Here is a 57671-nt window from a genome sequence, read left to right on the forward strand (position 1 = left end):
TGTCCCAAAATGGTTCCTTTTGGTAAAGAGGTTGCTTCTCCGGTGTTATTAAATGCATAATCTTCGTATTCTGTAGCCACGCCTATTTGATAATTATTTTTGACATACTTGTCATCAGAAAACTGTAATGCGTTTGATGATCCCTCAGACTTTTTGTTATTAGTGTTCCCAGCGCTAACAATGTAATCCTCTATTTGGTAGGGAACGAAATATTTAATACGGACAACCGTTTTACCATTCTTTGTTTCTGCTGTATTTTCCACTATGGGTATCAATCCGGTCATTATTTCCTTTTTCGCTTTCTCTTCTTCTACAGCATCAGGTAATATGATTGTTGCTGCTTTCAGCATGCGTGTTTCAATGTTTCCAGGCAGGCTTTGGATATTCCCTGGGTCAGTTTCAACATCTATGCTTATTTCCATAGGCGTATCGCTATTTGTACCAGCTAATGCAGCAGCGTTATTCAATCCCGGAATGTCAAGAAATCCCCAGTTTCCATTCAAAACATCATCGGCAACCTGTTTTTCAGCATGCAGCAAACTGTCTTGGTTGGCTATGAAATATCCTTCCTTGACAAACAATGGTAAAATATTGCCTCCAGCGACACTTTTTGTATACCCCCAAGTGCCAACAGCCTTTGCTGTTACAATAGCCTCATTTTCACCGAAAATTTTGGCAAAAAATAAATTTTGATTTTCATTAACTGTGACCGTGATTACCTGCCGGGTATCTGTTTGATTTTGAATCATTACACTTTTTGTTGCGACGACAGCACTTGCAGTATCTGCACCATTCTTAATGGCATATTCAACGGCCGTACTGATCGCTGTCGAGACATCCAAACCTTTGCTCTCTTCTAAAGTTTGAGCACCCGCTAAGGCTCCGGCATCTGCTGCAGTCACCATTTGCCGTCGATCTGCATAAAGTACTCCTGCATCTACCACCAACGACGCAAATGCCATGATCAACAAGAGCATGCCAACAACCATCGGTAGTGCGGCTCCTTTCTCATCTGACCAAAACCGTTTTTTCCAATTCATGTTCGCTCACTCCAATCTCATACTGGCATAACCATCGACGGTTTGTGTACCAGTTATAAAGATACCAATCAAAGGATTTACTTGAGTTGATATCGTTACCGTAACTCTGTTGGAACCTTGAGAATCACTATCAATGTCATAACTCGGAGAAACAACTAAAGTTATGTTACTTGTATCCAGAGCCTCCAAGATTGCATTGGTTGCTGCAGAATTGTAAGTATTATTGTTAGCACTGGAATAACCCAAAGCCGCACGAACACGAGCCCCTTCCCTCACAGCAGCATTCACAGTCACTTTTGCATTCAGCATCCAACCAAATTCTAGAACTCCTAAAATTAGCATCAGTAGAATTGGCAATACCAAGGCAAATTCCACAAGTGATTGTCCATTTTCACTTTTACGCAGTTTAGATAATATGTTCAAGATACACACCCTCTTTTATTAAAAAATGTGGAAACCTTGGTTAGAAGCGATAAGTACCAAAATTGTCCCTCCAGCAATCGCTACACCGTAGGGAATATATATTTTTTTGTATTCCTGTCCATTCTTAACAAAACGCTTGGGCAAATGCTCGATCTTCTCACTATTTCCAAGTTGGTTCAAAAAATGGAATAGCAACTGTATAAAAGATAAAATAATTTTTTTAAAGTAATCCCTTAATTTCCCAGTATATAGTAAATATACAATCACCATAGTCCCTCCAACTAATGCGGAATATAGCGCTGTCAATAATGAAAACTGCCAGCCCATCAACGCCCCAATGGCACCCATCAACTTGACATCCCCAGCCCCCATCCCACCCATAACAAACGGAATAAAGAAAATTGCTAAGCCAGCCAACATCCCGCCTATACTTAACAGCAACCCTGTCCGCCCTCCTGTAACCAGATTGATAATCACCCCGACGATAATGCCCGTAAAGGTTATCTTATTCGGTATTTTTCTTTCTTTTGCATCAAAAAAGCCGGATGCCCCAACCAACATTAAAACCAGCATATTATTTGCCGTGACCATTTCGAGTCCCCCCTCTTCTATATTAAATTTCTATTTATTTTTTTTATTACAGTTTTGAATATTTTTCACGGATATAGGAAGATTTTTAAAAAAATCCCGCCAAATTCAGCGGGATTTATCTATTTAATAAATTACTACTATTATTGGCATACAAGATTATAACGCAGCTACAATTTCATTGAATTTAGCAATAATATCAACACCTACAGCTCTCATTGCTACAATTGCCACGACTGAAATCAAAGCAATAATCAATGCATACTCAACCAAACCTTGACCTTCTTCTTCTGAATACAATCTTCTCATGATTTCCATGATGACTTCCTCCTCTTTCCATCCGTTTTTTAATGTTGTTGTTGTTTATGAGGTGGCTTCTTCTTCGAAACCGCTTCATTTAGCAACAACTCCATTTTTCAATAGATATAGATTCACAAGCCATACCTATTCAAAAATAGAGTTTCTGCTCGCAACAAATAAAATTTTGATAGGACGTAATCATATACAAGTTATTAAAAAGAGATTATAATTAAGAAAATACGAGTTAATTTTTAAAGTATATATTCACTTTTTTTTGTATAGATTTACATTATTACAAGTAGTAAGTACGTTTCCTTCACTTACTATAAAAACTGTTCTTTTTGAAAGAGATCATAGATGGTAATTGAGATGACGAGCTTTAAATGTTGATAATATTGTTTCGTTGAATTGCATAGAAGAGAAACTAATTAGAAGATTTGCCTGAAAACTCGAGATGTCAAAGATAGTTGAGTGATTTAAGCATTTTAGATGAGTTGGGTTAATGTAGACCGTTGATGAACGGCTTTTGATGTTAATAAAGATGGTGTGGGTTACGTAGCTGATTAGGTATTACTAGCTTAGTTGTGGTGTGGTGTGTTTTATTTATGTCTTTATTTTAAATCATTTGTATTTTAATACAATCCACAGATTTAGCCTATTTGTGCAATTAATAGACACTACCGCTAAATGTGTCGTTTTTATTGACATTATATTGAAATCTATTGATTTTGAGGGGGTTTTTTTGCATGATAAATGAATCGAACAGTAGAAGTGCGCGGCGAACCAAACATTTATTCAAGGATGCATTGATGCGTTTGTTGGAAACGGAAAGTTTCGCTTGCATATCCGTTAAGGATATTGTGCAGACCGCCGAATATAATCGCACGACTTTTTATAACCATTACTACGATAAATATGATTTGCTTGATGATTTGACGCAAGACTTATTGGACGGATTGGCAGCTGCGGTAAAAACGAGCTTTAAGGATTTTCACAAAAGCCAGCGCAGATCATTGAACGTGTCTAATATAACCATTTTTGATTATGTCTATCAAAATCGCCGTGCTATTTCCCTATGCTTTCAAAATGATGATCAAAGAAAACTCACTCTCAAAAGTTTGGACACCCTCTACCAAAATCTAATGGAATCTTGGAGACCACTTGTCAATTTATCAGAAAAACAACTATCCTCTGATGCAAGAATTCTCACTTATACATTGGCTGGTGTCATTCATGGCTGGATCGAAGAAAATTTCAAAACTCCTCCCGACGAAATTAGGGCATCGTTTGTATCCTATCATAATTAATCTTTTTAATGTCTAGCGTGCCCTTATTTAACTAACTTTATATATTAAAAAGCCCGGAGAATCTATTTTCAGAGATTCTTCGGGCTTTTAATCTTGATTTAGTTTTTATTCAATCTTCAGTCGCAACTTCCCCTTGCACTTCCCACAGACATACTTTCTCAGATCAATCCTTCGCTTCCGCGGATAAAGCTGTCCGCAGGCACTGCAACTATACAGCCATTTCGGCAGCTCTATAGTTCCAACTTTGCGGAGGTCCTTGACGAACCGGCTCCCTCCGCTTTCCTTCAGCAAACTGCGGAAATCTGCATCCCGATGCTGATACCCTCGACCCTCAATATGCAGATGATAGTGGCAGAGTTCATGCTTCACTACCTTTTCCAGTTCCTCAGACCCGTGCAGTTCCAGCACCAAGGGGTTGAAATCCAAATTGTGGCTGCCCAGATGATAGCGCCCGCCTGTGGTGCGCAGGCGGCGGTTGAAGGTGGCGCGGTGGCGGAACGGTTTCTGGAAAACGGTAATCGAGATGTGCTCCACCAATCGCTGCAGTTCTTGCTCATTCATCGGCTATTCCTCATTATTTTTGCGGCAGCATCGTCAGGGCAACGCGGCCTTTGTTCGTGTCGACGTTATCGACCCAAACGGTCACGATATCGCCGACTGCGACCACATCGGATGGATGCTTGACGAAGCGGTTGCTTAGTTTGGAGATGTGGACCATGCCGTCCTGTTTGACGCCGATGTCGACGAAGGCGCCGAAGTCCACGACGTTGCGGACCGTACCCTGCAGTTCCATACCCGGCTTCAAGTCTTCCATCGAGAGCACATCTTGGCGCAGCAATGGTTGCGCGATGTCGTCTCGCGGATCGCGGCCCGGTTTGGTCAGGCCGGCGATGATATCCTGCATCGTTTCTTTCCCTAGTCCGGTTACTTCGCGGGCTTTAGTGCGATCTAAAGCTCCCAATGCTTCTCGAGCTTGTTCGGTGCCAATATCCTTCAGGCTGAGACCGGCAAGTGCCAACACTTCTTTGGCTGCGGGATAGGATTCTGGGTGGATATCCGTGTTGTCGAGGATATTCTTGCCATCGGCGATGCGCATGAAGCCGACTGATTGTTCGAAGGCTTTTGGTCCGAGGCGCGGCACTTTCTTCAATTGTTGGCGGCTGTCGAAGGCACCGTTCTCTTCGCGGAAGGCGACGATGTTGTTCGCGATTGTTTTGTTCAGGCCGGCGACGTGCTGCAATAATGGCGCACTGGCTGTGTTCAGGTTGACGCCGACTTGGTTGACGGCCGTTTCTACGACAAAGTCCAGGCGCTCGCCCAACTGTTTCTGGGAAACGTCATGCTGGTATTGGCCGACTCCGACCGATTTCGGATCGATCTTCACCAATTCGGCAAGCGGGTCCTGCAGACGGCGCGCGATGCTGACGGCACTGCGTTCTTCAACTTGGAAATCCGGGAATTCTTCTCGGGCGATGTCGCTGGCGGAATAGACCGAAGCGCCCGCTTCGTTGACGATGACATAATAAACGGTTTCGGCAACTTGTTTGATCTGGTCGGAGACAAACAGTTCCGATTCACGGCTGGCTGTTCCGTTCCCGATGGCTACCATTTCCACTTTATAGTCCGAAAGCATTTTTCGGAAAGCCGGACCGGCAGCGGCGCGTTTTTCTTGATTGGCCGGTTTGTGTGGGTAGATGACGCTCTTCGCCAACACTTTCCCGGTTGCATCGACAATCGCCAGTTTGCAGCCGGTGCGGTAAGCCGGGTCCAGACCGAGCACAACTTTGCCTTTCAACGGCGGCTGCAGCAAGAGGTTGCGCAGGTTGTCGCCGAAGACATCGATTGCTTGCGCATCGGCGGCTTCGCTCAATTCATTGCGCAGTTCGCGTTCGATGGCCGGTCCGATGAAACGGCGATAGCTATCCTCGTAAGCTGCCTTCAAATAAGGCACGGCGATGCTGTTTGGATTCTTCAGCACCTTTTTCGCCAGATAAGCGAAAATTTTCTCTTCGTCGATCAGAACGGCGACTTTGAGGATGCCGGTTTTTTCGCCGCGGTTCATGGCCAGCACGCGATGCGAAACCATAGAGGAAATGCCTTGGGAAAATTCGTAGTACATTTCGTAGACGCCTTTTTCATCCTTTTCAGTATCCTTAGCAGTGCTGACGATTTGGCCGTTTTTACGCGTGAACTCGCGGATATGTTCGCGGTATGCCGGTTCATCGCTGACGATTTCGGCAATGATTTCGTGGGCTCCAGCCAACACATCTTCTATAGTAGAAAGTTCCATTTTCTCATTAAGGAATTCCTTGGCCTTCGCTTCGACGGATCCGTTCATTGGACCGCTTAATAGCCACTCGGCAAACGGAGCCAAGCCTTTTTCGCGGGCGATAGACGCTTTCGTGCGGCGTTTCTGTTTATAAGGACGGTACAAATCCTCAACGCGCTGCATCTTTTCAGCGCGTTCAATATCCGCTTTGAGTTTCGGCGTCAGTTTGCCCTGTTCCTCAATGATGCGGATGACTTCTTCCTTGCGTTTGTGCAAGTTTGTCACGTATTGGTGGCGTTCTTCGATTTGACGGATCTCGACTTCATCAAGCGAGCCCGTAACTTCCTTCCGGTAGCGCGCGATGAACGGGACAGTATTGCCCTCTTCCAATAGTTGCAGTACTTTTTCGATCTGTGCGGGTCTGAATTGGTTCAGCTCCGCTTTCACCAAGTCCAAAACGATTTGTTGTGCTGTTTCTGTCATGTTATTAACTACTCCTGCCTTTCAAAATAAAACTGCCGTTTCGGCATCTTCATCATTTCTGTATAATATGGTCCTCTTTCAGACCGTTTTTGTCAAACACGACACCGTGCAGCGATCCGCCGTAGACGGCTCCGCCATCGATGCCGATCTTATCGTCCGAAATCCACAGATCCGAACGGTCGTTGTCGCCGTGCAGGTAAAAAGTCGGGGTATGACCGAATACGATTGTTTTACCGGTGCGATTCTTCTTTTTGTGGAAAGGTTCGCGTATCCATAGGAAATCCTCCTCGGTGCTGTCGTGCCAATCCTTTTTGCCCAGATCGACGCCGGCATGGACGAATACGTACTGATCCCATTCATAATACAGGGGGAGCTCCGCCAAAAAAGCCAGCAGATCTTTGTAGTAGTGTTTCATCATCAGCGCGATTTCGGTAGGCGAATACTCCTCGTTGATGTGCTCATGCAGAAAACTTTCCAGTGAGCCCAAACCGCCATTCAGGAAATAATTGCCTGCGAATTCCTCCGGGTTTGCGATAAAATTCAGCAGGATAGCTTCATGATTGCCCTTCAGATAGATGGCACCGTGCTTTTCCACCAACTCCTTCGCCAGCAGAAAACAAGCCTTCGAATTTTCGCCGCGGTCCCCCAGATCGCCGATAAAAATCAGCTGTTGCTTCTCTCGGTCCCACTTTTCCAATAATTTCTTCAGTAAGGTGATCTCCCCATGGACATCGCCCACCACAAACACTTCATCTTTCACGCTCATCACCTTCTTACTTTCAGACTGTTTCGCTCCTTCTCATTTTAGCATACCGACTGCTTTCTTGCTCAGACAGATTTCTTCAAAAAAAGAACATGTTTTCCTGAAATACTAACGTTAAGATGTAAGGATAGCTTTCTTGATGCGCTTTCATTATCGAATCGAGCAAATTCCGAACATTAAAGTGATAAATTGATTAAATCATTCACTTATTTATTGCAAGCTTTTGTGTGATTGGTTATAATAGTCGAGTGGTAAGCAAGGAAAGCATCTGAAATCATTTATTGTTACTGTTTCCTGTCGCTGCCGAAAAAAAATTCAGATGGGAGATCTTTTCAAAATGGAAAATTTCTTTAAACTCAAAGAACACGGAACAACAGTTTCCACAGAAGTTGTTGCGGGGATCACAACTTTCTTCGCAATGTCTTATATCATTTTCGTCAATCCGGCAATTCTTTCTTTATCTGGGATGCCTAGCCAAGCAGTCTTCTTGGCAACAATCATTTCCGCTGCAGTCAGCACTTTGGTGATGGGCCTTTTCGCAAACGTACCTTATGCTTTGGCACCGGGTATGGGCCTGAACGCCTTCTTCACTTTCACAGTAGTCTTCTCGCTTGGCTTCACTTGGCAACAAGCTTTGGCCATGGTATTCATCTGCGGGATGCTCAACGTTTTCATCACTGTCACTAAAGTCAGAAAAATGATCATCAAATCGATCCCTGAAAGTCTGCAGCATGCAATCAGCGGCGGGATCGGCATCTTCATCGCTTATATCGGAATCAAAAACGCCGGCTTTTTGCAATTCACTTCCGACGCCAGCTCCATCACAGCAATCAACGGCGCGCCTTATGACGCAACAGCCGAAACTTTCACTGGCGGTGTAGGCACAGTCATGACCGGCGGCGGCATCGTCCCTGCCTTGGTTGATTTCACGCAAATGCCGGCATTGTTGGCTTTGATTGGTTTGGTCATTACGGCTGTCCTGATGGTCAAAAATGTGCGTGGTGCCATCCTTATTGGTATCGTTGCGACTACTTTGTTGGGTATCCCGATGGGTGTTGTTGATATTTCAACAGCGAGCCTGCAAGCAAACTCACTTGCAACTGCTGTTTCAGAATTAGGTGTAACATTCGGTGCCGCTTTCGGTTCAGAAGGTCTTTTGTCCTTGTTCTCTGATGCTTCCCAGTTGCCTTTAGTATTGATGACTATCTTCGCATTCAGCCTTTCCGATACTTTCGATACGATTGGTACGTTCATCGGAACGGGCCGTCGCACGGGCATCTTCTCTGCAGAAGATGAAAAAGCACTTGAAGAAGGATCCGGATTCAGCTCGAAAATGGATAAAGCTTTGTTCGCCGATTCAGTCGGTACGGTTATCGGTTCGATTTTCGGTACTTCCAATACTACTACTTACGTAGAAAGTGCTGCCGGTATCGGTGCTGGCGGACGTACAGGTTTGACTGCGGTTGTGGTTGCCGGCATGTTCATCATCAGCGCATTCTTCGCACCTCTGATTGGTGTCGTTCCTGCTGCTGCAACAGCGCCTGCTTTGATCCTCGTCGGTATTTTGATGATGGGATCATTCACGGAAATCAACTGGCATGATCTGGAAGATGCGATCCCTGCTTTCTTCGCATCCATCTTCATGGGTCTTTCTTACAGCATTTCCTACGGTATCGCAGCCGGATTCTTCTTCTACTGCATCGTGAAAGTAGTAAGAGGAAAGTCGTACGAAATCCACCCGATCGTGTGGTTCTCTTCGGCATTATTCTTGGCTAACTTCATTATCCTGGCATTGCTATAATGAAAATGGACACATTTCCGATTGATCGGAAATGTGTCCATTTTTTTAAATGTTTTCGTTTTCGGTAATAAATTGTTGCGATTACATGATTTTGTCGATATAATAAATCCGAGTGTTAAACTGAATATCTCCATAGGGGAGTAACTAGCAGTACAAGGCTGTGGTAATGTCAACAATAAGTAGAGTAATCCTATCTGCTGGTGTTACCTTAAATAGTGAGACTTATGCATACAGTGTTGTCTGACGGACAATTTTATGCATAGGTCTCTTTTCATTTTAACACTACTACATTCAGGTCAAGAGAGGGGAAATACTGTGTCAAAAGAACAACTGAATAAAGCGTTCTTCGCGCAAACGGAAGAAGAAGTCTTAGCAGAACTTAATTCGACCAGAGGTGGACTTACGAAAGAGGAAGCCGCGAAGAGATTGGCTGAGTATGGCGAAAATATACTAGAAGCAGGTGAAAAACGCACCACTTTGCAAAAATTCTTGGACCAATTCAAGGATTTCATGATTCTCGTTCTATTGGCTGCAGCTATCATTTCTGGTACTATCGGTCATGAAATCGCTGACGCTATCATCATCTTAGCTGTTGTTATCATCAACGCATTCCTAGGTGTCTTCCAAGAACAAAAAGCTGAAGAGGCAATCGAAGCTTTGAAAAAAATGGCTTCACCTCTTGCTAACGTAAAACGTAGCGGAGAAATCATCCAAGTCAAGTCCGAATTACTTGTGCCTGGTGACATCATCGTTTTGGAAGCCGGAGATGTTGTTCCTGCAGATATCCGCCTTTACGATGTGAATTCACTCAAAGTTGAAGAAGCTGCCTTGACTGGTGAGTCTGTACCGGTCGAAAAAGACTTGCGCGACGTTGAAACTGATGCTGCTTTGGGTGACCGCAAGAACATGGCGTTCTCAAGCACCAACGTAACTTATGGCCGCGCGGAAGGTGTCGTCGTCCTTACAGGGATGAACACAGAAGTCGGACATATCGCGAATATGCTGCAAAACGCTGAAGAGAAGAAAACACCATTACAGATTAACCAAGATCAAATGGGTAAATCTTTGACTATTCTGATTTTGGTCGTCGCTGTACTGATGTTCATCATCGGATTCGTGTTCAATGACCGCCCTTGGTTGGATATGTTGATGGTTTCCATCTCCGTAGCCGTTGCCGCTATTCCTGAAGGTTTGCCTGCCATCACTACCATCATCCTGGCGTTGGGTACGCAAAAAATGGCAAGCAGAAACGCGCTTGTTCGTAAATTGCCTGCTGTTGAAACATTGGGTGGTACTGAAGTCATCTGTTCCGACAAAACCGGTACATTGACTCAAAATAAAATGACGATCGAAAAAGTCTACTACAATGGCCAAGTCCACGATGCCGATGAAAACATCGACTTGGAATTGCCTGTCATGAAGATCATGAACTTAGCGAATGACACAAAAATCGCTAACGACAAATCATTGATCGGTGACCCTACTGAAACAGCAATGGTTCAATATGGTTTAGAAAAAGGTTTCGACCTTTCCGCTAAATTGGTTGACATGCCGCGTGTTGCTGAAGTTCCTTTTGAATCAGACCGTAAATTGATGTCAACGATTCATCCTGAAGGCAACCAATTCATGATCGCTACAAAAGGTGCTCCAGATGAATTGTTGAAACGTTGTACACACATCATCAAAGCCGGCGTCATTTCACCAATCACGGATGCTGACAGAAATGCAATCCTGGACACAAACCACAGCTTGGCTATCCAAGCATTGCGCGTATTGGCTATGGCATTCAAAAACGTTGCTGCTGTACCTGCAAAAATGACGACTGAAGCAGTCGAAACTGACTTGGTCTTTGCCGGTCTGATCGGTATGATTGACCCTGAGCGTCCGGAAGCTAAACAAGCGATCGCTCAAGCCCAAAAAGCTGGTATCCGTACTGTCATGATCACGGGTGACCACAGAGACACTGCTTCTGCAATCGCAACGCGGTTAGGCATTTTAGATGAGAACTCTTCCGCTAAAGCAGTCATCACTGGTGCTGAATTGAATGATATCTCTGATGATGATTTCTTGCGCACGGTTCAAAACTACTCTGTATACGCTCGTGTTTCTCCTGAACATAAAGTACGTATCGTTAAAGCATGGCAAGATCAAGGTAAAGTTGTTGCCATGACTGGTGACGGCGTAAACGACGCACCATCATTGAAACAAGCTGACATCGGTATCGGTATGGGTATCACAGGTACGGAAGTATCCAAAGGCGCTTCCGATATGGTATTGGCTGATGACAACTTTGCAACAATCGTTCACGCGGTTGAAGAAGGACGTAAAGTTTTCGCAAACATCCAAAAAGCGGTTCAATACTTGCTTTCCGCTAACTTGGGTGAAGTATTGACATTGTTCATCGCTACTGTTTTGGGATGGCAGATCCTTGAACCAATCCACTTGCTGTGGATCAACTTGGTTACAGACGTATTCCCTGCTATCGCATTAGGTTTGGAAGAAGCTGAGAAAGATGTTATGGAACAAGCGCCGCGTGGCCGTTCTTCCAATTTCTTCTCAAACGGCGTATTCGCCAGCATGATCTACCAAGGTATCTATGAAGGTGCCATCACGTTGTTCGTATTCTGGTTGGCAACTGGCTACTATGGTTTTGAACTGCACATCGGTGAAGCAATGGCCTTCTTGACATTAGGATTCATCCAATTGTCACATGCCTTCAACTGTAAGTCAGTCTTCAAATCATTGTTCTCGGTCAACCCGTTCGGCAACAAAATGTTCAACTACGCAATCCTGCTTTCCTTAGCATTGATGCTGATGGTAGCATTCACACCTGGATTGAACACAATCTTCGGTATCTACGACATGACTGGCCAACAATGGATGATCGTTGTCGCAGCTGCTTTGTCCGTAATCCCATTCGTTGAGATTATGAAAGCAATCTTGCGCGGTATTGGATACGACAAAAAAGTGAACCAAATCAAAGAATAATATATGATATGAGGAAAACCCCGTCGCAACTTGGTTGCGGCGGGGTTTTCTTTGTGATTTTTATTACGTTTGGGGGCCGGTTTGGATTTTTAGGTCGGGTTTCGAGCGAGATTCCCCGCAAAAACGGTTTTAGCGGGGAATCTCATGTTGCCCGCGGGCGATTTAGCCCGCAAAGGTGGTTTTGGCGGGTTATCTCGTGATTGTCAGAGTTGATTTTCCCCGCCAAATTAAATTTTGCGGGTTATTTTTTTACTGATATCATTTTTTTCGAATCGATTCACCTTATAAATCAATCCCTATGAAGGGGAAATGTGGGGCTTCGCCCGTGAAAGAACTATACTTGATCAGATTCCCCGTAATATACTATACGTAATGACGTTTTTTACCGCTTCCTACCGCAGTAAATTCCGTTCTCAATATCCGAAAGATTCGGTCCCTTCGTCCAGCTCCACACCAATCCGCCAATCGGATCGATGTCACTGGTTCATTCGGGTACAATATGCGAAACTCCGAAATGCTGGTTTTGATTGCGTTTTTGACATTTACTTTCTTTCCGCAGTTCACACACGATTGTCGATGGCCACCGAATGATTCCAAAAGCGCACCGCATACGGTGCAAGGGATACCTTTTTTTAGCTGTTCATAACGGTATTCCGGCATTTTACTTGGATAATCTGGTTTGTGTAGTTTGACAAGTTCATTCGCCAGTTTCTTCTGTTTCTCAGTTGGTGGAGTCCCCACACGCAGACTCCCGAAATATCCGGAAATCTGGCTTGGCAGCAGCAACTGTTCATCGGCCGGAGCACCTAACAACGTAAATTCCGGATTGATGTATACGACAAATGCCTCCACCTTCATCTGACAGCCCAATTCAGACAGTAGCAATTCCAGCCGAACCCGTGTCTTTTGCAGTTGCAAAGCAGGATTCTCCATAGCCACTCCGTTGAGTTTGGTGAATTTATCTTTCCCCCAATAGTGCACCCCTTCATAATTTTTTATTTCGTACAATACTATTTTGTCGAAAAAAATCAGTAAGGTATCGATTTGAAAAGAAGATCGCCTGATTTCCAATTGCAGATCATTAAGAATCAAGCAAAACTCCTTCAGTTTTTCCGTGAATTCATCGAAACGCCTCTCCCCTTCGAATCCTTTTAATAAATTAAGATAATAATAGTAGTCATCGCTTGACAAATTCATTCGTGAAGACAATATTTGATAAATGTTCAAAAGCTTCGACTTCGTCCGTTCCTTGCACGCGATAGTAATCACCTCGATATTTATTGTCAAATGTAATATGCGCGTAAACACTGTGATTGCTCTTCACATTCATGAATTTTTGTCGGGACCCTGAGGTGTTTCGGATTATTTTGTTGGGCGGTACGTCATTTACCCCGCCAAAAGGGATTTGGCGGGGTAAATGACCTCGATATCGTCAGAGATAGCCCGCCAAAATGCGTTTGGCGGGCTATCTCTCTGTAAATCGTATTCGGTTTACCCGCCGAAATGGTTTTGGCGGGTTATCTCGCGCGTTCAGTCGCGAGATTCATCTCGCTCTCTATCTCATAGTCACAAATTCTTCTGCACCAGTCGGATGGATGGCTACGGTGTTATCGAAGTCGGCTTTCGTGGCGCCCATTTTGATGGCTACCGCGAAGCCTTGGATCATCTCATCGACGCCGTAACCGATGCCGTGGAGTCCGATGACTTGTTCATTTTCTCCTGCGCAGACCAGTTTCATTTTCACAAGTTGGCGATGGGCTGTAACGGCCGTGTACATCGATGCAAAGGTGGACTTGTATACTTTCACCTGATCAGCGCCAAACTTCTCTACAGCTTCTTTTTCGCTCAATCCGATACTGCCGATTGGCGGATGGCTGAAGATCACGGTCGGGATGTTGTCGTAGTCCAATTTTTCGTTCGGCTTGTTGTTGAACAACCGTTCCGAAAGTCTGCGTCCGGCTGCAATCGCTACAGGCGTCAGCATATTCTTGCCGGTTACGTCGCCGACTGCATAGATGCCGTCAACGGAGCTGTTCTCGTACTCGTCGACGATGATGAATTTTTTGTCGCTGACTTTAACATCCGTTGCTTCGATGTTCAGACCGTCGATGTTGGCGGTCCGGCCGATCGCCCAGATGATTTTATCGAAAACTTCTGCTGTGCCGTCCTCCAGATGTAGCGTCAGAGTGCCGTCCGCATTCTTTTCAACAGATTTTGAGACAGCGTGTGTGTGCAACGTCGGTCCATCATTTTCAATTTCCTGCATCAAGCCTTCGATGATGCTGTCATCGTATTTCCGCAGCGGTGTGTCATAGCGGACATAAAGATGCGTGTGTACGCCCAGATTGTGCAGCACACCGGCCAATTCGATGGCGATGTAGCCCGCACCGACGACAGCGACTTTTTCAGGCAATTCGGTCCACTCGAAGAACGTATCGGAAACATCCCCAAGTTTTGCACCAGGAATCCGCGGACGGATCGGTTTTGCGCCGGTCGCGATCAGGATATGTTTGGCACGGATCAGCTCCCCGTTCACTTCAACTGTGTGGTTGTCGACGAATTTGGCGAAGCCTTCGATCACATCGACATTACGGCGATCGAAGCCTGCTTGATAGGAGTTCCGGGAACGCTCGACGTAGGCATCCCGGTTCTTCAATAAGGTCGGGAAGTCGATTTTATGCGCGCCTGTATCGAACCCGTAATCCGGTCCGTATTTGTGGATCGCTTCGGATATTTGGGACGCATACCACATGATTTTTTTCGGTACACAACCAATGTTCACGCAGGTTCCTCCCAATAAATTCCCTTCAATAACAGCTGTTTTGGCACCATACTCTGCCGCACGGTTCATCGTCGCGATGCCCCCGCTGCCTCCTCCGATAGCGATAAAATCATATTCCCTCATCATGTTCCTCCCAATAATATCTATGTATTCTTATTTATTTTTTTGTCTTTCTTCCAACCAGACACAACCGATCGTCTGCGATGCCGGCACGATGGCCTGGTAACGGCCGTGGTTATCGTAAGCTTTATAATACAGCTTTCCTTCATCGTTGTAGCCATAAGCATAGACGACTACCCAATGGTTCTTGTACTTGCTGTTGAAAAACCGCGTCGTCCCCACTATGACAGGTACAGGATTCGGTCGATCCAACAAGGCCGGAACGATTTTTTCCGTGATGAGGCCCGATTTTACGGTCCAATCCGAAATATCCGCCAGCAAGGATTTCAGTCCGTGCTGTACATCCCAGAAGAAGGTCCCTGTATAGGGCAGAAATTCGTCAACGACCGTCAGCAAGCCTGCCAACAACGTATCTTTATCAAGGGCATGCTTGTATTTATGCAGAACGGCATCATGCACCAGCACAGCGCTGCAATAGGTTCCGCAGATTCCTGGGCTGCCGCTGTTGATCCAGCTACGGTACTTCGCGAAGCGTGATGGCTTCAGACCGTGCCACTTCTTCGGCACATTCTTTTTGGCCTGAAGCCCTTTATCTGTATGATTTGACGTCATGACAAATTCCTTTCTGAAGTGAAGCTAAATGAAGCGAATAGGCTATCTTTTCATTATACACCGTGTCAGCTGATAAAATGGAAGAGGATGCTCACGACTCCCGAGACCAGTATCAGCCAGATCGAATCAATTTTGGTGGTCCGGAGCGCATACAGGGCCGCAAGGAAGATGGCAACCGCTAAGAAATTGATTGTGATCCCGCCGATCGCTGTCCCGCCGGATTGGAATAAAGCAGCCACGAAGAGCGCCAAACCTGCTGCAGCAATCAAAGCCACTACAGCCGGACGGAGCCCGCCGAGTATCCCCTGCATTATTTTGATGTCACGGTATTTATAGTAAGCCCATGCCAAAATGAGCGAGAGGATGATCGAAGGCGTGACCGTACCAAGCGTCGCGATGATTGCTCCGCCAAAACCGCCCACTTTTGTCCCGACGAAAGTAGCCGAATTGATGGCGATCGGACCCGGGGTGATTTGTGAAATCGTGATGATGTCCGTGTATTCCTGCATCGTCAGCCAGCCTTGGTTCACGACGATTTCATCCTGGATCAGCGGCAAGGATGCATATCCCCCGCCGATCGTGAATAACCCTATCTTGAAAAAGGACCAAAACAATTCTAAATAGATCATTTGCCTACCCCCATCTTCGCCCTATAGCTCAGATTGATGAAACCGATCAGTCCGGCCAAGAAAATGATCAGGACGACATGGACATCAAAAAAGTAAGAAGCGATGAATGCTGCAATCAACAGCACTGTGTTGATGATGTCCCGTTGTTTGACGACACCGCTGACCATACCGATGACAACATTAACGATGACTGCCGCCACACCGGCCTGCATCCCGATCATCAATGCATCCACGATCGGATTTTCCCGGAAATTCATGTAAAAATAGGAAATGAGCGTGATGATGATAAGCGGCGGCGTAACCGTCCCGAAGACAGTCACTAATGCCCCCAACAATCCCGCCATGCGGTAGCCGACCAAAATGGATGTGTTGACGGCGATCGCACCAGGGGCGGACTGCCCCAAGGCGACCAGATCCAGCATCTCATCCGCCTCGATCCACTTGAGTTCCTCCACGAACTTTTTTTGCATCAACGGCACGATCACATACCCGCCGCCAAAAGTAAACGCGCTCAACACAAACGTTGATTTGAACAGCATCCAAAATAATCTGCCTGACTTTTCTTTATTAACCAAAGACTCTCCCCACCTCTTCAATGTTTTCAACCCATATACATTTGATTCTACCAAAATTGCCAATCGATGTAAAAAGAACGATTCGAAGGATGCGCACTGCAATAATTCATGGGCATGATTCTGACTTCAATTTCTGATAGGTTTTTCTTAAGAATGTTCAAAATAAATTGAAAATGCCGGTGCTTCGTGTATAGTTAGGTTAGAACATTAGAATAATATAGAACTATTTTTAGAGGAGTGAATCACTATCGAAGCTTGGATTCAAAGTATTATGGAGCAATTTGGCTATTTCGGTGTAGCATTTTTGATAATGATCGAAAATCTTTTCCCCCCAATCCCTTCTGAAGTCATCCTGACTTTCGGCGGCTTTATGACAACCACAACGGAGCTCAACATTCCCTTGATGATCGTTGCGGCAACAATCGGTGCAGTAGTCGGTGCTGCGATTCTTTATGGTGTCGGTACCCTTTTGGATGTCGAACGATTGGATAAGATTGTCGACAAGTACGGCAACATCCTGCGCATCTCGCATGAGGATATCCACAAAGCGGATTCGTGGTTCGATCGCTACGGCTTTTGGACTGTCTTCTTTTGCCGCTTCGTGCCGTTGATCAGGAGCTTGATTTCTTTACCAGCCGGAATGGCGAACATGAACTTTGGCCTTTTCCTTCTGTTCACGACTGTCGGTACCGTCATCTGGAACACCATACTGATTTACTTGGGGGCGGCGGTCGGCTCGCAATGGGAAATGATCGTCCACTATATGGATATCTATTCCAACATCGCTTATGTGATAATCGCTATGATTGGGATTGCTGTTATCATTTGGTATATCCGCAAACGAAAACAAACCGTTAAAGCAGATTAATCAGTTTGGCCATCCTCCACTCGGAAGATGGCTTTTCTTGTTTTTCGGGTGATATATCGTATACTATATGTAAGAAAGCTCAACCGAAAAGCCAGTTTCCCCGAACAGTCACTTGCGGTTAATTATATAGAAAGAAAGGGACCACATCATGAAATTCACTTTTACCGACTCCGCCATCGCGGAAATCCAAAAACGTTACGACCTAAAGGACATCAGCCTTTTCTATGCGGTTGGAGAGGATTGCGGCTGCCCGAGCACCGGCATATTCATGCTGAAGGTCAATGATGCCGGAATGGCGGAATACGATGCCGTGATCGAAACAAACATCGGACCTGTCCCTGCTCAAAAATGGGCGCTGGTTTTTCTCGACAGCGACAATGTTGTTGACTTCAACGCCAGCAAGCATGCTTTTCAACTGAAAAGCGAACGCGGCTTCCTTAATATGAACTTGCTGTTGGAACAGACCGTCGCACAGTAAGTCATAAACACACATAGAACAGCCCTCGTCTATCCATTGCAGACAATGGATAGACGAGGGCTGTTCTTTTTATCAAACGCAATCAGTATTTCACCTTGATCACTCTTGCAGCGCGCACTTCATCCAGCCGTCTGACCGATGTATGATGCGGGGCTTGTGTGACAGTTTCCGGTGATTCGGCGGCTTCGCGTGCAATCGCAATCAGTGCGTTCGCGAAGTCATCGAGTGTTTCCTTGCTTTCGGTTTCTGTCGGTTCGATCATCAAAGCTTCCTCTACGATCAGTGGAAAATAGACGGTCGGAGCATAGTATCCATAGTCCAACAAGCGTTTAGCCATATCCAAAGTCCGCACACCGAACTTCTTCTGGCGGTTGCCGGAAAGCACGAATTCGTGCTTGCAAATGACCGGATACGGCGTATCGAAATCATTTTCGAGAAGCTTGCGCAGGTAATTCGCATGCAGCACGGCACTTTCGGAAACTTTGCGCAAGCCGACCGGACCCATTGTGCGGATGTAGGTATAGGCTCTTACAAGGACTCCAAAATTGCCATAGTAGCCTTTGACCGGTCCGATTGACGCGGGATGATTGCTGTTCAGCACATAGCCCGCTTCCGTCATTTCCACTCTCGGGATCGGCAGGAACTCTTTAAGGAACGCTTTTACACCTACCGGACCGGCTCCCGGCCCTCCACCACCATGCGGCGTGCTGAAGGTCTTGTGCAAGTTCAGATGGACGATATCGAAGCCCATCGTGCCGGGTGTCGTTTTGCTAAGGATGGCGTTCAGGTTCGCACCGTCGTAATACAGCAACCCACCGGCTCCATGAATGATTTCGGCGATCTGAACGATGTCGCGTTCAAAAAGCCCCAACGTATTCGGATTCGTCAGCATCAATGCGGCGGTCTGGTCATCAACTGCATTGCGCAAGGCCTCAAGGTCGACCAAACCTTCAGCAGTCGACGGGATGCTCACGACATCGAAGCCCGCGATATGCGCACTGGATGGATTGGTCCCATGGGCACTGTCCGGCACGAAAACTTTCGTGCGTTGCAGGTCGCCATTCTTTTCGTGGTAAGCACGCACCATCATGAGGCCGGTCCATTCGCCGTGCGCTCCGGCTGCCGGTTGCAGGGAAACACCGTCCATGCCGGTGATGACCGCCAGATTTTCCTGCAGTTCATGCATCAATTGCAGAGCGCCTTGCACGGTCTCCAACGGTTGATAAGGGTGGATATTGGCGAACCCGTCCAGACGGGCGGTCACCTCATTGATTTTCGGATTGTATTTCATCGTGCAGGATCCCAGCGGATAAAAGCCGTTTTCCACGCCGAAGTTGTCCTGGGAAAGGTTGGTGTAATGGCGCATGAGCTGCAGTTCGCTTATTTCTGGCAGTTCAGCCGGCTGTTTGCGGACGAGATGCTCCGGCAGTTTGGCTTTGAAGTCCGTTTTGGGGACATCGCTCTTCGGCAGGCTGTACCCAATGCGACCCGGACGGCTTAATTCAAAAATCACATTTTTCGTTTTACGCATGGTTTATACCCTCCAATACCGCAATGAACCGGTCGATTTCTTCCTTCGTGCGTTTTTCGGTGGCACAAACCAACAACTGATTCGGTTTTTTATAGGTTTCCGCCAAGCTATAACCGCCGATGATGCCCGCATACAGCAAAGCCTGATTCGCTTCTTCGGCCGGGAATGGCAGATCGATGACAAACTCATTGAAGAAAGGCGACTGGTTCAGGATAGCGAAACCTTTTTCCTGCAATGCCTGTGCAAAATAAGCCGCTTTGTCTACATTCAGCTGCGCCATTTCCTGGACGCCCTGCTTCCCAAGGGCCGCCATGCAGACGGCGGAAGCCAACGCATTCAAGGCTTGGTTAGAACTCATGTAGGAGGTCGCTTTTTCGCGGCGGATATGCTGCTCCCTGCTTTGGAGGGTCAATACAAAAGCGCGCTCTCCATCGGCATCCACGGTTTCCCCGACGATTCTGCCGGGAACTTTGCGGATATGCTTTTGATTCACGGAGAAGTATCCACAGTGTGGTCCGCCGAAGGACATCGGCAAACCGAATGGCTGCGTATCGCCGACGACGATGTCCGCACCCAAGTTACCGGGCGCTTCAAGGATCCCCAGGGCCAACGGATTGGCCATCACGATCAACAGCGCCCCTTTGTCTTCGGCGATCTTTTTGACGATGGCCAAATCCTCAATCGATCCGAAGAAATTCGGGTACTGGACCACGATCGCAGCGGTATCCGGAGTCGTCAGGCATCGCGTCACATTGAAGTTGGTGGCATCTTTTTCCATCAAAACCTCGATGACTTCCAGGCCGCGACCTTTTGCGGCAGCGTGGATGACGTTACGGGCGTTCGGATGGACCGCCTGCGAAAGGACGATTTCATTTCGCTTCGTGACTGCTGCTGCCAAACCGACAGCTTCGCTCAAGGAAGCGAACCCATCATATAAGGAAGAGTTTGTCGCTTCCATCCCTGTCAATTCACTGATCATCGATTGGAATTCAAAAATGGCTTGCAGCTCCCCTTGACTGGCTTCCGCCTGATAAGGCGTATAGGCTGTATAAAATTCGGAGCGCGAAATCACTGCATCGACTACGCTCGGAATGTAATGATCGTAGGTGCCGGCGCCCATGAAAATCGGCATCTGCCCAGCACTGACGTTTTTTTCGGCCAAAGTCTTCATTTGCTTCAATAGTTCCGATTCGGAAACGGCAAACGGTATCGCCAGTTCTTCCTTCAGACGGATTTCTTCAGGGATATCCGTGAACAGGTCCTCAATGCTATCTACACCGATGACAGCCAGCATTCCCTTTTCATCTTCGGATGTATCCGGTAAATAACGGAATTGCTCCTCAGTCATCTTACGCCTCCTCCTCGGCCACGAAGGCTTCGTATTCGTCGTAGCTCAACAATTCATCCAACTCGCTGGTATTACTCAAACGCATTTCGTACATCCAACCACCTGCAAAAGCTTCCGCATTGACAGTTTCAGGTGCATCAGCCAAAGTTTCATTTTGCTTGATCACTGTTCCGGACACCGGCGCATAAACTTCCGAGACGGATTTTACGGATTCGACCGTTACAGCTTCGTCCCCTTTGGCCAATTCCGCATCTAGTTCGGCCACGAAATCTACGAATACGATGTCGCCCAATTGTTCCGCCGCATGCTCCGTGATACCGACGCGAACCGTATCGTCCGTGATTTTTTCTACCCATTCATGCTCTTTTGTGTAATAAAAATTTTTGCGGTCTGCCATTTTGATCATCCTTCCGCGCGGTGCGCTGGTATATTGTTTTTTTTCATTAGTATGAGTGTATATTAGTTTTTTATTTAGCTCTTTTGTAGAATGGTTTGGGTATGATTGTCGCTTGGATGCGTTTGTTGCGTATTTCGATCTGGATCTTTGTGCCGATGGCGGCTGCTTCCGACTTCACCAAGGCCATCCCGATGCTTTTCTTCAGAGTCGGCGATTGCGTTCCGGAAGTTACGATCCCGATTTCTTCCCCTTCCAACGAAAAGACTTTGTAGCTTTCGCGGGGGATTCCTCTTTCGGTTGCTTCGAAACCGATGATCTTTTCGGTTGGTCCGTTTTCGCAGATTGCCGTCAAAGCCGCTTTGCCGATAAAATCGCTCGCTTTTTTCGTCTTGACCGCAAATCCCAGCCCGGCCGCCAATGGGGTAATCTCCTCGGACAATTCATGCCCATATAGCGGCATTCCTGATTCCAGACGAAGCGTATCTCGCGAACCGAGTCCGCAAGGCAACACCCCAAAGGCTTCACCAGCTGCCAAAAGTTTTCCCCACAATATCGCGGTCTGCTCACTCGCCAGATACAATTCAAAACCGTCTTCACCGGTATAACCCGTCCTTGAAATCAGGACATGCGGAATGCCCGCCACTTCCTGGTCCTCGATAAAATGGTAATTTCCGATGGCATCCAGATCGGCGTCGGTCAGTTCCTTCAGGATCTTGATGGCTGCCGGCCCCTGCAGGGCGAGCAAACCGATGCTGTCGGAGACATTTTTGAGGATCGCTTTCGACCCGTTCTTCTCTTGCATCCACGCATATACTTTATCCGTGTTGGACGCATTGCAGACCAAAAGATAACTTTCTTTGTCCAATTTGAAGAGGATGACATCATCTACTGCCCCGCCATCCGGATAACACATGATATTGTATTGGGCTTTGCCGATGGTCATCACGCTGACATCATTCGTCAGCAATCGATTCAGGTAGCTTTCCGCTTCCCCACCGGATATTGTGATCTCTCCCATATGCGAACAATCGAACAGTCCAGCGCGTTCACGGACGGCCTCATGTTCGGCAAGAATTCCAGAAAATTGGATCGGCATCTCCCATCCCCCAAAATCAATCAGCTTCACACCATTCTCTTTATAATATTCAAATAATGGCGTGCGTTTGCCTTTCGTTGGTTCACTCACGTACAAATCCCCCTTTTCTTCCCTGATTTTCGCATTTTTTACAACTATTTTTCGGCTTTCCGTCACATTAACGTGTAACCGCTTCACATCCCTTTGTTATCTATTTTAGCATAGAAAACAGGCAAAGCACTCTCATAAAAGATTGTTCGCATTAAACACAAAATCACCCTAATAATAGCATAGACTATTTTATATTACGAAATATATACTTACATTATGATTGAAAAATACTTATATAGTTCGTATTCTGATCAAAATGCGACATTTTACTCAATTATTAACAGATTCTTAAAAAGGTAGTTGTAAACAAGCAGATTAATGTGTAAAATGAATAATTAAAAAGATATAATTGATTTCTCTCGCCAAATTTTCATCTTTGGCGGAAATCACGAATCATTTTTAATCATTGTATAAGAAATGTTTCTGAATTTAATAAATTGGCGAGGTGGAAATATTGAAAAAAGTTTTGGTTGCAAATCGCGGCGAAATAGCGATACGTGTATTTCGTGCACTGACTGAACTGAAAATCCCTACTGTTGGCGTTTATGCGCAAGAGGATGAAGGTTCTGTGCACCGTTTTAAAGCAGATGAAGCCTATTTGGTCGGAAAAGGCAAAAAGCCTATCGACGCCTATCTGGACATTGAAGACCTGATCCGCATCGCTAAAGAATCCGGTGCAGACGGCATTCATCCTGGATATGGTTTCTTATCTGAAAATATTGACTTCGCTAGACGTTGCCAAGAAGAAGGCATCAAATTCATCGGCCCTTCTTTGGAACATCTGGACATTTTTGGCGATAAAATCAAAGCAAAAGTTGCAGCTGTGGAAGCTGGCATCCAGTCAATCCCTGGTTCAGACGGTCCAGTCGCAAACATCGATGAAGTTATTGAGTTTGCGGAAACCTACAACTACCCGATCATGATCAAAGCGGCTTTAGGTGGCGGCGGGCGCGGCATGCGTATGGCCTTCAATGAACAAGAAGCCCGCGAAGGTTTCGAAAGAGCTCGCAGTGAAGCTTTGGCAGCATTCGGCAGCGATGAAATTTATGTCGAAAAATATATCCAAGATCCAAAGCACATCGAAATTCAGATTTTAGGGGATGAGCATGGCAACATCGTTCACCTTTACGAGCGTGACTGCTCCGTGCAACGCCGCCATCAAAAAGTTGTCGAAGTGGCACCTTGTGTTTCCATGTCGGATCAAGTCCGCCATGAAATCTGCAACTCTGCGCTTCAATTGATGAAACACGTCGGCTATGTGAATGCCGGAACTGTTGAATTCCTTTTGGAAGGCGATCAGTTCTACTTCATCGAAGTGAATCCGCGTGTCCAAGTGGAGCACACAATCACAGAATTGATCACGGGAGTCGATATCGTGCAATCACAGATCCTGATTGCACAAGGTCAAGATCTGCATAAAGAAATCGGCATCCCGCAACAGGCAAATATCCCGTTGATCGGCGCTGCTATCCAATGTCGGATCACGACGGAAGATCCGTTGAACAATTTCTTCCCTGACACAGGAAAAATCAACACTTACCGTTCTCCAGGCGGCTTCGGTATCCGATTGGATGCTGGTAACGGATTCCAAGGTACGGTCGTAACACCATTCTTCGACTCCTTATTGGTTAAATTATGCGTGCACGCTTCGACATTCGACCAAGCCGTCCGCAAGATGGAACGTTCGCTGATTGAATTCCGTATCCGTGGCGTGAAAACGAACATTCCGTTCATGTTCAACGTCATTACGCACCCGATTTTTGTATCAGGTGATGCGAAAACGACATTCATCGATACGACGCCGGAATTGTTCGAATTCCCTAAAACACGCGACCGTGGTAACAAAACGATGCAGTACATCGGAAACATTACCGTTAATGGCTTCCCGGGCATCCAAAAAGGCCACAAGAAATTCTATGATAAACCTAGAATCCCGACTGACATTGTCGTGCCGGAACAAAAAATCATTACAGCCAAAAACATTTTGGATGAAAAAGGCCCTGCAGCCGTGAGCCAATGGATCAAGGACCAAAACCGTGTACTCTTGACGGATACGACTTTCCGTGACGCGCACCAAAGCTTGTTGGCTACCCGTATCCGCACAAACGAGATGCAAGCCATCGCAGCTGAAACGCAAGCAGCGATTCCGCAATTGTTCTCTTCGGAAATGTGGGGCGGAGCTACCTTCGACGTGGCTTACCGCTTCTTGAGCGAAGATCCTTGGAAAAGATTGAAGAAACTGCGCTCACAAATGCCGGATACGCTATTGCAGATGCTGTTCCGTGGATCAAATGCCGTCGGATACCAAAACTATCCCGACAACGGTTTGGAAGAGTTCATCAGACTTGCCGCTAAAAACGGGATCGACGTTTTCCGTATCTTCGACAGCTTGAACTGGACGAAGCAGATGGAAAGAAGCATCCAGTACGTGCGCGACAACAATAAAATCGCCGAAGCAGCAATCTGCTACACAGGCGATATCAATGATCCTTCACAAACGAAATACACGATCCAATACTACAAAGAGATGGCTAAAGAGCTGGAATCACTGGGCGCACACATTATCGCAATCAAGGATATGGCCGGTCTGTTGAAACCGCAAGCGGCTTACCGTCTGATCAGTGAGCTTAAGGATACAGTCGATCTGCCAATCCATCTGCATACGCATGATACAAGTGGAAACGGCATCTACACTTACTCAGAAGCGATCAAAGCCGGCGTCGACATCGTTGACGTGGCCATGAGTGCCATGAGCGGTACGACCAGCCAACCGAGCATGAGCAGCTTGTACTATGCTTTGGAAGGTTCTGAGCACGAACCGGAAATCAACATCCACAACGTGCACAAAATCAACCGTTATTGGGAAGATATCCGTGACTACTACGAAGAATTCGAAGGCGGCATCCAGACGACTTCAACAGAAGTCTACGACCACCAAATGCCGGGCGGACAATACACGAACCTGCAACAACAGGCGAATGCTGTCGGCTTGAACGACGAGTGGGATAAAGTCAAAGAGATGTACGCAGACGTGAACAAAATGTTCGGCGACATAGTCAAAGTGACACCATCTTCAAAAGTTGTCGGCGATATGGCCCTCTTCATGGTCCAAAATAAATTGAATGAAGAAGATGTCTACGCAAAAGGCGATTCAATCGACTTCCCTGAATCCGTGATCAGCTTCTTCAAAGGTGACTTGGGTCAACCTACAGGCGGATTCCCTGAAAGATTGCAGGAAATCATCCTGAAAGGCAAACAAGCCATCACAGTAAGACCAGGCAGCTTGCGTGAGCCGATCGATTTTGTCGCTTTGAAAGCCGAGTTGGAGGAGAAAACCCAACGTCCAGCCAGCGATGAAGATGTCATCAGCTACCTGATGTACCCACAAATCTTCCTGGATTATATCGCAGTCTACGATAAGTTCGGCGATGTCACAAAACTTGACACCCCTACTTTCTTCCACGGCATGCGTATGGGCGAGCAGATTGAAGTTCAGATTGAAAAAGGGAAAACCTTGATCATCAAATTGAACTCGATCGGTGAACCTGATTCGGACGGGATGCGTATCCTTTACTTCGACCTGAATGGCCAAGGCCGTGAGATTGAAGTCAAAGACATGTCCATCACCAGTACGAAAGCGATCCGCAAAAAAGCGGAACCTACCAACAAAGAACACGTCGGCGCAACAATGCCGGGTTCTGTATTGGAAGTTCTCGTCAAACGCGGCGATCGCGTTTCTCAAGGCGATCCAGTCGTGATCACCGAGGCGATGAAGATGGAAACGATGATCCGTTCCACAATCAGCGGTGTCATCGATCAGATCTACGTCATCGACGGCGATCAGATCGAAGCCGGAGACCTGTTGATCGAAATCGAATCAAAATAATATGTACTAGAAGGAGCAGATTTCTGCTCCTTTTCTTATTGAAAGAACGCTGTCACAAGGAGGAACCTTTTTTTGAAAAATGAACTGAACCCCTATATCCACGTCGCCCAATATTACGAAACGGATCAGATGAAGATCATCCACCATTCCAATTACATCCGTTGGTTCGAGGAAGCCCGCGTGGACTTTCTTGACCAAATCGGCGCGAATTATGCGAAATTGGAAGAATCCGGAATCATCAGCCCAGTCCTTTCCGTCGAAGCGCAGTACAAAACGATGGTCCGCTTTGGAGACTCCGTCTATGTCCTGACCGAAATCGACTCGTACAGCGGCGTTAAATTAGTCTTGACCTACCGTGTCATCGATGTCGCAACTGGCGAGTTGCGCACGACTGGCAAAAGCAAGCATTGCTTCCTGAACGAAGAAGGCCGACCTGTTTCGTTGAAAAAAGTCCAACCGCATGTGCATGCCAGCTTCGAAACCTATCGTGAGCATGTTTTCAGCGTTTGAGTAAGGGATATTGGATTTTTGCCAAGAAGTAACCTGACAAAACACCAGCCTCCCTCTCAGTTGCGGAAAATCGGCCTTTACAGAGGAAAACTATCGTTGATGTGCCCAGAATACTTTGTCCCCCGAATAGTCATTTAAGGTGCCTTTATGTACCGAAAAAAGCATGAGCCCAATCATTCGAGGGCTCATGCTTTTTATTCTGTTGTCATATTTTCATTTTTCTCCAATATGCTTACAAAGCGGTCGGTCAGGTTCGCGGTGAATCCCCAAAGTCGATGGGTCTCCAGATGGTAGAACGGCACGCAATGGACGCCGATCCTGAATTTGTAGTCCTTCCCGTTCGGAATCAATTCGAATGGGAAATCATCGGGATGTTCCAACCGCACCGTAGAAGAGTAATAGGTCGGCCGATTGTCCATGAAATACTGAAGCGGCACCGTGAAAATTTCCTGGACTTCCTTGTTGAAGCGGATATCATCCTTGTCCACGCCTACTATTTCCCCGACGTAACAATGGATGATCGCGCGCTCATTCATGATATAGTCCATTTCTCCCAGAATCTTGATATTGTCCCTTTTTATGTTCAACTCTTCCATCGTTTCACGGATCGCCGTTTCTTCAAAGCTTTCTCCCGGCTCCACTGCGCCGCCCGGGAATGACGTGTCGCCCGGTTGGGAGATATGCTCTCCACGCACTTCATAAAGAACATGCAGCGCCCCGTCCACCCTAATCAAAGGAAGCAGAACGGAAAAGTAGCGCTGTTCCCCGATCGGCTTTGGTTCATGTTCCGCCAATATTTTTTGAATATTTTCCAGCATCGTGTCCTCACCTACCGCTTGTTTTTCTTACATTATACATGTAATTATCTCGAATTCGAAATAATATGCTCGGGCCATTATTTAAACCTATCCGGCGATGATCTTCACGTGGAATTTGCGGTTGCGCGGACCATCGTAATCCCAGAAATAGATGCTTTGCCAAGTACCCAGCAGCATTCGTCCATCCGTCACGATGATCGTTTCGCTGACACCAGTCAAAGATGACTTAATGTGGGCATCGGAATTGCCTTCTGCATGGTGATAGCTGCCTTTATTCGGAAACGTATCCGTATAACCCCAATTCATATCCTTCTGCACATCTGGGTCGGCGTTTTCATTGATTGTGATGGCCGCGGTCGTATGCGGACAGAAGACTACCAAGATGCCGTCCTTCAAGCCACTTTTCGTCAGAGCGTCCTTGAGATAGACATCGATGTTTGTCAGCGACTGTTTGCCGCTCGTTTGGATGCGGTATGTAAACAGATTTTGGCTCAATTGCTTCTCCTCCATTCTGCATCATCAAATAATTTCTGAAACTCAGAAATTCAAACTGCATCCACCGAAATCTGCCATTCGATGCCGTACCGGTCAATCAGGCTGCCGTAAAGCGGACTCCAGAAAGTCTGTTGGAGTTCCATACCGATGGAGCCATCCTGAGCCAAGCGTTTGAAGACAGCCCGGGCTTCCTCCACATCATCGTAGGTCAGCGTCAACGACAGATTATTGCCTGTATGGTATTCCCTCCCCGGGAACACATCAGAAGTCATCAGCATAGCGCCATTTTCCAGTCTGATTTGCGCATTCATTATCAAATCCTCCACACCCGGCGGCAGGGAAAATTCTTCTCTCGTAGCCGTTTCGTCATTCGGTGCTTCCCCGAATGTAGTGATGCCAAGCAGTTCGCCATCAAGGGCCTCCACATAAAAATGGGTGGCTTCTTTAGCGTTACCGTCGAAATTCAGATAAGGAAATAGACTTGTCAACATACGGATTCCTTCTTTCGATTTTATTTTTTTTCAATAACTAGCGCACGACTTCAATGCCGGCTACATTCCCGACATCGTGGTAATTTTTCCCGGTTTTCTTGTCGGTGAAGTCGACCGTGACGATGCCGGAAAGTCCTTCTTTGACGATTTTATTCATTCCCTGTTCGGTCGGCGCCAGCAAAGCCCCTCCATGGAGCACTTCCGCACAAATGGTTAGGGAGGCGGAGTCATGGGAAACTTCGATTTCAATCCGGTCATCAGTCAACAATCCCAAAGTGAATTTGCTACGGTTATAGGTCGCAAAACGGTACTCTTCTCCATCCACGATAAAATTGCAGATGAAGCCTTCGAACGAGGAACCCCGGAAAGGGATTTTCGCCACCGAGAAGAAGATGCTGGTCCTATCGTCCCGGAAATGGTTGCACTGGATCCAGACGTACTCCTGCGGGAAAGACGTTCCCCAATCCTTTTCAAGGTAGCCTTTGCCGCCTGTAAAATCACTAGTCTTGGTTCCGATCGCAACAGTCCCGTCGATGGCGTGATTCATGCTGATGACGCCGTGGTAGCATTCCATGTTCGGTACGTAGGCAAAGAAACCCATGATGGATGGAGACACCGGTGTGCGTTTGACCGCTTGGAATGGCCCAAGCTTCAGGATGCCTTCTATCCGGAAATCCTCCTCTTCCAGATGCACACTGACGAGCGTTTCCGAAAAGACGCTGTTGCCGACTTTCAGCACAAATGGCGTTTGGTTGTATTGAAACGCAGACAATGGATAGCGGATGTAGCCGGTCCGCAGCTCTTTTTCGAGCGCTTCTCCGACATGGACATAGGAATATTGGATAAAACAGTGCGGGTCGTTTTCGGTGACCGAAATTCCGGGAATCAGACTGAGGACGGTCTTTTCATCTGCTGAAACACTCTTGAAATACCACCCTTCAAAATAGGGACCCTTCTTTTTCAGGTCGCCTTGAAACAGGATCGGATGGGTCACTTTATTTGCCATGGTGTAGCGCTCCCTTTCGCATGCTTTCTTATCTTTACTATGCAACAACAGCCCTTGGTCCGTCAATTTTTTGCATTTGCGGATCAGTCATTTTTTTGTTTGATCCGGTTGTCTAGCCAATGATTGTTTTTTGACTGTCAGCTCCGATGAGAGTGCCCTCATCGGAGAACGGTATTGCGCCAGGGAGCTCAACTCCGGCGAGCGGTTGCTCGCCGGAGGAGACTGATTTGTGGACGGCTGTACTCCGGCGAAGCCGCCGTGGTCGGAGCTGATGATCTTTTTGGATCTTCTCCTCCGGCACAGAAACATCGCAGTTACCCGTGAACAACAAAAAAGAGCCCACCTTCAAATGAGGCAGACTCTTCTTCCAATTATTCTTACTGTTTAATGATGGATACGACGCGTGCGCCATCCACTTCTATCGTCACGCTGTCACCGGCTTTGATGAACGGCAATTGCTTGTCGATGGATACTTTAGCGATATAGATGGTTTCTGCATCGCCTTCCAATGTGAAGTAATAAGTCGTTTCGCCGTCAATGACGACTGATTCCATGGCAGTGATGGCACCGCTGATGGTTTCGGTCTCGACGACCTCTTCTTCCTCATCGGTTGTAGTCGAGACGACGCCGCCAGTATAAGCGTTCCACGCAGCAGCCAAGGAATTGCCGGTCCCGACTTTCTGATAGTTCGTCGCATTCACAAAGGCATACATTTTGATCAAACCGGCATCATCCTTCAAGGACAATTGATAAACTGGCTTGTTTTCCATGTTGAACAAAAGCGGGAATGTACTGATATAGCCTTTTTCTTGTACTGATCCCTGGGCGCTCTCCATGGCACTCCATTCGGTCGCTGTGCTGATGTTGTAGCGTTTCGATTCCTTGGTCCTGGAATTGACCAGCACAAAACCGATATTCGATTCATCTGCAGCAACGGAAGTCAACCCGGTATACAGATACAGGTCATCATTCAGCACGATGTAGTTGTAGCCATCCGCATTTTGGATGACACCCTTCTTACTGATGACGCTGTTCAGGTAGCCGCCTTGATATTGCCCGTTGTAATTTATTTGCGTCATCACCATGTTCGCCGGGAATACGCGATCTACCCAATCAGGTACATCTGCAACACTATAGCGCGTGATGTCGCCGGAGGAAGCATCCACGACGAACACGCCGACAACTTCCTTAGGCCCCATGAAGCTGAATTTCTTTTCAACGATAGGCGCAATATAATAAGGATTGCCTTCTTCATCCAGTTCAAAGACCGGATTTTCGAACATCACAGTCGGATAGTTGAAAAAGATATGACGCGTGATGTCATCCCCGAAATAGCCGGAATGGGAATAATGGATATTTTTCTCCAGATTCACCAATTCAGAATCTCCCGTCACCATATCGACGGTCACATAATGCGGAATGCCATCTGCGCGGTTGTTCAACCAACGGAAAAAGCTGACGTATTCCAATGGTGAAACGCGGACCGAATCACCTTTATAGGCGATCTGCGTATATTCCGTGCTGACGTCGAATTGCGAAACCAAATTGAGGACTTCACCAAGTTTGCGGCTCCCCAGACGTTCCGCCATATCACGATCGATCGTCGGTATCAGTGAAGGATCCGTGATGGACAGGTCTTCCTCAAAATTACCTTCCGTATGCGTAATCAGACTGGCATAGTCTTTGGCCCTGAAAATTTGGGAGCCAAAAAGCATCCCACCAATGATAAAGACAATACTGATCCCGATGATGGCTCCGGAAACTTTGTTGACTTTATCGGCTTTTGACCGATCCAAGACGTTCATTAATGCTGCACTTGCGACCAAATACAAAAACATATTTGTCCAAAACTCCGGCGACTGGATCGACACTGGGGTCAACGCCGAATACCAATATCCTAAAAGAACGACTGCTGGCAGGCCATAGGCAATCGCCACACTTTTCCAATTTTTCACAACTCTACACCCTTTCTTTTCCTTCGAATCTTCCCTCATAAAACACTAAGGATTTGATGCTAGTATTATACCATTTTTTTGAGCTATATTTCGAATTTCAATATATGGGATTATTCAGGCAACCTGGGCACATTTCCTGCATTCGATCGGTGCTCCGGTCGAATGCAGGAAATGTGGGTTCACCGGAGGACAGCACTCCGGGATGGTCGGGTGCTCCGGTCAGGCGTAGGTCCGTCGGAGTTGACATATATTGTCGACCTCCTCCTCAGGCCGCCGCGGCTTCGCCGGAGTTCACCCTGTTATCCGATCCCCACCTCCGGCCAAGCGCTTTTGGCCGGAGGTGGGAACTCAATGTTGCCGCGACACAAAAAACCGAAGCGGCGATTTTCCGCTGCTTCGGTTTTTTTCAACTAATTAATAAATAGCTGTGTCGCCTGACAAGAAACGGTCCACTTCGCCTGCGGCTAGTTTTCCTTCTTGCAAAGCCCACACGACTAAGCTTTGTCCACGGCGCATGTCGCCGCATGTAAAGACTTTTTCCACGTTCGTTTTGTAGTCGGTCTCTGTTGCTTGGATATTGCTGCGCAGATCGCGTTTCAAAGCTAATTCATCCGGAATCGTATCTTCAGGACCGGTGAAGCCCATCGCTAACAAGACTAAGTCAGCTTTCCAGACTTTTTCGGTTCCTTCGACTGGTACTGGATTCATTCTGCCTAAAGCATCACGTTTCCATTCGATCTGTACAGTATGGACAGCCGTAACTTCGCCTGCCTCATTCTTTTCGACTTTTGTCGTGTTGATCTCGTAGTTGCGCGGATCGGAGCCGGTCAAGTAGATTGCTTCTTCTTGGCCGTAGTCCGTTTTCAGCTTTTTAGGCCATTCTGGCCAAGGGTTCGTATCTGCATCACGTTTTTCCGGAGCTTGCGGCATGATTTCGAATTGATGCACGCTCTTCGCGCCATGACGGATGGATGTACCGACACAGTCGGTACCGGTATCCCCGCCACCGATTACGATGACGTGTTTGTCTTTGGCAGAGATTTTGCTTTCCTGCGGTTCGCCTGCAAGGATATTTTGTGTGTTTGCAGTCAGGAAGTCCATAGCCATGTGCACGCCTTTTGCGTCATTGCCTTCGACATTGATGCCGCGGGCGCGGGTTGCGCCGCCGCAAAGAACGACTGCATCATATGTATCGACCAATTCCTGCGCACTGATGTCTTTGCCGACTTCGGTGTTGCAGACAAATGCCACGCCAGCTTCTTCCAGGATGTCCAATCTTCTTTGGATGATATCCTTGTCCAATTTCATGTTCGGGATACCGTACATCAACAACCCGCCTGGACGATCGCTTCTTTCGAAGACAGTGACCGCATGGCCGACTGAAGTCAAGTAGTGCGCAGTCGCAAGCCCGGCAGGACCGGAGCCGACAACCGCAACGCGTTTGCCGGTTGCCGGAGCTTTAGCCGGTTTTACCCAACCATTCTGGAAAGCATGTTCGATGATTTCGTATTCGATGCTGCTGATCGTAACGGGCTCACCGATAAGTCCTACTGTACAAGATCCTTCACAAGGAGCAGGACAGACACGACCCGTGAATTCCGGAAACGGATTGGTCAAGGATAAACGTTCATACGCTTCTTGCCATTGACCACGATACACCATGTCATTCCATTCGGGGATGAGATTGTGCAGTGGGCAACCGGACGCTCCGTTCGGCAACATGATACCTGCTGAACAGAACGGAATGCCACAGCTCATACAACGGGACGCTTGAGTCCGAATTTTTTCTTCTGATGTTTCTTCACGCATCTCGCCCCAATTTTTGATGCGGACTTCCGGAGAAATCTTTTCATAATTGGAACGGCTATATTCCTTAAATCCAGTAACTTTTCCCATCTTATCCCTCCTCCTTAGTTTGTCACAACTGGTTTGTAGCGCTCATCAAAGGCATAACGCATTGCGTCTTGACCAGTGATGCCCATCTGGTTCGCTATTTCGATGTTCTCCAGGATGAACTTGTAGTCGTTGGAGATGACCTTAGTGAAGCGGGATTTCATTTGATCCCAGTTAGCCAAAATATTTTGCGCTTTTGGACTTCCCGTAAAGATCATATGCTCCTGCAGCATGCGCTTGATTGTGTCATGCTCTGTGTCATTCAAATCTGTCGTTGCGCTGACCATTTCCATGTTCAGGTTGTTTTCGTCGAAATCAAGGATATAAGCTACCCCGCCCGACATCCCGGCAGCGAAGTTACGACCGGTTTTTCCGATGATCAGAACCGTTCCGCCAGTCATGTACTCACAACCGTGGTCGCCGATTCCTTCAACAACAGTATCCACGCCACTGTTACGGACGCAGAAACGTTCTCCGGCGATTCCGTTGATGTATGCTTTACCACTGGTCGCGCCATAGAAAGCGACGTTACCGGTGATGATGTTTTCTTCAGGTGCGAATGTAGCCTCATTCGGTACGCGTACGATGATTTTACCACCGGACAAGCCTTTACCGATGTAGTCATTCGAATCGCCTTCCAGCGTCAATGTCATCCCTTTGGGAATGAATGCGCCGAAACTTTGTCCTGCCGAGCCCACGAAAGTTAATTGGATCGTATCTTCCGGCAAGCCTTCTGCACCATATTTTTTCGATATTTCGCTGCCGATGATAGTTCCAACAACGCGGTCGATGTTTTGGATTGCTGATTTGGCTACGATGCGTTTCTTAGAGTCGATTGCCGGTTTCACAATTCTCAGCAGACGACGCATATCCAATGTTTTCTCTAATTCATGGTCTTGCTCCGTCATGTTGTATCTGCCGACATTCGGTGCTGCGTATGGTTGGTACAATACGCTGGACAGATCGACTGTCTTCGCTTTCCAATGCTTCACATTTTCCTTCATCTTCAGCTTGTCGCTGCGTCCGACCATTTCATTGATTGTGCGGAAGCCTAATTTAGCCATGATTTCACGCAATTCTTCGGCAACGAACATCATGAAGTTCACGACGTATTCCGGTTTGCCTTGGAAGTTCTTGCGTAATGTTTCATCTTGCGTAGCGATACCCACTGGACATGTGTTCAGGTGGCAGACACGCATCATGATGCAGCCGATAGCCACTAGCGGTGTTGTCGCAAAGCCGAATTCTTCAGCTCCCAACATACAGGCGATTGCAACATCGCGACCAGTCAATAATTTACCATCCGTTTCGACACGGACACGGTCACGTAATTTGTTCAACACTAAAGTTTGGTGCGCTTCGGCCAAGCCCAGTTCCCACGGCAAGCCGGTATTACGGATGCTGGTTCTTGGTGCTGCACCTGTACCGCCGTCATACCCACTGATCAAGATTGTATCGGCATTTGCTTTCGCAACACCTGCAGCGATCGTTCCAACGCCGGCTTCAGAAACCAACTTCACGTTGATGCGCGCATGACGGTTGGCATTCTTCAAGTCGAAGATCAATTCTTTCAAATCTTCGATGGAGTAGATGTCATGATGCGGAGGCGGTGAAATCAAGCCTACACCCGCGATGGAGCCACGTGTTTTGGCGATTTCAGGATACACTTTCGGTCCTGGCAATTGTCCGCCTTCGCCCGGTTTTGCACCTTGGGCCATCTTGATTTGAATTTCCTTCGCGTTCACCAAGTAGTGGCTCGTGACGCCGAAACGTCCGGAAGCGACTTGTTTGATGGCACTGTTACGGGAATCTCCGTTTTCATCCAATTCATAACGGCTTGGATCTTCTCCACCCTCACCAGAGTTGCTCATACCGCCCAGACGGTTCATAGCAATCGCTAACGTTTGGTGCGCTTCGATACTGATTGATCCATAAGACATCGCTCCGGTCTTGAAGCGTTTCACGATGCTTTCAGCCGATTCGACTTCTTCAATCGGAATCGCGTCTTGTGCGTTTGGCTTGAATTGCATAAGTTGACGCAACGTGTACGCCTTCGTTTCAGCATTGATTTCGCGAGAGAACTCTTTGTATTGCTCATAGTCCCCTTGGCGAGTCGCTTGCTGCAGACGGTAGATCGTACTCGGATTGTACAAGTGTTCCTCACCCATAGCCGAGTATTGGAAATGACCGCCCACTCCCAGCGTTTCGCTGTAAGGAGCTGTAGCTTTGTAGGCACTGTCATGACGCATTCTGTTTTCTGTCGCAATTTCCTGAAGACCGATACCCTCGATGCGGGTAGGCGTGCCTGTGAAGTATTTAGCGACAACTTCGCTGTTGACTCCCAGTGCTTCAAAAATTTGTGCACCATGATAACTGCGCATTGTTGAAATACCCATCTTAGTCAATACTTTGGACATACCATGGACAGCTGCGTGGATGTAGTTCGCTTCAGCTGCCTCTGCATCCAGTCCGTCCAACAATCCTTCTTCAGCAAGTTCGCGGATAGTCGCATAAGTCAAGTAAGGATTGACCGCGTTACAGCCGTATCCGACCAATGTGCAGTAATGATGCACTTCTCTTGGTTCACCGGATTCCAGCACAAGGCCGACGCTCGTGCGTGTTTCTTCGCGGATCAAGTGATGATGCAGACCGGAAACAGCCAATAAAGCCGGAACCGCTGCCCATTCAGCGTTAACACCACGGTCGGAAAGGACCAAAATGTTGGCGCCTGAAGCAATGGCTTTGTCCGCTGCACTGAAAAGACGTTCCAAAGCTTTTTCCATCCCTTTCACATCTTCTTCGACGCGATAAAGAAGGGAAAGAGTGGCTGTTTTAAATTTGTCGTCCTGCAATGCTTTGATTTTCGCTAATTCAGAATCCGTCAAAATCGGGCTATCCAAGTAGATGGCATGCGTATCAGCCCTATCCGGATCTAACAAGTTACCGCAATTTCCGACAAGCATTGTATCGGAAGTAACGATTTCCTCACGGATCCCATCAATTGGAGGGTTCGTAACTTGCGCAAATAATTGTTTGAAGTACAGATAAAGCATCTGCGGTTTGTCAGATAAGACTGCCAACGGAGAATCAATCCCCATCGCTCCGACTGAATCGCCACCTGTGACGGCCATCGGTTTGATCAATAATTGGATGTCCTCGAACGTATAACCGAAAGCTTTCTGTTGGTGAAGCAATTCTTCAGGCTCAACAATTGCGGTCAATGGAGCAGGCGCAATGTCCTTCATTTTGGACAGATGCTTCTCAGCCCATTCTCCGTAAGGTTGTTTAGCAGCCACCGTTTCTTTTATTTCTTCATCCGAGATGATACGTTTTTGCTTCGTATCGATCAACAACATCTTACCTGGCTCCAGACGACCCTTATAGGCTACATCTTCCGGACGCACATCTACGACACCTACTTCGGATGACAGAATTACGCGATCATCTTTCGTCACATAGTAACGGGACGGACGCAAACCGTTTCTGTCCAACACCGCTCCGACGATTTCTCCATCCGTGAAGCCCATTGCTGCAGGGCCATCCCATGGTTCCATCAGGAAGTTGTTGAAATTATAGAAATCCTTTTTGGATTTCGACATCGTTTTGTTCTTTTCCCAAGGCTCAGGAACCATCATCATGACAGCTTCCGGCAATGAGCGGCCGTTCAGATACAAGAATTCCAGATTGTTGTCGAATTGGGAAGAGTCACTCCCAGTTTCGTCGACGATCGGATAGATTTTTTCACTGGCATCCAACAGATCCTGGGACATGCTGCCTTGACGGGCGCGCATCCAATTTATATTTCCGCGGATTGTGTTGATTTCGCCATTGTGGATCAAGTAACGGTTTGGATGAGCTCTTTCCCAACTCGGGAAAGTATTCGTACTGAAACGGGAATGGACCATCGCCAAAGCGGATGTGAAGTCCAAATCCGTCAAATCAAGATAGAAGCTCCGTAATTGTTCTGCAGTCAACATCCCTTTGTAGACGATTGTTTTCGAAGAGAAACTGGCAAAATAAAACGAGCCGCCTCTTTTTTCGCTCATCGGTACGATTAGTTTTTCAGATAATTTACGGATGACGAACAATTTGCGTTCGAAATCCATTTCAGTCATCTCAGGATTTCCTTTACCGACAAAGACTTGGATAAAACGCGGGATAGCTGCTTTTGCAGTCACACCGATTTCAGAGCTGTCGATTGGAACCTCACGCCAACCCAACACTTTTTGACCTTCGGAAGTGACAATCTCTTCCACCATTCTCATTTGTTCGTGACGTAGATCGTCATATTTATGGGCAAAGAGCATCCCTACTCCATAATCGCCTTTTTTAGGCAAATGGATTCCTAGGACGTCGCACTCCCTGCTGAAAAAATGATGAGGAATCTGCACCATGATACCTGCTCCGTCACCTGTTTTGGCATCAGCGCCGGAAGCACCCCTATGCTCCATGTTTTCCAATAAATCCAACGCATCAGAGACTAATTTATAAGAGCCATTACCATTGATATCAACGACAAATCCCATACCGCATGCATCATGCTCGTAGGCGGGATCATACATTCCTTGTTTTTTTGGAGGAGTGTAACTATTCATTTCGGCGTCCCTACTTTCTATTATGTTATTCTGATATTATAATCAAACTCTAATTTAAATACAATCCATTTTCATTCATTTTTTCACAATTAGTTGCATCTTTTTTTTGATAGTAACAATATTAACTTTGGAAAAAACATTTGATATAACACAATTATACAACCTGATAGCCGTTAACTGACTTGTGATAGATTTCATAACATCACCATGTAAACAATTACCGTTTTCATGACTTTTTAATGCAAGTTGGTTTCATTCTGTCATTTTGACCTGCAGATGCTATTTTTTATTAAAAAATACCCGACCTTGATTAATTTTAAGGTCGGGTAATTGATTTTTGTTCTATTTAGTAAGTGTCAAAAGCATTTCTCTGACAGTCTTGCAAGCCATAGCAGTCGAAGCGCCTGACGGATCGTATTGCGGAGAAAGTTCAACGACGTCGGCTGCAACAATCTGATTCAAGTTCTGCAGCACAGCAATACCTGCCAACAATTCCTTGTAAGTTATGCCGCCTGGCTCAGGTGTGCCGGTTCCAGGGAAAGTGCCAGGATCCAAAACGTCCAGATCGATCGTCACATAAACGGGAACATTCTTCAATTGCTGAACAATCTGCGGCAGCGTATCGATGGTGAATTTCTCCATATAAGTATGCTCTTTCGCCCATTCGAATTCTTCCTTCAAACCGGAACGGATACCGAATTGGAAAATGCGGCCGTCTCCCAGGAAGTCGAAGCAGCGGCGGATGACCGAGGCATGCGACAGCGGTTCTCCCATGTAGTCTTCACGCAGATCTGTGTGGGCATCAATATGGATGACATGCAGATTTGGGTATTTCTCATAGGCAGCCTCGATGGTAGGCAGGCTGACGAGATGCTCGCCGCCGACCATCAGAAATTTCTTGCCGCTGTCCAGTACTTCTTTTGTATAGGCTGCGATATCGCTCAATACACGCTCTGTGTTGCCGAAAGGCAGCTCCAGATCTCCGCCATCATGGATGGCCTCTTCTTCAAGATCACGATCCAAATAAGGAGAATAACTTTCCAAGCCGAAAGAATCTTGGCGGATCGCTTGCATCGCAAAGCGTGTGCCTGGCCTGAAACTGGTTGTTCCGTCGAATGGAATCCCGAATAATACGGTAGATGCTTCTTCAAATGAAGATTCGCAGCCGATAAAGGTCTGGATGTTCATGTTATTTTTCACTTTCTGCCGTCCTCCAACTGTATGCTATTTGATTGTTGTTTCGATTGATTAATCTTTCAGGACTTTGATTTGATGAGGCATTTTTTCCTCGGTCAAGACATTGCCTAATGTTTCATTGTAGTAGTGGTAATGCTGAACGACTGCCTCGGAAATCACTTCACCAGGGATGATCAACGGAATTCCTGGTGGGTAGATCATGATTGAGTCGGCACTGATGCGGCCGATTGCATCGTCTATGCTGACAACTTCATTATCAGCATAGAAAGCATCACGCGGGCTGCAGGCCAATTTGTTGATGCTGCAAGTCATCACGTGCGCATCGAAATGTTGGCTTGCTTTTTTGTAGCGTCTGCGGACATCCATCAAGGCATCGACCAGTCTCCCGATTGTCTCGCGTGTGTCGGCTGTGCTGATGACAGCCATCACGACGTAGCCTTCAACCAGCTCCAATTGGATGCCATATTCTTCCTTCATGATTGTGTAGACTTCGAAGCCGGTCAGGCCGATATCATTGACACGGATAACTAATTTAGTCCAGTCGTAAGTCTGGTAGAATTTATCTTTGATGTAGTCGGATTTCAATACTTCATAGTCGCCAAATGCTTCGATCGCTTCAATAGCTTCGCTGACGATCGGGCGCAGTTTTTTGTAGCGGTCTTTGCCGTACATCGCCAATTCGCTGCGTGCAGCATCAATGGAGCTCATCAACAAGTAATTCGCGCTGGTCGATTGCAGCATGTTCAGCACTTTTTGTAATTTTGTAGCGGAAATGCGATCCCCTTGCATCACCATCAAGGAACTTTGTGTCAAAGATCCTCCGGTTTTGTGCATGGAATATGTCACCGCATCGGCTCCAGCTTTCATCGGATCCTTCATTTTTCCGGGCATGAACGGCAAATGCGCGCCGTGCGCACTGTCAACAATGACCACAACACCGCGTTCATGCGCGATATCACAGATCGTTTCCAAATCGTTCAAAGATCCGAAATAAGTCGGATAAGTGACCAAAAGAGCTTTCGCTTTAGGATTTTCATCCAATCCTTGGATGATGCGTTCCACGGAAATTCCGTGAGAAATTCCGAAGGCCAAATCCATTTCGGGCTGGATGAAGATTGGCTTGGCGCCGCTCAGGATCAACCCGTTCATCACTGATTTATGGCAGTTACGGGGAACCAAGATTGTATCGTTCGGTCCCACAACGCTCATGATCATCGCTTGGATTCCTACAGTCGTACCGTTCACCAAGAAAAAGGCCTGATCGGCATTGTATGCTTTTGCAGCCAATTCCTGTGCTTCTTTTATGACGGATTGCGGATGGCTCAATAAGTCCAATTCTCTCATGGAGTTGACATCCATCTGCATCGTCATATCACCGACTGCCATTTTAAATGGTGTCATCTGCGCACCCATTTTATGTCCAGGGACATCGAAAGGCGTAACGTCCTGTTTCGCATATTTAACAAGCGCTTCGAAAAGCGGCATTTTGATATGTGTAATATTTTTTGCTTTAACGTTAGAAATTTGGTAAGTAATTTTGTCAGAATGACCATCCAAATAAGTGTCTGAATTGAATAAAACCTTTTCAGCCAAATAGATTTCCCCCTTTGATATAAAAAATGGGCATAAAAAAAGCTCTCCAACCAAAGGAAAGCTTCGATATCTATCAGCTGCTTTTCCTCTTATTGCTCATAGGACTTGGATAATCCTACGCTCAGGTTGGGCACCCAATATCAATCTGTACTGAAAAAAATTAGATTGATTGGTTTGCCACCGTATCTTCGACCCCTCGTCTCAACGGCTATTAATAAGAGATATTCAATTTATGCAAGCTAAATTCTATACAAATATGCTGTATATGTCAATGATTTTGGACATAAATTTATATTTTTTTTCAAACGATTTTTCCGAACGATGTTTTGACATTTGTTTATGAATATTCATAAACTCGGCAAAGCCACCACCCTAGAGCTTTTCATCCGTTCCTGAAGGTGTTTCTTGACGTTTATGGTACTTTTGGGCTAATTTCAGTTCCTTCTGATACATGCTCATTGCGAATGAAATCAATGCTGCACGGAAGGCAGCAACAATTCCGAATCGTTTTCGACTACATCATAAAGCTGCTCCCGGTAAGTCCGGATGTCGTTTCGGTAAGGTCGGTCCAGCACGCGATTGTTGAAAATGACTTTTGTTTACAAAAAAATTCTTCTGCCATCTCTGTTTCAACATATCATAAACAACTGGACCATTCGCCCCGATTTTGTGACAACTTTCCGAAAATTCCGGGATTACATCTCTAGGATAACTCGAAAAGGCTGCCTCTAAGAGACAGCCCACTGATTTTTTCACATGTTTACTTAGGCTTTCGACTGGCTTTTCACCATTTCGAATTCCTCTTCCATCGCAGCGGATGGTTTTTCCCCTATCAAGGAGAATATCACGATCGCCACGCAGGAAAGGATGAATGCCGGTAACAATTCGTAGATGCCGAAAACGCCACCGATCGGTTTGATCAGAAGTTTCCAGATGAAAACAGCGATTCCACCTGTCAACATGCCAGCGATGGCGCCTTGACGCGTTGTTTTTTTCCAGAACAAGGAGAACAGCATCAACGGTCCGAATGTCGCACCGAAGCCGGCCCACGCGAATGATACGATTGTGAAGATGACGGAGTTCTCATCCAAAGCGATGATGATTCCCAGGATCGCCAAAACAATCAGGATCATCCGCGTCATCGCCATGACTTGGTTATCGGAAGCATCCTTGCGCAAAACGCCTTTATAGATGTTTTTCGAAAAAGCACTTGCAGCAATCAACAGGTAAGAATCCGCAGAACTGATTGTCGCAGCCAAAATTCCTGACATGACGATTCCGGCCAATAGCGGCGGGAACAATAACGTCGCCATCTCGATGAAAATCGTTTCCGAAGTGGAAGCAGTCGTCAACGCCACCGGGAACATGGAACGTCCGATCAGACCGATCAGGACGGCAGCGCCCAATGAAAGTGTCGCCCAAATGATGCCGATCCGGCGTGATTGTTTGATATCATCAGCCGAACGGATCGCCATAAAGCGCAACAGCACTTGCGGCATACCGAAGTATCCAAGGCCCCAAGCCATGCTGGACGCAATTGTGATCAGTCCGTATTTGCCCGCAGGTCCAAAGGCAGCCATCGCACCCTCCGATTGTTGCACACCATCAACCAATGTCGGTGTTGCGATTCCGAAGAAATCCAAAAATCCTGGGATGCCTTTTAGGTTATCGATGACCGCTCCGGGACCACCAGCATGCACAACGCCGCCGACCAAAACAACAGCCAACGCCGCAATCATGATGATGCCCTGCATAAAGTCGGAAACACTCTCAGCCAAAAATCCGCCGATGAACGTGTAGAACACGACGAACACCGCTCCGGCGATCATCACCGGGATGTAAGGCACTTCGAACAAAGTTGCGAAGAGCTTCCCTACTGTCACAAAACAGCTGGCTGCATAGACGGAAAAGAAAACGAAGATGAACGTGGAAGATATTGTCAAAATGACGCGTTTGTCCTCATGGAATCGATTGCTGAAGAATTCCGGCAATGTGATTGCTTCCGCTGATTCGGAATAATGACGCAACCGTTTCGAGACGATGATCCAGTTCAAAGATGTCCCCAATGCCAAGCCAATCGCTGTCCAGAATGCGTCTGACAATCCTGACCAATAAGCCACTCCTGGAAGCCCCATCAGGAGCCAACCGCTCATGTCCGAGGCGCCTGCACTGATTGCGGCAACCCAAGGACCCAGACTGCGTCCGCCTAAGAAGAAATTATCGGAGCTCTCGTTTGATCGCTTGTAGTAATAAAAACCGATACCGATGATGATCGACATATAGCCGGCCATCGCCATAAAAATTAATGCTTTATCCATAAGTTACCTCCAAAATAAATAATGACATATTTCATCATTCTAATTTAATTAAAATTTAATGAATGCACTACGCCATCATAGCATAAGAGTAAAATTGTAAGCAACTTAATTTTCAGGATGGACAGTAACAATACTCTTATAGTGAAAATAATTAGTACCTAACTCAATTTTTCAAGTTCGGTTATTTTCTTTGTGCATGTCCCGACTTGCTTCAGGAAAATAAAGGCAATCAATGTCAAAAGCATAGACATCAAGATGAGCATCGGCTCCTTAGTTTGGATGGCATTGTACCACTGCGGGATGGAAAGCAGGAATTCCACAATGGCCAAACGGAGAAATATCGTACGGATGCGTCCGAATTGTTTGATTTGGCTTTCCGGATCCGTATAGAGTTCAAAATTGCCCTTTTTTCGGAAGAATGCCCAGATGCCCCAAGTTTGCACGAGTTCCCCACCGGAATCCTGCACCAGATCGTAAAGTTCATTGCGTTGTTCCGTCGTTTTGTCGCTGATCAGATCCACTCGGTAGGTATATTCACCGGGTTGGGATTTTTCAAAAGTATACACTCCCAAGAAAAAACGTTTCATGGCGTAGCCTTTTTCGGACATGTCATTCAAAAATGCTTCTTCCTTGTCTTTGTCGTAGTAGAGCCTAAATTTTTTCATCATTTTCCATCGCCTTTCTGCCGTTTTCGAGAAGTTCGCCCAGCCTGGCGATTTCCTCATCCAGAACTTCTTTTCCGAGTGCCGTGATCAGATATTCCTTTTTTTTGCGGGACTGGTCGTCCTGGCTGTGCAGCATGATCCATCTTTTCTCCAATAAGGAGTTCAACGCACCATACAACGTACCGGCTCCCAGAGCCACCCTGCCCTTCGTACACTCCTCAACCTGCTGCATAATGCCGTAACCATGGTTAGGCTCCAGCAGAGAAAGTAAAATATAAAACATAGATTCTGTCAGTGGTGCTCCCATCGCATATCTCTCCCTCCGATATATCGGATATCGCTATATATAATATATCGCCTCCCGATGTATTTGTCAATGGAGAACCTCTGGACACCCACTCAGCAAAAAAAGCCTACCTGATTTCTCCAATTCCGGAAAAATCAGGTAAGCTCCATTAATTTTGTACCTATCAATCGGTCTCCACATGAGCAGCAATCCACTCGATAACGTCCTGCGTTACCGCATCTTTGTTCGTCTCATTGAGCAGTTCATGACGGGCACCCTCATATAGCTTGTAGCTCACATCCTGAAGGCCAATTTGTTGATAAGCCCTGCATATTTGGACGATGCCTCTTCCGGCCTTTCCTCCAACCGGATCTGCACTTCCTGAAATAAAATATAGCGGTAGGTCCTTCGGTGTCGATTGGATGTTCACGGCGTTGTTTATTGCCAGCAAGCCGCTGAAGAAATCATGGAAATAACCGGCCGAACCGATTTTACCGCGCAATGGATCCGCCAGAAATTTATCCACTTCCACTGGGTCCCTGCTGAGCCAATCCAATTCCGTCCGTGCGGGCTTAAAACCCCGGTTGAAATTCTGGAAGACCAGTTTGTCCAGCAATAGGCTCGGGTAGGCTCTTCCATTTCTTTTTATTTCCGACGCTGCCACGACTGTCCCCAGCTTCAGCAACCCGTTCGAAAACACCCCGGAACCGGACAGAACCGCGCCGGCAAGATCACCCCCGTACAACTGGATGTAGCGTCTGGTCAGCATCGAACCCATGCTGTGACCGAAAAGGAACAGCGGAATGCCGGGGTTCTCTGCTTTAATGATTTCAGTCAGCGTTCGCATATCCGAAATGACCTTGTCGAATCCAGCCTCATCCGCAAAACAGATCGCTTCGCCGCCATTCCCGTTCGTTTTGCCATGGCCGCGATGATCGTTTCCGTAAACTACGATTCCCGCTTCCGCCAGCATACTTGCAAAAGTATCATAGCGTCCTATATGTTCTGCGTAACCATGCGCAAGCTGGACGGCCGCACTCGGTTTCTGCTGTGCTTCCGGAGACCATTTCATCGCAAAGATTTTCGTGTCATCAGTTGATTGGAAAGTGAATGATGTTCTTGTCATGAGTGGTCCCCTCTTCTGGTTTCAGGTAAAAAATAGGTTAATAAGCACGGATAACGATATACTTTTCTCCAATTTAGCGATACCAGTTCAAAATGTCAAGCACCACAACAGAAGGGTAACGAATCGCTTCTACTGACTCAATCCTTCATGAATCTTTTCCAGATTCCATTTCATCATATCGTAATAGCTGTCACCGGTTTCCCCTGCTTTCGCGATGGAATCCGTGAACAGATTGCTGTAAACGGGAAGATCCACCTCATTTGCTAATCGCTCCATGCTTCTGTGATCGACACTCGTCTCCACAAAGAGAACCGGAACTTCTGAATTTCGGACTTTTTCAATGATTTGCTTCATCTGATCAGGCGTACCTTGACCTTCAGTATTGATTTCCCAAATATAGGCGGCTTGTAGTTCATAAGCTTTTGAGAAATACTTGAAAGCTCCTTCGCTGGTCACCAACAGCTTCTTTTCCTCGGGGATATCAGCAAATTCTTTTTTTGCCTCGCTGTCCAGTTCCGTTAAGTCGGCAATGTAAGCATCCGCATTTTTTTCATAGTCTGTTTTATTTTCAGGATCCTTTTCGCTCATGACGCGCGTAATTTCGTTGATGTAACGAATGCCGTTGGAAATGTCCAGCCAGGCATGTGGATCTTGTTGCGAACTGTTTCCCGACAGATACAGCGGCTCGACATTTTTACTGACAACGAAGTAATCTTCACCTTCTGACTTACCCGCAGTTTCCATCAATTTGTCAAACCAGCCATTGCCGGTTTCCAAATTCAATCCGTTGTAGAACACGACATCGGCTTCGCTTGCTTTTCGGATATCTTCCGGCAAGGGTTCGTATTCGTGCGGGTCGGTTCCGACAGGCACGATACTGTGCGCATCAATCAGATTCCCTCCAACTTTTTCTACCATGTCGCCGATAATGGAATTGGTGGAGACCACTTTAAGCTTGGTTTCTGTTGTATTTGTTGCATCCGTACTTCCTTTTTCATCTTCCGGAGAATTTCCGCAGCCTCCCAAAACACCTACAAACAGCACTGCAGCAAGCAACAATAGTTTATTTTTCATTATGTAAATTCTCCTTTCTTAATTGGCCGATTAGTCCCTTTTTCGGTGCAAAAATAAATGCCACAATGAAAAATGTAGCTGCTGCCATGACAATCGTCGCCCCAGACGGCAGATTGTAACTGTAGCTGAAGTAAAGCCCTACGATAGAACTGAGGGTTCCAAATACTGTCGAGAGGCCAATCATAACAATCAATTTATCGGTCAATTGGTAGGCTGTCGCTGCCGGTGTGATCAGCATTGCTATTACCAAAATCGTACCGACTGTTTGTAGCGAAGTCACCGCAACTAGTGTCAGCAAAAACATTAACCCATAATTGATTGCACTGATGTTCCAACCATATGATTTTGCAATCGTCGGCGCAAAGGAAGTCAGTTTGAGTTGTTTATAGAATAGCGGCACTGAGATCAATACGATAACAAGCACGGCTGCTGTCAAAAACATGTCCGAATCCCGAACTGCCAGCACATTCCCGAAGAGGATATGATACAAATCAGTGGAGCTTCTGGCGAAGGAAATCAAGATGATCCCTAGAGCAAAAAATGCGCTGAAGACGATTCCGATTGCCGTATCGTTTTTTAAACGACTGTGTTTCGTGACAAAACCAATGAGAGCGGCCGACGCCATCCCAAAAACCGTGGCTCCGATGATATAGCTGCTCCCCAGCATATAAGAAATCGCCACCCCCGGTAATACTGCGTGCGAGATGGCATCCCCCATTAAAGACATTCCTCGTAAGATGATGAAGGAACCGATTATTCCAGCAGATATACCGACCATAACGGAAGTGATCAAAGCGTTCTGCAGGAATTGGAAATCCAAGAGTCCTTGAATAAAATCATTTAACATTTGTTCCACCCCCCAGACTGATCATTTCGGAAATTGCTTCCCCATAAGCCCTTCTCATATTGTTCGCAGTAAATACCTCAGATACCGTACCAAAGGCAACCACTTCTTTATTGATCAGGACAATATCATCAAAATAAGTCTGTACTTTATGCAAATCATGATGGACGATCACGATTGATTTGCCTTCATCGCGGAGTTGTTTCAACAGCTCAATGATGATTTTCTCGCTGGTAGCATCAATCCCGGCAAAAGGTTCGTCAAGCAGCAACCATTCAGCTTCCTGTGCCAACGCTCGCGCAATGAAAACACGTTGCAGCTGTCCACCGGATAATTCACTGATGTGTCGATCTTTAAAGGTTGCCATTCCGACTTTTTCTAAAGCCTTCAATGCCAAATCCTTCTCTTTTTGCTTCGGCCTCTGGAAAAAGCCTAAATTTGCATAGGTGCCAAAAAGTACGGTTCCGAAAACATCTATGGGAAATGAGAGATCGATTTCTTGTCTCTGTTCGACATAGGCTATCTTGTTTATCATTTCCTTCAGCGGTTTGCCGTAAAGACTTACTGCTCCAGTATTTAACGGTGTCAAGCCCATGATCCCTTTCAATAAGCTTGATTTCCCGGCTCCATTTGGTCCGATGATCCCTGTTAATTTGTTCGACTCAAACGCAAGCGTTGCATTTTTGATTGCAGACTGACCTTGATAGGCTATATTCATATTCTGGATTTTTAAATTTTCCATTATGTGTCGTCCCTTTCTCATTCTTATTTTCTGGCCTCTGAATTTGTGTTGAGCGACCCGTAATACCTAAGGCTAATTTAAACATATTATTAGGCTCGCCTAACTTTTTGTTTAAGTTTAACTTATTTAATCCAAGTAAGCAAGTGTTTTGTATTTTTCGCATACTTTTTCTGTAGCTATTTTATATAAATGCAAAAAAATCACCTTTTTATGTCAGGTATATGAATCAAGTTCATTCATACAACAACTTAAAAAGATGATTTGTGTTTTATTGCACCATACAGCCCGTTAAAATAATACTTGCAGGCTTCTATATGTGAAAGATTACTCCCACTCGATGGTCGATGGTGGCTTGCTCGTAATATCGTACACTATGCGGTTGACGTGCTTCACTTCATTTACGATGCGTCGGGAAATCTTGTCCAACACTTCGTAAGGGATGCGTGCCCAGTCGGACGTCATGCCATCGATCGATGTCACGGCGCGGATACCGATTGTGTAATCATACGTACGGCCGTCGCCCATTACGCCTACGCTGCGGAATCCTGGCAGGACTGTAAAGTATTGCCATACATCGCGGTCCAAACCAGCATTCGCGATTTCTTCGCGCAAGATGTAGTCTGATTCGCGGACGATCTCCAATTTTTCTTCGGTGATTTCGCCGATGACGCGGATACCCAAACCAGGGCCTGGGAAAGGTTGACGCCAAACGATGCTGTCAGGCATGCCAAGTTGTGTTCCCAATTCGCGGACTTCATCTTTGAACAATGTGTTCAATGGTTCGATCAACTTGAATTGCATATCTTCAGGCAGTCCGCCTACGTTGTGGTGAGATTTGATTGTTTGGGCAGTCTCTGTTCCACTTTCGATTACGTCTGTATAGAGCGTTCCTTGCGCCAAGAAGTCGATGCCTTGCAATTTCGTAGCTTCATCGTCGAATACGTAAACGAATTCGTTACCAATGATTTTACGTTTTTGTTCCGGATCGCTGACGCCTGCCAGTTTGTCCATGAAACGTTTTTTCGCATCAACGCGGACAATGTTCAAGCCAAATTTACCTACAAGGCTTTCCATAACTTGATCGCCTTCGCCTTTGCGCAAAAGGCCGTGGTCAACAAAGATACAAGTCAATTGAGAGCCGATTGCTTTATGCAGCAATACGCCGACTACGCTTGAATCAACCCCACCGGATAGTCCCAACAAGACTTTTTTGTCGCCGACAGTTTCTCTGATTTTTTTTGTTTCGATTTCGATAAAGTTGGCGATCGACCAGTTTCCTGAACAGTCGCAGACTTCGAAGGCGAAGTTCTTCAGCATTTCGTTTCCGTGTACAGAGTGCTGTACTTCCGGGTGGAACTGGACGCCGTAGAATTTTTCTGCTGTATTGGCAAAGGCTGCAACAGGACAGTTGTCGTTTGTGGCAGTCACTTTGAAGCCAGCAGGAATTTCAGTGATTTTATCACCATGGCTCATCCAGACAGTCTCGATGTCAGAAAGGCCTTTGAACATTGGCGTATCCAAATCAAGGATTTCGATGTCGGAACGTCCGTATTCTCTTTCATCAGCAGGAATGACTTTTCCGCCGAAATGGTCGGTCATCAATTGCATGCCGTAGCAGATCCCCAGTACAGGGATGCCCAAAGCGAAAATGGCCGGATCAACTTTGAAAGCATCGTCTTCATAGACGCTGTTCGGGCCCCCGGAGAAAATGACCCCTTTGACGTTCCCCATCGCCTTGATATCTTCAGCAGTTGTGCGGTGTGAAACCAACTCTGAGAATACGCCGAATTCGCGGATGCGTCGTGTAATCAATTGGTTATATTGACTGCCGAAATCCAGTACGACGATTTTTTCCAACTCGGTAAATTGCTCTATCATCTAATAATCTCTCCAATTTCTTTAATATTTTTTTATGTACAATTCATCAATAAAGTGATTCGTTGTTTTATGAATTACTAAATTTGCCCGTGTGATCGTGGGATAGATATACTCCCGAAGGTTTTTCAGGTTAACCCTTTTCCAGACGCCTCTGGCCATCTCAATAGCGTCCTCACGTTTGCCGATTGCATAGTTGTAATAATAGTTATCCGGTTGATCGATTGCCAAGTCCATCAGCATTTCGAAACGTTCGATGTACCATTTTTCGATCATCTCTTCCTCGGCATCCACATAGATGGAAAAGTCAAAGAAGTCGCTGACGTAAATCTGTTGATTGCTCGGCAACTGGAGCACATTGATCCCTTCCACGATCAGGATATCCGGATGATTCACTTCCTCATAATCGCCAGGGACAATATCATAGATGCGGTGGGAATAGACAGGAAACCGGACATTCGGCTTGCCTGTCTTCACATCCAACAGGAATTGCACCAAATTTTCCATATCGTAACTTTCCGGGAATCCTTTACGATCCATGATGTTGCGTTCCCTCAATATCCGGTTCGGGTACAGGAAACCATCTGTTGTCATCAATTCGACAGCTTTTGTCGGATAAGCCCGCTTCAAAAGGTTCTGCAGGACACGTGCTGTCGTACTTTTACCGACTGCGACACTACCCGTTACGCCAATGATTAGTGGAGACGGTTCATAGGATCTGCCAAGAAATCTGCTTTTATCCCGCTGAAGATTCCGGTACTGCTGCAAGTAAATATCGAACATATGCACCAACGGCACATAGACATCCTTAACATCTTCCAATGAAAGCCTATCATTCAATGATGTCAATTCCTTCAGTTCCTCTTCCGTGATTGTCGGAATGGAATCTTGATGAAAAGTTTGCCATTCTTCACGATGGATTTCGTAGTAGTTTCTATCTTCTATCATAGCTTTTCCCTTCTGGAAATAATCAAACTTTTGGTAATTGTATCACACTTTTCTGAAAATTTAACCCCATCAAATACGAACATTTAATTTTAATCGAAACCTAATCTTTGCTTTCTGCGGTAGGATAGCTTTTTAAGTTTCCGTAAAATCCCAAAGATTTGATTTACTTTGCATTTTTGCTCCGATACAATGAAAATGATGAAAGAAAATAGCAAAAAATATGTGCCGAATTTGTCGGAATTCCATTTCAGAAAGAATTTCAAAAATTAGCCACTTCGGCGAAATCATGCCGATTTGCAATATCCATGTACAGCAAGCATAATAGAAGACGCATAAGAATCAGCGGCAATAAGACTTTCCCCGCTTAATTCAGAACCAGTAAAGGACGATCCTACATGATAAAAACACGCTGCTCCACAGGTAAGTCGCACGGCAAAATCATCTTGATGGGTGAACACGCCGTCGTCCACGGGGAGCCATCCATTGCGCTGCCCTTCCCGGCAGTCGAAATGACCGCGACCGTATGCGAGTCGGAAGGTCCCTTGACAATTGATTGTTCCTATTATAACGGCATCGCTGCAGAAATGCCTGAAATCCTGGAAAGCATGCGGACAGCCATCCAATCGGCATTGGCCGAACTGCAGGTTTCGGACGAAAACCTAGCGATTTCGCTCGCGAGCACCATCCCGGCTGAAAGAGGCATGGGTTCCAGCGCTGCCGTTTCGGTGGCCTTGACCCGCGCCCTTTTCGCCTACTTCGATAAGCCGTTGGACCAAGCGACCTTGCTCAGGCTCGTCAACATATCCGAGATGGTCGCACACGGAAACCCAAGCGGTCTGGATGCCGCCACGGCAAGCGGTGAGGCCCCGCTATTTTACATCAAAGGCCAGCCATTCGAAGCTTTTCCTTTGAACCTGAAGGCTTATATGATTGTCGGGGATACCGGCGTGACTGGCCAAACAAAGGAAGCAGTAGCCAGCATTGCCACAAAACTGAACGGAAAAAATCCGCAACCGTACCGAGACGCCATCACCCGTTTGGGAAGTTTTGCTCAAACGGCGAAGTCCGCGCTTGAGGCTAACGACCCGCAACAATTGGGGCTACTGATGAACCGGGCCCATGAAGTGTTGTCATTTCTGGAAGTATCCAGCCCCGATTTGGACAGGCTCATATCAGCGGCCCGATCTGCAGGAGCGCTGGGCGCCAAATTGACGGGCGGCGGACGCGGCGGTTGCATGATCGCATTGGCCGCTACCCGATCCGAAGCGGAAAAAGTGGAAGAAGCTATACGCCAGGCCGGGGCAATCCGGACTTGGATCTACCTAATGGGAGGAACTGAAGATGTCTAAGAAAGCTTATGTCCGAGCGCATACCAACATCGCGCTGATCAAATATTGGGGGAAGCGGGACGAAACCGACTTTCTTCCTATGAACAGCAGCCTTTCCATGACCTTGGATAAACTCTATACGGATACGATGGTCGTCTTCGATGAAGCCCTCCCGCAAGATTCCTTCTATCTGAACGGCGAGAAGCAAGGCGAAAAAGAGACACAAAAAATCTCCAAATTTCTTAATCTGTTCCGTGAAGAAAAAAACACAGCCATACGTGCGCGCGTTGAAAGCATCAATCACGTCCCTACCGCAGCCGGTTTGGCATCATCAGCCTCTGCCTTCGCTGCTTTGGCAGGAGCTGCCAATTTGGCTTTGGGTCTTGATTTGGATCCGCAGCGATTGTCGACCTTTGCAAGACGCGGCAGTGGCAGTGCAACGCGCAGTATCTACGGCGGTTTTGTGGAATGGGATATGGGGACTTGTTCCGACGATTCCTTCGCAGTACCGGTCGACGATGCCGGCTGGGATATTGGTATGGTCATTGTGGCTGTCAACCAGAAAGCAAAGGAAGTCTCCAGCCGCATCGGCATGAAACGCACGGTCGAGACTTCACCCTTCTATCCAGCTTGGGTGGAATCGGCGAAAAGAGATATTCTGGACATCAAAGCAGCCATCGCTGCGAAAGATTTCATCCGCTTGGGCGAAATCACCGAAGCTAACGGCATGAAGATGCACGGAACCATGTTGGGTGCAGAACCGCCTTTTTCCTATTGGGAACCGGACAGCATTGTCGCTATCAAGATCGCACAGGCTTTGCGCAAACAAGGCATCGCTTGCTATGTCACGATGGATGCCGGTCCTAATGTCAAAGTGCTGTGCCGACTTTCGCAAGCCGAAACGATAAAACAAGCGTTGTTGGAACATTTCACAGAAGATAAATTGATCATCACCAAGCCCGGAAAAGGAATCCGGGAATTGACTCCAGCTGAACGCGCTGTCTACAGTTGGAACGACTAACAGGAACAGAGAGGGTTGAATTCATGACTGTAACAGAAGCAAGTGCTCCGGGTAAATTGTTCATTGCCGGAGAATATGCGGTAGTGACGCCTGGCCACCCATCGATTTTGGTCGCCTTGGATCAGTTCATTACGGTATCTTTGGAAGAAGCCGATACGACCGGGACAATCCGTTCGGCGCAGTATGGCGGCTTGCCGATACCTTGGACCCGCGAAGAGGATCAGTTAGTCATTGACCAGCGCGAAAATCCTTTCCTCTACATTACCGAGGCGGTCAAGGTGACGGAACGCTACATCAAAGAATCCGGTATTCCGTTGTCCTATTTCCATCTCTCCGTGAAGAGCGAGTTGGACAATGCCAGCGGGAAAAAATACGGGCTGGGATCGAGCGGCGCGGTGACGGTCGCGACGATCAAAGCATTGCTGAAATTTTATGCGATCGATCCGGATTTTGAGTTGGTCTACAAACTGGCCGCATTGGCGCATTTGTCCGTCAAAAGCAACGGTTCCTTCGGCGACATTGCCGCAAGCACCTACGGAGGTTGGATCGCTTATGCCTGTTTTGACAGGGAATGGGTAATGAACAAGGCAGCCGAGCTGACGCTCACCGAATTGTTGGAATCAGCTTGGCCGAAATTGATGATCCGACCATTGACACCCCCAGCCAATCTGCGGTTGGTTATCGGCTGGACCGGCTCGCCGGCTTCCACCACCCATCTTGTTGATCGCGTCAATGATGTCCGCGGCGGCATCGATGATTTTTACAAAACATTCCTGGAAGCCAGCAAAAAGTGCGTAAACGCTATGATCGCCGCTTTCGAACAAGGCGATCTGCGGGCGATTCAGGCAGGCATCCGGGAGAACCGCTTGCTTTTGAAGCAATTGACTGCGCACACCGGTGTCGTCATTGAGACACCCCCATTGACGCAATTATGCGATTTGGCCGAGAAGAATCTGGGCGCAGCAAAATCATCCGGTGCCGGAGGTGGAGACTGCGGCATCGTCATCATCGACAGACAATCGGGAATCATCCCCTTGATTTCGGAATGGGAAAAAGTCGGAATCATGAACTTGCCGCTGCATGTCTTTAGTTATGTTCGAAGTGCAGCAGCCATCGATTGGAAAGGAGCTTCCGAATGACGCTTGATTCAAACAGAAAAGACCAGCATGTCGATTTGGCGGAACAACAGTATGAGCCAAGTAATCAGTCCGATTTCGGGAAGATGCGCTTTATTCATCACTCTTTGCCCAATCTGAAAGTTGCGGATATTTCGCTGCAGACGGAGATGGCAGGGATGAACCTAGCTGCGCCCTTCTACATCAACGGCATGACCGGCGGCAGCGAGCGGACCAAACAGATCAATGCCGATTTGGCGACAGTCGCCAAAATGACCGGCTTAGCGATGGCTTCCGGTTCCGTCAGTGCGGCGTTGAAGGATCCCAGCGTGAGCGACAGCTTTTCGGTCATCCGCAAGGTGAACCCGAACGGACAGATATTCGCGAATATCGGTGCTCATCATTCGCTTGAGAATGCCAAACGCGCCGTGGATATCCTGGAAGCCGATGCTCTGCAGATCCACATCAACGCGCCGCAGGAAATGATCATGCCGGAAGGCGACCGCGATTTCACGATGTGGCTGCGTCAGATTGAGGAGATCACCGCGCATGTCGGCGTCCCCGTCATCGTGAAGGAAGTCGGCTTCGGCATGAGCCGGGAAACGATCGGACAATTGATTGCTGTCGGTGTCCGGACGATCGACATCTCCGGCAAAGGCGGCACGAACTTTGCGGCGATCGAAAACGCAAGACGAACGGCAATAGCCTACGATGACCTGGAAAACTGGGGCCAATCGACTTTGATCTCGCTGCTGGAAGCTGATGTTCACCGCGGCAAAGCGGAGTTCCTCGCATCCGGCGGCATTAAAACGCCGTTGGACATCGTCAAAGCGCTGAGCTTGGGCGCAAAAGCTGTCGGACTTTCCGGCCAATTCCTGCATATGGTCCTGAGTGATGGACCGGAGCAGACTGCCGAAACGATCGAAGCCTGGAAGCAACAGATCAAGACGGTGATGGCGATGTTGGGCAAAACATCGGTTGCCGATCTGGATCGAACAGATCTTATCTTCCAACGGGACATCCTCGACTGGTGCGACATGCGCGGGATCGACTACCGTCAGTACGCCAATCGTTCAGTACAAAGTCGAATATAATATAAACGCGCCAGCGAACGGTAGAATGATACCGGCCGCTGGCGCGTTTTTTTTGGGGGTGTGTGTTGCAGGTTTGGGGTTACAGATGAACAACCGACAAATTGGGCATGCGTCGGCTGTTCAGTGTGACACTTGATACGTTCAGTCAACACATTCGGTATGTGTCGGCTGTTCCCACCAACACGTGATCCGTTCAACCGACATATCGGGCTTTTGTTCCGCATCCGGTAACCTCAGCGACCTCCTAACTAGCGCCATGGCAAAAAAAAGAGGCCATCCGCAGTTGGATGAAGCCCCTCCCCTAAACAATTATTATTCAGCCAATTCCACAAACATCGCATCGGCTTTGACTTCTTCCGGAATCGTCAAGCCCAGTTCGTCCACTTTGGCTTGGTTGATGTATACGGAATTCTCTTTCACCAGTTGGACCGGATAAGTCGCCGGATCCGCGCCCTTCAGGATGTCGACCGCGATTTGGCCGATCTGCGTACCCATGCCGTATTGGCTAGGTGCAAATGTTGCTACGCCGCCATCTTTCACCATCGTATCAGCGGCCGGGAAAACCGGGATGCCGAACGCATCGGCAGCATCCACCAAGGTTGCCATTCCGCTTGCGATGACGTTATCGTTCGGCACATAGATTGCGTCCACTTCTTTGGCCAGACTTTCCGCCGCTTGGGCGATGTCGTTCGAAGTAGTGATCGTTCTCGTGACGACCTCGAAGCCTAAGTCCGCTGCCGCTTGCTCAGCGCGTTGGCCGGAGATGATCGCATTGTCTTCGGCAGTTGTGTACATGACACCGATTGTTGTGGCATCCGGCAGGAATTGCTTGATCAAAGCCATCTGCTCGTTGGACGGTGTCCGGTTCGACAGCCCCGTTGCATTGCTGCCAGGAGCTTCCAAGGATTCAACCAAGCCGGCGCCGACTGGATCTTGGACCGCTCCTAGGATCACCGGAATCTCATCTGAGGCATTTTTCAACGCTTGTGCGGCAGGCGTCGCAACACCGATCATGATGTCCGCGTCATGGCTGACGAAGCTTTCGGCGATCGATTTCATGTTCGCTTGGTCCCCCTGTGCATTCTGAAAATCGATGGTGGCATTTTCACCATCGACATAGCCCGCCGCCGCCAATTCATCCATGATCCCTTCCGTAATCTGATCCAAAGCCGGATGCGTCGTCAGATGCAGAATGCCGATGTAGACCTGCTCCTGTTCGCTTTCCGTCGTCGCTGCAGAAGAGTCACTTTCCGACCCTGTATTTCCGCAAGCGGCCAGTAACCCGATAACCAAAATCGAACTCATTCGGAACATGTTTTTCATCCCATTTTTCATCATCAAAACTCCTCCATTTTTTGAAATTTGATTTTTCGTACACATCCCAATCTGGATCGGCAATGCATTTTTGGGTACAAAAACACCGCAGAGACCCTAATAGTCTTTGCGGTGTTGGTTTCCTGAATAAGTAAAAGAAGGAAAAATCCGCATAGATGCTAATCCAGACTGAATCTGAGGTTGCATCTATGGACAGTCCTGTCACACGATCAACCTACACTATGCGGCTTTGCCAGCTTTTTCCGTTCATTGCTGTAACACGCGTGATCGTTTGCATTCGACTGCCTCCTTTTCCCTTGGGTATGCATTCATCATAATCAACATACAAAAGCATGTCAACAGAATAATGATAATACGATGGCTAAAACATTAAAAATAAGCGAGAGGAATCAAAGGGACCACACCATCAGACTGATGCCCACGATGCCGACGATGACGGAGAGAATCATATTTTTCGAATAATAAGCCACCATTGCAGTCACAAGCGACGGCAATAGTTTGGCGTTTTCCAATATGTTCAAGGAAACATTGCCTTCCCAGAAAAAGATATCTGAAGCGATCAATGCCGAAAAGATGGAAACCGGCAGGAAGCTCATCCATTTCTGGAACCAGATCGGAATCCGCGCGTTCTTCAAGGCAACAATCGGGAGCCATCTGGGCAGAAAAGTCACCAATCCCCCACCCAGAATGAGCCATAATGCTTTGTCATCCACGCAAAATCCCCTCCTTTTCGTCTTTCTTGTTCTGCAGATAGAGCCCGAATCCGGAAGCCAAGATCGAAGTCAGGACGATGGCGATATTATGATGCAGCAGATTCATCAGCGCGACCGCCGTGATGCCGGAAAATACCGCCGTCCAGAACACGATGCGGTTCTCGATTTGGGAAATGAGCAGGAAAATGAACATCGCAATGAGGATGTAGTTCATCACAACCGGCGACAGGTCGATGGTCTTACCGGCCATGGCGCCTATC

The 57671-nt window shown here is 47.0% G+C and carries 48 protein-coding genes and 1 riboswitch (2 of these 49 running past the window's edge); of the genes, 11 read left to right on the forward strand and 37 right to left on the reverse strand.

What is annotated here, in order from left to right:
* From BLV66_RS04885 to BLV66_RS15425, 4 genes are all read right to left on the reverse strand, one after another.
* On the reverse strand, nt 1-1040 hold the 5' portion of the coding sequence (locus tag BLV66_RS04885) for a pilus assembly protein TadG-related protein (protein ID WP_086987550.1). The gene continues 112 nt to the left of window position 1, outside the view; only the first 1040 of its 1152 coding nucleotides appear in the window; the start codon lies at nt 1038-1040; its stop codon lies off the left edge, out of view.
* A gap of 6 nt (nt 1041-1046) precedes the next feature.
* On the reverse strand, nt 1047-1463 hold the full coding sequence (locus BLV66_RS04890) for a TadE/TadG family type IV pilus assembly protein (protein WP_086987549.1): 417 nt from the start codon (nt 1461-1463) through the stop codon (nt 1047-1049).
* An 18-nt stretch (nt 1464-1481) separates the two neighbouring features.
* Nucleotides 1482-2054: an A24 family peptidase gene (locus BLV66_RS04895; protein WP_086987548.1), complete on the reverse strand. Its 573-nt coding sequence runs from the start codon at nt 2052-2054 to the stop codon at nt 1482-1484.
* A gap of 156 nt (nt 2055-2210) precedes the next feature.
* Nucleotides 2211-2369: a Flp family type IVb pilin gene (locus BLV66_RS15425; RefSeq protein ID WP_143033103.1), complete on the reverse strand. Its 159-nt coding sequence runs from the start codon at nt 2367-2369 to the stop codon at nt 2211-2213.
* Nucleotides 2370-3097: 728 nt separating this feature from the next.
* On the opposite strand from BLV66_RS15425, the gene BLV66_RS04900 reads away from it, so the two are divergent.
* Complete coding sequence (locus BLV66_RS04900) at nt 3098-3658, forward strand: TetR/AcrR family transcriptional regulator C-terminal domain-containing protein (protein ID WP_086987547.1); 561 nt, start codon at nt 3098-3100, stop codon at nt 3656-3658.
* Between the two features lie 105 nt (nt 3659-3763).
* Here BLV66_RS04900 and BLV66_RS04905 read toward each other — a convergent pair whose 3' ends face one another.
* From BLV66_RS04905 to BLV66_RS04915, 3 genes are read right to left on the reverse strand one after another with little or no spacing between them, the layout of a single operon-like run.
* Nucleotides 3764-4219, reverse strand: a complete 456-nt coding sequence (locus BLV66_RS04905; RefSeq protein ID WP_086987546.1) for a SprT family protein — start codon at nt 4217-4219, stop codon at nt 3764-3766.
* A 13-nt stretch (nt 4220-4232) separates the two neighbouring features.
* Nucleotides 4233-6410, reverse strand: a complete 2178-nt coding sequence (locus tag BLV66_RS04910) for a Tex family protein (RefSeq protein ID WP_086987545.1) — start codon at nt 6408-6410, stop codon at nt 4233-4235.
* A gap of 52 nt (nt 6411-6462) precedes the next feature.
* Nucleotides 6463-7176 (reverse strand): metallophosphoesterase family protein, encoded by a 714-nt coding sequence (locus BLV66_RS04915; RefSeq protein ID WP_176974144.1) that lies wholly within the window; start codon nt 7174-7176, stop codon nt 6463-6465.
* A 334-nt stretch (nt 7177-7510) separates the two neighbouring features.
* Here BLV66_RS04915 and BLV66_RS04920 point away from each other — a divergent pair, with 334 nt between their 5' ends.
* Both BLV66_RS04920 and BLV66_RS04925 read left to right on the forward strand, forming a co-directional pair.
* Nucleotides 7511-8974 (forward strand): NCS2 family permease, encoded by a 1464-nt coding sequence (locus tag BLV66_RS04920; protein ID WP_086987543.1) that lies wholly within the window; start codon nt 7511-7513, stop codon nt 8972-8974.
* Nucleotides 8975-9289: 315 nt separating this feature from the next.
* Entirely contained in the window at nt 9290-11962 is a 2673-nt protein-coding gene (locus BLV66_RS04925) for a cation-translocating P-type ATPase (protein WP_245826750.1), read from the forward strand.
* 363 nt (nt 11963-12325) lie between these two features.
* On the opposite strand, the gene BLV66_RS04930 is transcribed toward BLV66_RS04925, so the two are convergent.
* The 5 genes from BLV66_RS04930 to BLV66_RS04950 form a co-directional block, all read right to left on the reverse strand.
* Nucleotides 12326-13159: a nuclease-related domain-containing protein gene (locus BLV66_RS04930; protein ID WP_256327829.1), complete on the reverse strand. Its 834-nt coding sequence runs from the start codon at nt 13157-13159 to the stop codon at nt 12326-12328.
* Nucleotides 13160-13517: 358 nt separating this feature from the next.
* Nucleotides 13518-14867: a glutathione-disulfide reductase gene (gorA, locus tag BLV66_RS04935; protein ID WP_086987540.1), complete on the reverse strand. Its 1350-nt coding sequence runs from the start codon at nt 14865-14867 to the stop codon at nt 13518-13520.
* A 30-nt stretch (nt 14868-14897) separates the two neighbouring features.
* Complete coding sequence (locus BLV66_RS04940; RefSeq protein WP_086987539.1) at nt 14898-15476, reverse strand: dihydrolipoamide dehydrogenase; 579 nt, start codon at nt 15474-15476, stop codon at nt 14898-14900.
* A gap of 65 nt (nt 15477-15541) precedes the next feature.
* Nucleotides 15542-16105 carry a chromate transporter gene (locus tag BLV66_RS04945; RefSeq protein ID WP_086987538.1) on the reverse strand — a complete coding sequence of 188 codons (564 nt, stop codon included), beginning with the start codon at nt 16103-16105 and terminating at the stop codon, nt 15542-15544.
* Complete coding sequence (locus BLV66_RS04950; RefSeq protein WP_245826748.1) at nt 16102-16680, reverse strand: chromate transporter; 579 nt, start codon at nt 16678-16680, stop codon at nt 16102-16104. Before BLV66_RS04950 ends, BLV66_RS04945 begins: the two co-directional genes overlap by 4 nt.
* Before the next feature lie 271 nt (nt 16681-16951).
* Between BLV66_RS04950 and BLV66_RS04955 the strand changes: the two genes are divergently transcribed.
* Both BLV66_RS04955 and BLV66_RS04960 read left to right on the forward strand, forming a co-directional pair.
* Complete coding sequence (locus BLV66_RS04955; protein WP_218131798.1) at nt 16952-17548, forward strand: DedA family protein; 597 nt, start codon at nt 16952-16954, stop codon at nt 17546-17548.
* 148 nt (nt 17549-17696) lie between these two features.
* The gene (locus tag BLV66_RS04960) at nt 17697-18026 is read left to right on the forward strand and encodes an iron-sulfur cluster biosynthesis family protein (protein WP_086987536.1); all 330 of its coding nucleotides are present in this window, start codon (nt 17697-17699) and stop codon (nt 18024-18026) included.
* Between the two features lie 82 nt (nt 18027-18108).
* On the opposite strand, the gene gcvPB is transcribed toward BLV66_RS04960, so the two are convergent.
* From gcvPB to gcvT, 4 genes are all read right to left on the reverse strand, one after another.
* Entirely contained in the window at nt 18109-19557 is a 1449-nt protein-coding gene (gcvPB, locus tag BLV66_RS04965; protein WP_086987535.1) for an aminomethyl-transferring glycine dehydrogenase subunit GcvPB, read from the reverse strand.
* A complete protein-coding gene (gene gcvPA / locus BLV66_RS04970; protein ID WP_086987534.1) occupies nt 19550-20905 on the reverse strand; it encodes an aminomethyl-transferring glycine dehydrogenase subunit GcvPA in 1356 nt (451 codons plus the stop codon). The genes gcvPB and gcvPA overlap by 8 nt, the downstream gene beginning before the upstream one ends.
* Nucleotide 20906: 1 nt before the next feature.
* Nucleotides 20907-21302, reverse strand: a complete 396-nt coding sequence (gene gcvH / locus BLV66_RS04975; RefSeq protein WP_086987533.1) for a glycine cleavage system protein GcvH — start codon at nt 21300-21302, stop codon at nt 20907-20909.
* Between the two features lie 70 nt (nt 21303-21372).
* Nucleotides 21373-22488 carry a glycine cleavage system aminomethyltransferase GcvT gene (gene gcvT / locus BLV66_RS04980; RefSeq protein ID WP_086987691.1) on the reverse strand — a complete coding sequence of 372 codons (1116 nt, stop codon included), beginning with the start codon at nt 22486-22488 and terminating at the stop codon, nt 21373-21375.
* A gap of 454 nt (nt 22489-22942) precedes the next feature.
* Between gcvT and BLV66_RS04985 the strand changes: the two genes are divergently transcribed.
* Nucleotides 22943-26374 (forward strand): pyruvate carboxylase, encoded by a 3432-nt coding sequence (locus BLV66_RS04985; RefSeq protein WP_086987532.1) that lies wholly within the window; start codon nt 22943-22945, stop codon nt 26372-26374.
* A 72-nt stretch (nt 26375-26446) separates the two neighbouring features.
* Nucleotides 26447-26884, forward strand: coding sequence for an acyl-CoA thioesterase (locus BLV66_RS04990; protein ID WP_086987531.1), 438 nt, complete (start codon nt 26447-26449; stop codon nt 26882-26884).
* Between the two features lie 194 nt (nt 26885-27078).
* Here the strand turns inward: BLV66_RS04990 and BLV66_RS04995 are convergent, their stop codons facing one another.
* The 18 genes from BLV66_RS04995 to coaA form a co-directional block, all read right to left on the reverse strand.
* On the reverse strand, nt 27079-27702 hold the full coding sequence (locus tag BLV66_RS04995; protein WP_086987530.1) for an NUDIX hydrolase: 624 nt from the start codon (nt 27700-27702) through the stop codon (nt 27079-27081).
* A gap of 87 nt (nt 27703-27789) precedes the next feature.
* Nucleotides 27790-28197 carry a secondary thiamine-phosphate synthase enzyme YjbQ gene (locus tag BLV66_RS05000; RefSeq protein WP_245826747.1) on the reverse strand — a complete coding sequence of 136 codons (408 nt, stop codon included), beginning with the start codon at nt 28195-28197 and terminating at the stop codon, nt 27790-27792.
* Nucleotides 28198-28247: 50 nt separating this feature from the next.
* A complete protein-coding gene (locus BLV66_RS05005; protein ID WP_086987528.1) occupies nt 28248-28688 on the reverse strand; it encodes a VOC family protein in 441 nt (146 codons plus the stop codon).
* 37 nt (nt 28689-28725) lie between these two features.
* The gene (locus BLV66_RS05010) at nt 28726-29694 is read right to left on the reverse strand and encodes a tocopherol cyclase family protein (protein WP_086987527.1); all 969 of its coding nucleotides are present in this window, start codon (nt 29692-29694) and stop codon (nt 28726-28728) included.
* A gap of 377 nt (nt 29695-30071) precedes the next feature.
* Complete coding sequence (locus BLV66_RS05020) at nt 30072-31649, reverse strand: hypothetical protein (protein ID WP_086987525.1); 1578 nt, start codon at nt 31647-31649, stop codon at nt 30072-30074.
* Nucleotides 31650-32063: 414 nt separating this feature from the next.
* A complete protein-coding gene (locus BLV66_RS05025) occupies nt 32064-33545 on the reverse strand; it encodes a glutamate synthase subunit beta (RefSeq protein ID WP_086987524.1) in 1482 nt (493 codons plus the stop codon).
* Nucleotides 33546-33559: 14 nt separating this feature from the next.
* Nucleotides 33560-38137, reverse strand: a complete 4578-nt coding sequence (gene gltB, locus BLV66_RS05030; protein ID WP_086987523.1) for a glutamate synthase large subunit — start codon at nt 38135-38137, stop codon at nt 33560-33562.
* 342 nt (nt 38138-38479) lie between these two features.
* Nucleotides 38480-39337, reverse strand: coding sequence for an agmatinase (speB, locus tag BLV66_RS05035; protein ID WP_245826746.1), 858 nt, complete (start codon nt 39335-39337; stop codon nt 38480-38482).
* A 48-nt stretch (nt 39338-39385) separates the two neighbouring features.
* Entirely contained in the window at nt 39386-40927 is a 1542-nt protein-coding gene (locus BLV66_RS05040; protein ID WP_218131799.1) for an aminotransferase class I/II-fold pyridoxal phosphate-dependent enzyme, read from the reverse strand.
* An 86-nt stretch (nt 40928-41013) separates the two neighbouring features.
* Nucleotides 41014-41148, reverse strand: a riboswitch (SAM riboswitch).
* A 543-nt stretch (nt 41149-41691) separates the two neighbouring features.
* Nucleotides 41692-43245, reverse strand: a complete 1554-nt coding sequence (locus BLV66_RS05045) for a sodium/proline symporter (protein WP_086987522.1) — start codon at nt 43243-43245, stop codon at nt 41692-41694.
* A gap of 158 nt (nt 43246-43403) precedes the next feature.
* Nucleotides 43404-43913 carry a DUF2812 domain-containing protein gene (locus tag BLV66_RS05050; protein WP_176974146.1) on the reverse strand — a complete coding sequence of 170 codons (510 nt, stop codon included), beginning with the start codon at nt 43911-43913 and terminating at the stop codon, nt 43404-43406.
* Entirely contained in the window at nt 43897-44217 is a 321-nt protein-coding gene (locus BLV66_RS05055) for a PadR family transcriptional regulator (protein WP_086987520.1), read from the reverse strand. Before BLV66_RS05055 ends, BLV66_RS05050 begins: the two co-directional genes overlap by 17 nt.
* Nucleotides 44218-44380: 163 nt before the next feature.
* The gene (locus tag BLV66_RS05060) at nt 44381-45322 is read right to left on the reverse strand and encodes an alpha/beta hydrolase (RefSeq protein WP_086987519.1); all 942 of its coding nucleotides are present in this window, start codon (nt 45320-45322) and stop codon (nt 44381-44383) included.
* A gap of 129 nt (nt 45323-45451) precedes the next feature.
* Nucleotides 45452-46396: an Mn/Fe ABC transporter substrate-binding lipoprotein EfaA gene (efaA, locus tag BLV66_RS05065; RefSeq protein WP_086987518.1), complete on the reverse strand. Its 945-nt coding sequence runs from the start codon at nt 46394-46396 to the stop codon at nt 45452-45454.
* On the reverse strand, nt 46386-47243 hold the full coding sequence (locus BLV66_RS05070; protein WP_086987517.1) for a metal ABC transporter permease: 858 nt from the start codon (nt 47241-47243) through the stop codon (nt 46386-46388). Before BLV66_RS05070 ends, efaA begins: the two co-directional genes overlap by 11 nt.
* A complete protein-coding gene (locus BLV66_RS05075) occupies nt 47233-47982 on the reverse strand; it encodes a metal ABC transporter ATP-binding protein (RefSeq protein WP_086987516.1) in 750 nt (249 codons plus the stop codon). Before BLV66_RS05075 ends, BLV66_RS05070 begins: the two co-directional genes overlap by 11 nt.
* A 324-nt stretch (nt 47983-48306) precedes the next feature.
* The gene (gene guaA, locus BLV66_RS05080; RefSeq protein ID WP_086987515.1) at nt 48307-49860 is read right to left on the reverse strand and encodes a glutamine-hydrolyzing GMP synthase; all 1554 of its coding nucleotides are present in this window, start codon (nt 49858-49860) and stop codon (nt 48307-48309) included.
* Nucleotides 49861-49881: 21 nt separating this feature from the next.
* Nucleotides 49882-50805 carry a type I pantothenate kinase gene (coaA, locus tag BLV66_RS05085; RefSeq protein ID WP_086987514.1) on the reverse strand — a complete coding sequence of 308 codons (924 nt, stop codon included), beginning with the start codon at nt 50803-50805 and terminating at the stop codon, nt 49882-49884.
* A gap of 395 nt (nt 50806-51200) precedes the next feature.
* Here coaA and mvk point away from each other — a divergent pair, with 395 nt between their 5' ends.
* The 4 genes from mvk to fni are packed head-to-tail and all read left to right on the forward strand — an operon-like array spanning nt 51201 to nt 55363.
* The gene (mvk, locus tag BLV66_RS05090; RefSeq protein ID WP_086987513.1) at nt 51201-52154 is read left to right on the forward strand and encodes a mevalonate kinase; all 954 of its coding nucleotides are present in this window, start codon (nt 51201-51203) and stop codon (nt 52152-52154) included.
* Nucleotides 52147-53154 carry a diphosphomevalonate decarboxylase gene (gene mvaD / locus BLV66_RS05095; protein ID WP_086987512.1) on the forward strand — a complete coding sequence of 336 codons (1008 nt, stop codon included), beginning with the start codon at nt 52147-52149 and terminating at the stop codon, nt 53152-53154. Before mvk ends, mvaD begins: the two co-directional genes overlap by 8 nt.
* A gap of 23 nt (nt 53155-53177) precedes the next feature.
* A complete protein-coding gene (locus tag BLV66_RS05100; RefSeq protein ID WP_086987511.1) occupies nt 53178-54293 on the forward strand; it encodes a phosphomevalonate kinase in 1116 nt (371 codons plus the stop codon).
* On the forward strand, nt 54290-55363 hold the full coding sequence (fni, locus tag BLV66_RS05105) for a type 2 isopentenyl-diphosphate Delta-isomerase (RefSeq protein WP_086987510.1): 1074 nt from the start codon (nt 54290-54292) through the stop codon (nt 55361-55363). The genes BLV66_RS05100 and fni overlap by 4 nt, the downstream gene beginning before the upstream one ends.
* A 312-nt stretch (nt 55364-55675) precedes the next feature.
* On the opposite strand, the gene trpX is transcribed toward fni, so the two are convergent.
* The 3 genes from trpX to BLV66_RS05120 form a co-directional block, all read right to left on the reverse strand.
* Complete coding sequence (gene trpX / locus BLV66_RS05110) at nt 55676-56701, reverse strand: tryptophan ABC transporter substrate-binding protein (protein WP_176974147.1); 1026 nt, start codon at nt 56699-56701, stop codon at nt 55676-55678.
* A gap of 386 nt (nt 56702-57087) precedes the next feature.
* The gene (locus BLV66_RS05115) at nt 57088-57411 is read right to left on the reverse strand and encodes an AzlD domain-containing protein (RefSeq protein ID WP_086987508.1); all 324 of its coding nucleotides are present in this window, start codon (nt 57409-57411) and stop codon (nt 57088-57090) included.
* Nucleotides 57404-57671 carry the final stretch of an AzlC family ABC transporter permease gene (locus BLV66_RS05120; RefSeq protein ID WP_086987507.1) on the reverse strand. 437 nt of this gene lie beyond the right edge of the window, so only the last 268 of its 705 coding nucleotides appear in the window; the start codon falls outside the window, past its right edge — the gene reads right to left on this strand; it ends in the stop codon at nt 57404-57406. Before BLV66_RS05120 ends, BLV66_RS05115 begins: the two co-directional genes overlap by 8 nt.

It is taken from the genome of Trichococcus collinsii (assembly GCF_900107505.1).
GTDB classification, from domain to species: Bacteria; Bacillota; Bacilli; order Lactobacillales; family Aerococcaceae; genus Trichococcus; species Trichococcus collinsii.

Excerpts from the sequence above, each read along its gene's own strand:
- efaA (WP_086987518.1), bottom strand. The coding sequence starts at position 46,396 with ATGAAAAATAAACTATTGTTGCTTGCTGCAGTGCTGTTTGTAGGTGTT.
- BLV66_RS05055 (WP_086987520.1), bottom strand. The coding sequence starts at position 44,217 with ATGGGAGCACCACTGACAGAATCTATGTTTTATATTTTACTTTCTCTG.
- BLV66_RS05060 (WP_086987519.1), bottom strand. The coding sequence starts at position 45,322 with ATGACAAGAACATCATTCACTTTCCAATCAACTGATGACACGAAAATC.
- coaA (WP_086987514.1), bottom strand. The coding sequence starts at position 50,805 with ATGATAGAAGATAGAAACTACTACGAAATCCATCGTGAAGAATGGCAA.
- BLV66_RS05100 (WP_086987511.1), top strand. The coding sequence starts at position 53,178 with ATGACTGTAACAGAAGCAAGTGCTCCGGGTAAATTGTTCATTGCCGGA.
- BLV66_RS04905 (WP_086987546.1), bottom strand. The coding sequence starts at position 4,219 with ATGAATGAGCAAGAACTGCAGCGATTGGTGGAGCACATCTCGATTACC.
- mvk (WP_086987513.1), top strand. The coding sequence starts at position 51,201 with ATGATAAAAACACGCTGCTCCACAGGTAAGTCGCACGGCAAAATCATC.
- gltB (WP_086987523.1), bottom strand. The coding sequence starts at position 38,137 with ATGAATAGTTACACTCCTCCAAAAAAACAAGGAATGTATGATCCCGCC.
- BLV66_RS04915 (WP_176974144.1), bottom strand. The coding sequence starts at position 7,176 with ATGAGCGTGAAAGATGAAGTGTTTGTGGTGGGCGATGTCCATGGGGAG.
- gcvH (WP_086987533.1), bottom strand. The coding sequence starts at position 21,302 with ATGGCAGACCGCAAAAATTTTTATTACACAAAAGAGCATGAATGGGTA.
- BLV66_RS05070 (WP_086987517.1), bottom strand. The coding sequence starts at position 47,243 with ATGTTAAATGATTTTATTCAAGGACTCTTGGATTTCCAATTCCTGCAG.
- BLV66_RS04995 (WP_086987530.1), bottom strand. The coding sequence starts at position 27,702 with ATGCTGGAAAATATTCAAAAAATATTGGCGGAACATGAACCAAAGCCG.
- gorA (WP_086987540.1), bottom strand. The coding sequence starts at position 14,867 with ATGAGGGAATATGATTTTATCGCTATCGGAGGAGGCAGCGGGGGCATC.
- BLV66_RS05045 (WP_086987522.1), bottom strand. The coding sequence starts at position 43,245 with ATGGATAAAGCATTAATTTTTATGGCGATGGCCGGCTATATGTCGATC.
- BLV66_RS05025 (WP_086987524.1), bottom strand. The coding sequence starts at position 33,545 with ATGGGAAAAGTTACTGGATTTAAGGAATATAGCCGTTCCAATTATGAA.
- BLV66_RS04920 (WP_086987543.1), top strand. The coding sequence starts at position 7,511 with ATGGAAAATTTCTTTAAACTCAAAGAACACGGAACAACAGTTTCCACA.
- BLV66_RS04940 (WP_086987539.1), bottom strand. The coding sequence starts at position 15,476 with ATGACGTCAAATCATACAGATAAAGGGCTTCAGGCCAAAAAGAATGTG.
- gcvPA (WP_086987534.1), bottom strand. The coding sequence starts at position 20,905 with ATGACTGAGGAGCAATTCCGTTATTTACCGGATACATCCGAAGATGAA.
- BLV66_RS04955 (WP_218131798.1), top strand. The coding sequence starts at position 16,952 with ATGGAGCAATTTGGCTATTTCGGTGTAGCATTTTTGATAATGATCGAA.
- mvaD (WP_086987512.1), top strand. The coding sequence starts at position 52,147 with ATGTCTAAGAAAGCTTATGTCCGAGCGCATACCAACATCGCGCTGATC.
- BLV66_RS05050 (WP_176974146.1), bottom strand. The coding sequence starts at position 43,913 with ATGATGAAAAAATTTAGGCTCTACTACGACAAAGACAAGGAAGAAGCA.
- BLV66_RS15425 (WP_143033103.1), bottom strand. The coding sequence starts at position 2,369 with ATGGAAATCATGAGAAGATTGTATTCAGAAGAAGAAGGTCAAGGTTTG.
- BLV66_RS04910 (WP_086987545.1), bottom strand. The coding sequence starts at position 6,410 with ATGACAGAAACAGCACAACAAATCGTTTTGGACTTGGTGAAAGCGGAG.
- fni (WP_086987510.1), top strand. The coding sequence starts at position 54,290 with ATGACGCTTGATTCAAACAGAAAAGACCAGCATGTCGATTTGGCGGAA.
- BLV66_RS04960 (WP_086987536.1), top strand. The coding sequence starts at position 17,697 with ATGAAATTCACTTTTACCGACTCCGCCATCGCGGAAATCCAAAAACGT.
- guaA (WP_086987515.1), bottom strand. The coding sequence starts at position 49,860 with ATGATAGAGCAATTTACCGAGTTGGAAAAAATCGTCGTACTGGATTTC.
- BLV66_RS04900 (WP_086987547.1), top strand. The coding sequence starts at position 3,098 with ATGATAAATGAATCGAACAGTAGAAGTGCGCGGCGAACCAAACATTTA.
- BLV66_RS05010 (WP_086987527.1), bottom strand. The coding sequence starts at position 29,694 with ATGGCAAATAAAGTGACCCATCCGATCCTGTTTCAAGGCGACCTGAAA.
- BLV66_RS05075 (WP_086987516.1), bottom strand. The coding sequence starts at position 47,982 with ATGGAAAATTTAAAAATCCAGAATATGAATATAGCCTATCAAGGTCAG.
- trpX (WP_176974147.1), bottom strand. The coding sequence starts at position 56,701 with ATGATGAAAAATGGGATGAAAAACATGTTCCGAATGAGTTCGATTTTG.
- gcvPB (WP_086987535.1), bottom strand. The coding sequence starts at position 19,557 with ATGCGTAAAACGAAAAATGTGATTTTTGAATTAAGCCGTCCGGGTCGC.
- BLV66_RS04945 (WP_086987538.1), bottom strand. The coding sequence starts at position 16,105 with ATGATCTATTTAGAATTGTTTTGGTCCTTTTTCAAGATAGGGTTATTC.
- BLV66_RS04930 (WP_256327829.1), bottom strand. The coding sequence starts at position 13,159 with ATGAATTTGTCAAGCGATGACTACTATTATTATCTTAATTTATTAAAA.
- BLV66_RS05005 (WP_086987528.1), bottom strand. The coding sequence starts at position 28,688 with ATGTTGACAAGTCTATTTCCTTATCTGAATTTCGACGGTAACGCTAAA.
- BLV66_RS04895 (WP_086987548.1), bottom strand. The coding sequence starts at position 2,054 with ATGGTCACGGCAAATAATATGCTGGTTTTAATGTTGGTTGGGGCATCC.